The following is a 55,928-nucleotide window of genomic DNA, read 5'->3' as shown; positions in this document are numbered from 1 at the left end:
AGGCCGAATCGCTGGCGGCGGCGGCGCGCCCCTACGCGACGCAGCGGATCGTGCTGTTGACGCCGGCGACGCGGCACGAGCTGCAATCCTCGCCGGCCACCTCGGCGTTCACCGGCTATCTGGTCAAGCCGTTGCGCGCGGCTTCGCTCGCGGCCCGCCTGACCATGGCGCCGGAGATTGCCGCACCGAACCTGGCCGCCGATGCCTCGATCGAACCGCTCGGGCAGGCCGAGCCGCCGCCGGCCGCAACCGCGCGCAGCCTTTCGGTGCTGGTGGCGGAAGACAACGAGATCAACGCGCTGTTGATGCGTTCGCTGCTGACCCGGCTCGGACATCATGTGGTGATCACCACCAATGGCGAAGCGGCGCTGGAATCGTGGCTTTCGGCGCGGTCCGCCGGCACGCCCTATGATCTGGTCTTGATGGACATCCAGATGCCGCAGCTCGACGGCATCGAAACCACCAAGCGGATCCGCGCCCGCGAGGCCGGGCAGCCCGGCCGCCAGACCGCGATCCTGGCCTTGACGGCGAACACGCTGGTGGAAGATCGCTACGCCTGCTTCGAGGCGGGAATGGACGGCTTCCTGATCAAGCCGCTCGATCGCGACAAGCTCGCCGATGCGCTGGCCGGCCTTGCCGCCGCGCGGCATCTCGCGGCCTGAACACTGCAACCGCGGCATGCGCCGGCCTGCCCTTGACGCTGCCGGCGTTTCGGGCCGACGATGCAGGCCGCGCTCCATCCGGTCGGGCCGCAAAGTCAAAAAAATCCCGGGAGGCTTCGATGACCACCAGATTTCTACAGATGTCTTTGGCGTGTCTTGTCGCCGGCAGTTTCGCAAGCGCCGCCGTGCAGGCGAGGGAGCCCAAGCTGGAAGCCACCGACACCATGATCCCGTCGGGCGATGCGGGGGTGCAGCTGTTCGTGCGCAACAAACATCCCGCCGGCAAGCAAACCTCCCCGGACAAGATCCTGTTGTTCGTGCATGGCGCAACCTATCCGGCGGAGACCGCGTTCGATCTGCCGATCGAGGGCGTCTCGATGATGGATCTGATCGCCGCGCGCGGTTACGACGTCTACCTCGTCGACGTCAGAGGCTACGGCCGCTCGACCAGGCCTGCCGAAATGAGCCAGCCGCCGGAGACCAACAAACCGATCGTAACGACCGAGGTCGCGGCGCACGATCTCGGCGTGGCCGTCAACTACATCCTGAAGAAACGCAAGGTCTCGAAGATCGACGTCATGGGCTGGTCGTGGGGCACCTCGATCGCGGGGCTGTACACCAGCGAACACAACGACAAGGTCAACCGTCTCGTGCTCTATGCGCCGCAATGGATCCGCAACGAGCCGCCGGCGCCCGCGACCGCCAGCGCGCCGCCGCTTGGCGCCTACCGGCTCGTCTCCAAGGAATCGGCCAAAGCACGCTGGTTGAAGGGTGTTGCCGAGGACAAGCAGGCCGACTTGATCCCGCCCGGCGTGTTCGAGGCCTGGGCCAATGCCACCTGGGCAACCGACCCCGACGCCTCGAAACAGACACTGCCGATGCTGCGCGCGCCGAACGGCGTGGTCGAGGACAGCCTGAAATACTGGAGCGCCGGCAAGGCGCTGTACGATCCGGGCAAGATCAGGGTGCCGACCCTTCTGCTTCACGCCGAATGGGACGCCGACCTTCCAAGCTATCTGGCGCAGGGCTATTTCGCGCAGCTGAAGAATACGCCGTACAAGCGGCTGATCGAGCTGAGCGAGGGAACGCATACGGTGATGATGGAAAAGAACCGCATGCAATTCTTCCATGAGCTGATGGGCTTCCTCGACGAGGAAAAGCCGCTGGCGCTGAAATAGATCGCCGGCAAAAATTCAAAGCCGCCGCAGCGCCACCTGTTCAACCACATGGTCGGCGCCCTTTTTCAGGATCAGCGTCGCGCGCGGCCTTGTCGGCAGGATATTGTCCTCGAGATTGGCGAGGTTGGTGCGTTCCCAGATCGCCAGCGCCGTCGCCGTGGCCTCCTCGTCGGAGAGCAGCGCATAGCGGTGAAAGTAGGATCGCGGATCGTGGAACGCGGTGTCGCGCAGGGTCAGGAAGCGCCTGACATACCAGTCGCGCAATACCTGTTCCTCGGCGTCGATATAGACGGAGAAATCGAAAAAGTCCGAAACCACCGGAACCGCCTTGCCGTCGCGCGGAAGCCGGCCGGTTTGCAGAACATTGACGCCTTCGACGATCAGGATGTCCGGCCTGTCGATCTCGGCCCACTCATTCGGGATGATGTCGTAGGTCAAATGCGAATAGACCGGCGCACGCACCGGCCGTCGCCCTGCCTTGATGTCGCTCAGGAACGACAGCAGCGTCGGCAGGTCGTAGCTCTCCGGAAAGCCCTTCTTCTGCATCAGGCCTTGCCGCTCGAGCACCGCATTGGGAAACAGAAAGCCGTCGGTCGTCACCAGATCGACCTTGGGCCGCGGCGACCAGCGCGCCAACAGCGCCTGCAGCACGCGCGCGGTGGTGGATTTACCCACCGCCACCGATCCGGCGACGCCGATGATGTAGGGCATCTTGCGATCCTGGATGCCGAGAAAGCGGCGCTGGGCGAAGTACAGCCGCTGGGTGGCATCGACATAGATCGACAACAGCCGCGACAGCGGCAGATAGATCTCCTCGACCTCCTTGAGATCGAGCCGGTCATGCATCGAGCGCAACCTGGCGATTTCGCCGGCTTCCAGCGTCATCGGCATGTCGTCGCGCAGACGCGCCCATTGCTCCCTGGAGAATATCCGGTAGGGATTGTACTGCTGTTCCGGTGCCCGAATATCCATGGCGCCACCCCGATGAATTAATCGCGCTTGCGCGCGGCTTTCTCTTCCAGCCCGGACATGCTCGTACGCTCCGCCAGCGTTGCCTCGACTTCCTCAAGCTTCACGCCGCGCGACTTCAACAGCACCAGCAGATGAAACAGCAGATCCGCGCTTTCGGCGATGAGATGGTCGCGGTCGTTCTCAATCGCGGCGATCACAGTTTCCACCGCCTCCTCGCCGAGCTTCTTGGCGCAATGCTCAGACCCCTTGTCCAGCAGCTTTCGGGTATAGGACACCTCTGCCCCCGACGCCGCACGGGCATCGATGATGGCGACGAGGTCATGGATCGTGAAACGCGACATTCAACTCAAGCTCAATTTTGCGCCCCCAGGGAACGGAACGCCATTCCAATCGGATGTAGCACTTCCGTCATAAAGAGTCGTCAAGGATCCAGACGCATGGGCAGCCCGGCACGGACCATGTGATCCTTGGCCTCACGTATGGTAAATTCGCCAAAATGAAAGATCGAGGCCGCCAGCACGGCGGTGGCGTGCCCCTCGCGGATGCCGTCGACCAAATGGTCGAGATTGCCCACGCCGCCGGAGGCGATGACCGGGACCGGGACGCTGTCGGCCACGGCTTGCGTCAGCGGCAGGTCAAAGCCCTGCCGGGTGCCGTCGCGGTCCATCGAGGTCAGCAGGATTTCGCCGGCCCCTAGCGAAACAACTTCCTGGGCATATTCGATGGCGTCGATCCCGGTGGAATTGCGCCCGCCATGGGTAAAGATTTCCCAGCGGTCCGATCCGCCGCCGCGCTTGACCCGCTTGGCATCGATCGCGACCACGATGCACTGGTCGCCGAACTTTTCCGCGGCCTCCTTGACGAATTCGCGACGGCTGACGGCGGCAGAGTTGATCGAGACCTTGTCGGCGCCGGATCGCAGCAGCGTCCTGATATCGTCGACCGTGCGCACGCCGCCACCCACCGTCAACGGCATGAAGCAGGCTTCCGCGGTGCGCCGGACCACGTCCAGCATGATGCCGCGATTTTCATGCGTCGCCGTAATGTCAAGAAAGCAGAGTTCGTCAGCGCCGGCGGCATCGTAGGCGATCGCCGCTTCCACTGGATCGCCAGCATCGCGCAAATCGACGAAGTTGACCCCCTTGACCACCCGGCCGTCCTTGACGTCGAGACAGGGAATCACGCGCACCTTGAACATATCAAAACTCCTACATCTCTGCGCATGATCTTTTCGGAAAATCGGACCCCACTTTTCCGGATCATGCGCTAGGCCGCCGCGCGCGCGTTGCGGATCAGCGCCAGCGCGGCGGCTGGATCGAGGCGGCCGTCATAGAGAGCGCGGCCGGCGATCGCACCGGCCAGTTTCTTGGCGCTCGATTGAAGCAGCGCCTTCACATCGTCGATGGAGGCAAAACCGCCCGAGGCGATGACGGGGACCGAGATGCGCTCGGCGAGCGCAATGGTGGCATCGAGGTTGAGGCCCTTCAGCAGGCCGTCGCGGGCAATGTCGGTGAAGATGATCGCGGCGACGCCGGCATCCTCGAACCGCTGCGCGATCTCGAGCGCGGTCACCTCGGATGTCTCCGCCCAGCCTTCGACGGCGACCTTGCCGTCGCGCGCATCGAGTCCTATCGCGACGCGGCCGGGGAATTTTTTCGCGGCGTTTTTCACCAATTCGGGGTCGCGCACCGCCGCAGTGCCGATGATGACCCGCGCAACGCCTTTTGCCAGCCAGGCTTCGACCGTCTTCAGATCGCGGATGCCGCCGCCAAGCTGCACCGGCATTCTGACCGCCCCCAGCATCGCCTCAACCGCCTGCGCGTTCATCGGCTTGCCGGCAAAGGCGCCGTCGAGGTCGACCACATGCAGGTATTCGAATCCCTGCGCGGCAAAACTGCGGGCCTGCGCCGCCGGATCGAGGTTGAACACGGTTGCGCGCGCCATATCGCCCTGCTCAAGGCGGACGCACTGCCCATTCTTCAGGTCGATGGCGGGAAACAGAATCATCGAAAGAATTCTCGCAAAAACGCCAATGAACTCCCCTCCCCACCGCTCGCAAGAGCTCGCGGGAGGAGGGTGATCAAGGCGATGGCCTGGAGCAAACTCACGGCTTCCATTTCAAAAAGTTCGAGATCAGGGCCAACCCGAAACGCTGGCTCTTCTCGGGATGAAATTGCGTGCCGATGGCGGTGTCGCGGCCGACCATCGCCGTCACCGGGCCACCGTAATCGGCGCGAGCTAGCACGTCCGCCTCGTTGGTCGCGTTGAGGTGGTAGGAGTGAACGAAATAAGCGTGACGGCCTTTCGGGCCCAGCGCCAGGCGCTCCAGCACCGGGTGCTCTCGAACCATATCGAGCGTGTTCCAGCCCATATGCGGAATTTTCAGATTTTCCTCGCGCGGCGAAATCTTTTCGACATCACCGGCGATCCAGTTGAATCCGTCGGTGGTGACATGTTCCTTGCCACGCGTCGCCATCAGCTGCATGCCGACGCAGATGCCGAAGAACGGCCGCGCCTTGTTGCGCACGGCTTCGGTCATCGCCTCGATCATGCCGTCAAGCGCGTCGAGACCGCGGCGGCAATCGGCGAAGGCGCCGACGCCGGGCAGCACAATGCGATCGGCGCGATACACCACCTCGGGATCGCGGGTCACGACGATCTTCTCCGGAGCATCCATGCTCCGGCTCGCGCGCTCGAACGCCTTGGCGGCGGAGTGCAGATTGCCGGAGCCGTAGTCGATGATCGCAACGCTCAACGCGATGCTCCCGGTTCCGGAAACAAGCCGATGATCTCGTCCCGCGGCAACGGCGGCGGCCGGGAAAACGCCTGGCCCGCGATGTCCCGCGTCGGCGGGGGCGCGCCGCGATCGATCGCCGGTTGATCGTTGCTGGAGGCGCGCTGCTTGGCGGTCCAGCGATCGAAAAATCGCCGCTCGGCCGCCTCCTGGTCGCCGGCGACCACGATGTCGAGCTGACGCCAGTTGCGTCGCGAAAAGGTCCAGCGCTCGAGGCTCGCGGCTTCAAATCCCAACAGCAGCGCCAGCAGCGCATCCACCAGAAAGACCGCCGTCCCGCCGACGCCAAGGCGAATCATTCCGACATCGATGACGATCATCAGGACGATCCAGCCGAGCAGCGCCAGCCACAGACGATGCCAGGCGAGCCACACCACGCCGAGAAGAGCGGCCCAGACGTGAAAGCCGTCGCGCACGAAGGTGAAGCGATCGGTCGCGCGGAAATCCGCGTTGCTGGTCACCGGAGCATGAACTGTGTAAATCGGCATGTGGCGGCCCGTTTCCGAAGTTCGTCAACACTCGCGGCCCCCTGAAACGAACTTCAGGAAACAGGGGCACCCGCACCTTCCGAGAACCAGAGTCAGCCGCCGAGCTGGCCCTTGGTGGATGGCACTTCGCCCGCGGCCTTTGGGTCGATCGCGACCGCCGCCCGCAGCGCCCTCGCCAGACCCTTGAAGCAGGATTCGGCGATATGATGGCTATTCTCGCCATATAGGGTTTCGACGTGCAAAGTCACGCCAGCGTTGATGGCGAACGCGTTGAACCATTCGCGCACCAGCTCGGTGTCGAATTGGCCGACCTTGTCGCGCGGAAATTCGACCTTGAACACCAGCACTGGCCGGCCGGAAATGTCGATCACGACCCGCGACAGCGTCTCGTCCATCGGCATATGGACGCTGGCATAGCGGGTGATGCCGGCCATGGTGCCGAGCGCCTGCTTCACGGCCTGTCCGAACGCAATGCCGACATCCTCCGTGGTGTGATGGTGGTCGATATGCAGGTCGCCGGCCGCCTTCACGGAAAGGTCGATGCGCGAATGCCGGGCCAAGAGGTCGAGCATGTGATCGAAGAAGCCGATCCCGGTCGCGACGTTCGACGCGCCGGTTCCGTCGAGGTTTACCGTAACCTCGATGTCGGTCTCTTTGGTCTTGCGCTTGATGGTGGCAGTGCGCATGAAAATGCTTCCCGTGGCCGAAAACGCGGACCTTTTAACAGGCCGATGTCGCCTTCGCTACTGCGGGATGGCCGATTCGAGGTCGAACTTCGGCCTATGGTGACCGGAATCCGAGGCCGGTCCTGTGTCTGATGCCTTTCCTTGACGCCAACCGGGTGCCAACCCCCGACCAGGCCCAGGGGCACGCTTCGCTCGACACCGCCCTGAAAGCGGCACCGATTGTAACCCCGCTGAAAGATCCCTAAATCGGGCGGGAACGCGAGGTACCCATGCAAGCATCACAGCCCCAGTCGCCGGTCTGGCACGGCACCACCATTTTGACGGTCCGCAAGGGCGGCAGGGTGGTGATCGGCGGCGACGGTCAGGTGTCGATCGGCCAGACCGTCATCAAATCCAACGCCAAAAAGGTCCGAAAACTCGGCAAGGGCGACGTCATCGGCGGCTTCGCCGGTGCCACCGCAGACGCGTTTACATTGTTCGAGCGGCTGGAAAGCAAACTCGAGCAATATCCGGGGCAATTGACCCGTGCTGCCGTCGAGCTCGCCAAGGATTGGCGCACCGACCGCTATCTGCGGCGGCTGGAGGCGATGATGATCGTCGCCGACAAGGATGTGTCGCTGGTCCTGACCGGAACCGGCGACGTGCTGGAGCCCGAAGCCGGCGTGATGGCGATCGGGTCCGGCGGCAATTATGCCCTGGCGGCCGCACGCGCCCTGGTCGATTCCGACAAGGACGCCGAAACCATCGTGCGGCGGGCGCTGGATATCGCGGCCGACATCTGCGTCTACACCAATCGCAATGTGACCATCGAGACGTTGCAGGGCGGCTGAGCATGACGGCCTACGCGTTCCGCCCGATGTCGGCCGCCGACCTGCCGACGATCCAGCGATGGCTCGGCATGCCGCATGTCTCGCAATGGTGGCACGACCCTTCGGAGCAGTTCGAACTGGTCAGCGGCGATCTCGGTCATCCGGATATGGCGCAGTTCATTGTCACGGCGGATGCGCGGGAATGCGCTTATTTGCAGTGTTACAATCTGAGCGGCTGGAATACCGGCTTCGGTCCGCAACCGGAGGGCACGCGCGGTCTTGATCAGTTTATCGGCGAAGCCGACATGCTCGATCGCGGTCATGGGTCCGCGTTGATCCGGGCCTTTGCCGACCAGTTATTCGCCAGCGGGACGCCACGTGTCGTCATCGATCCCGATCCCGCCAACGCGCGGGCGATCCGCGCCTACGAGAAGGCGGGATTTTGCCACGATCGAATCGTGGATACGCCTGATGGTGCGGCCCTGCTGATGGTCCGCGATCCATGACGCATGCTTGCAACATGCCGGCCACGTCAGGTCTTTCGACCCGGCACTGGATGCTGATCGGTGCGGCGCTGATTGCGCTTCAAGCCTCGATCCTGTTTGCGATGGGGCGGCTTCCGATCTGCGCCTGCGGCTACGTGAAATTCTGGCACGGCGTGGTGCAGAGCTCGGAGAATTCGCAGCACATCACCGACTGGTACACGTTCTCGCACATCATTCACGGTTTTCTGTTCTATGCCGCGACCTGGCTCGCGCTGCCGCGCCTCGCCTGGCCCGGGCGGCTGATATTGGCCATGCTGATCGAAGGCGGCTGGGAGATCGTTGAAAATTCCAACTGGATCATCGAACGTTATCGCGCCACCACAGTGTCGCTGGATTATTTTGGCGACAGCATCATCAATTCCGTGTCCGATACGTTGTCCATGGTCGCAGGCTTCTTGCTGGCGCGAAAGCTGCCGGTAGCGCTGACTGTCGCGCTTGGGCTTGCGTTCGAGATTTTGGTTGGCCTTCACATTCGCGATAATCTCACGCTCAACATCATCATGCTGGTTCATCCTTTTGAGGCGATCCGGCAATGGCAGGCGGGCCCACCGATCATCTGATCGCGGCTTGTGTCCGCGCCATTTTGAACCTACCTAGAGCCCATGACCGACTTCTCCCCCCGTGAAATCGTATCCGAACTCGACCGCTTCATCGTCGGCCAGACCGACGCCAAGCGCGCGGTCTCCATTGCCCTGCGAAACCGCTGGCGGCGGCTGCAGCTCACCGGCTCGTTGCGCGAGGAAGTGCTGCCGAAAAATATCCTGATGATCGGGCCGACCGGGGTCGGCAAGACCGAGATCGCGCGGCGGCTGGCGAAACTCGCTGCCGCGCCCTTCATCAAGGTCGAAGCCACGAAATTCACCGAGGTCGGCTATGTCGGCCGCGACGTCGAGCAGATCATCCGCGACCTCGTCGAAGTGGCGATCGCGCAGACCCGTGAGCGAAAGCGCAAGGACGTGCAGGCCCGCGCCCAGCTCGCCGCCGAGGATCGCGTGCTGGATGCCCTGGTCGGCCCCAACTCCAGCGCCACCACGCGCGATTCATTCCGCAAGAAGCTGCGGGCCGGCGAACTCAATGACAAGGAAATCGAGATCGAGACCCAGTCATCCGGCGGAATGCCGATGTTTGAAATCCCGGGGATGCCCGGCGCGCAGCTCGGCGCGATCTCGATCGGCGACATCTTCGGCAAGATGGGCGGCCGCACCAAGACCCGCCGCCTGACGGTTGCCGATTCGCACGAACTGCTGGTCAACGAGGAATCCGACAAACTGCTGGATAGCGACCAGCTGGTGCAGGAATCGATCAACGCGGTGGAGAACAACGGCATCGTGTTTCTTGACGAGATCGACAAGATATGCGTGCGCGACGGTCGCAGCGGCGGCGACGTGTCGCGCGAGGGCGTGCAGCGCGATCTGTTGCCGCTGATCGAGGGCACGACCGTGTCGACCAAGCACGGCGCGGTTAAAACCGACCACATCCTGTTCATCGCATCGGGCGCGTTTCATATCGCCAAGCCCTCCGACCTGTTGCCGGAATTGCAGGGGCGGTTGCCGATCCGCGTCGAGCTGGAAGCGCTGACGCGCGACGACATGCGCCGCATCCTGACCGAGCCCGAGGCTTCCCTGATCAAGCAATATGTCGCGCTGATGCGGACCGAAGGCGTGATGCTGGAGTTCACTGACAGCGCCATCGACGCGCTTGCCGACGTCGCGGTCGCCGTCAATTCGACGGTGGAAAATATCGGCGCCCGGCGGCTGCAGACCGTGATGGAGCGCGTGCTCGACGAGATCTCCTTCGCCGCCCCCGACCGCAACGGCGAGACGATCCAGATCGATGCCGAGTATGTGCAGAAGCACGTCGGCGATCTCGCCAAGAACGCGGATTTGAGCCGGTTCATTTTGTAGGTTTTGCAGCTAAGATCGTCGTCCCTGCGAAAGCAGGGACCCATAATTACCGATGACCGCTGTTGGATCAGAACGCGGTACCGGCTTTTGCAACTACGCAAACCGGTGGTTATGGGTCCCGGCTCGCGCGGAGTTTATCATCGGGCGCGCATTCGCGCGACCCGTTGGCTTGGCCGGGACGACAATGAATCTCAATTTGCGTATGTGGGAAAACCCCTGGCGCCTGATGCTCGCCGTCAATGTCGCCGTCTTGATCGGGGTGTTTCTCTACAAGATCACGCTGCCGCCCTACGTCCCCTACATCCACCTGCTGGTCGATTATCATTTCGGCTTCACCAAGCGCGCGCTGATCGGCGCGGTGGTATCGCTGTTTTCGCATGAGGTGCCGGTATGGCTGGTGTTCGCGCTCGGGGGTGCCGTCTGGCTGGTCACGGCTGGTCTTTTCATTGGCCTGTTCCGGCGCACCTTCGGTTTCGACGAAAAACACCTGCCGCTGTTCGTGTTCATGGCCGGCTCGCCGTTCTTTCTGAAGAACTTCATGTATACGCTTGGCCATTTCGATATCTATGGCTGCGCATTCGCGATTGGCCTGCTGCTGGTGCCGGCGCGCTCGGTCGCCTTCGTGCTGCTCGCGGCTCTGGCGTCGATGATCCTGATTCTGATCCACCACATCCATCTGCTGATGTATGTGCCGACCATCGCGGTCATCGTGGTGCTGCGTTATTACCTGGTGCAGGGCTTCGACCGGCAAAATACTGCGATCGGCATCGCCGCAGTGGCGTGCGTCGGGCTTCTGTTTTTCGCCGCGCAGTTCCTGGGAACGACGGCGGTACCGGAGTCGGAATTTGCAAGCTATCTCGCCAGCCGCATGGCCGATCCCAGCCGCGCCAATCTTCTGGGTTTCAGTTACATCTGGTATCAGCCGCTTGCCAAGGAGATCTCCGATACCTGGGGGCGCATGCCCGCCAATCTTCTGGGCGTGCCCGTATTCGCGCTGCTGATCTGGCTGCATGCCCCGCTCTGGCGATATTTTGCCGGCCTGGTTCGGTCGCTCGCCGAGGATTTACACCGGCGCATCGTCATCGCCGCCATCGTGGCGGTGAGCGCGGCCTATCTCATTATGTTTGCGATCGTGTTCGATTATTCGCGATGGGTCTCGAACTGGGCCGTCTGCCTGTTCCTGATCCTGCATGCGGTCAAGGCGCTGCCCGCCGCGCAAAGCACGCCGCCGATCTCGGGGAATGATCGAAACACCACCATCCTCGGCTGGATCGTGACGTTGATCCCCCGCGTCGGCATCGTGCGGCCGTTCTGAGAGAATTAGACTTTCGATCGCCGGATGCGAACGTAAAGCGCGCCCTCGCCGCCGTGACCGATATGCGCTTCCTCAAAGCCGACCACCAGCGCGCGGAATTCCGGCTGGCCGAGCCATTGCGGCACCTGACGGCGCAGCACGCCGCGCTCGGAATCGATTCCCATTTTGCCTTTGCCGGTGATGACGAGCACGAAAGTCAGACCATCGAGGTGAGCCCGTTGCAGAAAGCCCGATAGCGCGCGGTGCGCGCGCGTCTGCGTCATGCCATGCAGATCGAGCCGGGCTTCGATCTCCTTCCGTCCGCGCGACAATTGCGAACGCTCGCGCCGCCCGAGTGGCGCCAGCGGCGGCACCGCCGGCTTTTGCGTTCTGGGAATGCCGACAGGGGGAACTGATTTTGGCAAAGCCACCGGCTTCGCAGCAACGCGCCCCTCTTTCTCAGGCGAAGCGGTTTCGGGCTTGGCGGCACGGGGCTTCTTGCGCAGCGGCTTTGTCAACCTGGCGACGGCGTCCCACAGCATGCGCTCTTCTTCGCTGAGGTCGCGCTTGCGGCGCGGCGGCGCTGACAATTCCGGGATCGAAGGGGGACGTTTCATCGGCTGCGGCGATAATAGTTGACGCGACGGCGGTGATGCCCCCCGCGGCTTGGTTCGACGTTGGGGCGGGCCTCCGGAAGCGGCACCTTGCCGGCCACAGCCTGAGGCGGTTGGGGCGGCGTGGCATTCTTGGCGGGCTCGGTGGCGCTGGCCGCGTTTTTGGGGTTCGGAACCGCGGCGTCCGGCGGCTTGACGCCATTCTTCGGGTCTTTTTGCTGATCCTTCAAAGGGTCAACTTGCGAAAACAGTCTTGCGATTTTCGCCGAGGGGCGCGGGTCCGGCAGCGGCATCTTGCGGCCGCGGTCGACCGGATCGAGGCTTTTCGGCACCAGCATGACGAAGCGCATGTTGTGCCGGAAGCGGCCGGAGACCCGGCCGGCGTCAGCGCCCGCGCCGTAATAGATGTCGGCGCGCGCTGGTCCCGTGATCGCCGATCCCGTGTCCTGCGCCACCATCAGCCGGCGGAACGGGGTCTTCGACTGCTCCGATTCGATCGGCAGTTCGCCTTCGATGAAGAACGGCGTGCCGTAGACGTGCAGCGACTTGTCGACCGCAATCGACCGGCCCGGCGTCAGCGGCACGCCCTGCGCGCCCACCGCCTCATCCTTGTCGGAAAGGTCTACCTCGCGAAAGAACACATAGGAGCGGTTCTGCCGGCGCAACTCCTTGGCGCCATCGGGGTTCTGATCCATCCATTCCCTGATCTTCTGCATCGACATCTGCTCTTTCGGGATGATGCCGCGATCGATCAGGACGCGCCCGACCGCTGTATAGGAATAACCATTATACGCATCGTAATTGATGCGGACGGTCGAGCCATCCTCGAGGCGGACCCGCGCCGAGCCCTGGATTTGCGTGAACAGCAGATCGGTCTGGCTCTTGAGCCAGCAGATTTCGAGGCCCCGGCCGGCGATCGCGCCATCCTCGATCTCGGCCCGATCGTAATAGGGCACGAGCTTGCGGCGGCCGATCTTGCGAAACACCTGCCCCTTGTTTGGCAGGCTGGGCGCATCCTGCCTGAAGCCACGGACGAACAAATTCGAGGGGCGACGATAGACCGGTATGTTGTAGACATCCGTCTGGGTCCGGGAGCCCTCGATGATCGGTTCGTAGTAGCCGGTGACGAAGCCCGCATCCTCGCCGAGCCGCGAGATTTGCAAAGGCAGAAAATGCGCCTCAAAAAACGCCCGTGCCTTGACACCATCGCTAATGTCGAGGGCTTTGGCGGCGCGGCAGGGTTCGCGCAGCGACGTGCCGAGTGCCTTCGATTCCGCGGGAGGATTTCGTTGCGCCGCGATCGACCCGCAGCTGGTGCGAAAGGCCTTGTACGCCAGCAGATGGTCGTCCTCGCGCCACCCGGCGATATCGGTCCAGGCAAGCGGCGCATACTGGCTGCCACTGATCTCGAGCGGCCATTCCAGTCGCGGGTAGGGGATCGGACGGACAGTTGGAAGGTGCGAACGCGCGCTTCGCAGGGTAGCAAGCGTGTGCGCCTTGCGCGCAGCCATCGCCGCAAGCGGCGCCAGCATCAATGCGATAGCAATCACACAAAGCGCAGCGGTCCGTCGCCGCGAGCTAGTGAGCGCTTCCGGTGCCAACCAGCTTCCAGTTCGGATCGCGTGATGTCGTGTCGCGGGCGAATGTCCAAACATCGGTGATATCGGTGACCTTGTCCGGATTGCCGTCGACGATGGCACCGGCCTTGTCGCGGGTGACCGAGACCATCTGCGATACAAAGCGAACGGTGAGCTGCGTGGAGCGGTCGCGCGCTTCCGCGCTGACAATTTCCGCCTTGTCGATCGACACAAAGCGCGTCTCGGTCTTTTGCTCCTGCTTCTCGCGTTCCTTGATCGCGGCCTCGAAGCTGTCATAGACATCGGACGACAGGAGATCCTTCAATGCACGGCGATCGCCGTTGGCGAACGCCAGCACGATCATTTCATAGGCACTGCGCGCGCCGCTGAGGAAATGGCGCGGATCAAACGCGGAATCTTGTGCCGCAATCGCGTCAAGACCCTGGGCAAGCGGGGTGCCCAACTCGGCCAGGCCTTTCCAGCGATCGGTCGGTGGCGCCACGTCGGCGGTTGGCGCCAGCGGCGCCTGGTCGATCACCGCACCCGGTATCGGAACAACGTTGCTGTCCTGCGCTCCCTGCACCACATTGCGCGCGGGGCGATCATAGGGCGGCCGCTCGTTCCCGGTGCGCTGACCGAGGACGTTACGCAAGCGCAGGAAGATGAAGACGGCCAGCGCCAGGAAGATGATGGTGTAAATATCCACGTCGCATTCGCTTTCTGGTTCTCACGCGGGCGAGGGGTCCGGCGGTAGAGCGCTGCCCCTCCGGGGACGGCAGAGATTACATCATGGATGGGTCTGCAGCATGTAGGCACGAAACCTGGCTTGGCCAATGGCGCGTCCCGACATGAAAAGCCATGCCGATGGAAATAGGCCACGCATGCGCTTACCCGTTTGCCACAGCTTCAATTGTAGCGCGTTTTGGCCACGGGGGGAAACCCCGATAATGGCCGGAAATCGCGCATATTCAACAATTTAGGCTGGATGTCCGGATCCCGCGGGCCTGAATTGTTCCGCGCCACCGCGGCCTGGCCATTGCGTAGGCCGCGCCTTGGCGGCCCGCCCGCGATTGTCGTCCTTGTGGAATGAGGCGAGGCTATGATAGCCACTCGCCCCGACACGGCATTTTCGTGCCTCACGAGCGCATTCGGACGAAAACCTGTCCCCCGCTCGCCAAAAACGTTCCAGGAGAGACTCCCATGACCAACGGCAACGGCTCGCCCCCCGAGGCGGCCCCTCCTCCCCAGTTGAACGTGCTGGCGCAGTACACCAAGGACCTCTCATTCGAAAATCCGAATGCACCGGCCTCGCTGGCCCCGCAACCGCAGCAACCCGCGATCAATATCCAGATCAACGTCAGCGCCAACAACATCGCTGAAAATGAGTTCGAGGTGACACTTTCGGTCGAAGGCAAGGCGGAAAACGCCGGCAAGCTGATGTTCAGCTTCGATCTCGCCTATGCCGGCGTATTCCGGATCGTCAACGTGCCCAAGGAAAATCTGCATCCCTTGATCATGATCGAATGCCCGCGGCTATTGTTCCCGTTCGCGCGCGAAATTATTGCCACATCGGTGCGCGACGGCGGGTTCCCACCGCTGATGCTCGATCCGGTCGATTTTGTCGGTCTGTATCGCCAGAATCTGGAACGGCAGGCCGCGGAAGCGGCGGCAACGCAGGGCAAGCCGAGCTAGGCGCAACGACTAAGCACCCAGGAAATCATTCCAGATCGGCCTGCCGCCCAGCGTGACGACAAAATCCCGATGCGCGGCGCGATCGGCCTCGGTCACCCGGGGCCCGAGAGGCACCGCACGTTGCCGGCGCGGCATTTCACCAGGTCCGCCCGCGTGCGTATCCCGGGATTCCGCGGCAAGAACCAATTGCGACTGCCGGGCTCCGATCAGATCGATGTAGACCTCGGCAAGAAGTTCGGCGTCGAGCAATGCGCCATGCTTGGTACGGCGGGAATTGTCGATCGCATAGCGCGAACAGAGATCATCGAGACGATTCGACACGCCTGGATGCTTGCGTCGCGCCAGCAGCAATGTGTCGACCAGCCGTTCGCGCGAGATGGCCGGCCGGTTGATTCGGTCGAGTTCCGCGTTGATGAAGCCGATATCGAACGAGGCGTTGTGAATCACCAGCGGCGCATCGCCGATAAACTCCAGGAACTCCTCGACCACTTCGGCAAATAGCGGCTTGTCGGCGAGAAACTCCCCGGAAAGGCCGTGCACGGCGAAGGCTTCGGCCGGCATGTCGCGTTCGGGATTGAGATGCCGGTGAAAGGTCTGTCCGGTCGGCATGCGGTTCAAAATCTCGACACAGCCGATTTCGACCAGCCGGTCGCCGCGCAGCGGGTCGAGTCCCGTGGTTTCGGTGTCGAGAATGATTTCGCGCATGAACAAGCCGCCGGGAAAGACGAAAGTGACGAATCAGGATCGTCGCCGCGGCATCCTAACAGCTTCATCCAGAATGTCCCGGATTCGCGCACGCACGGGGTCGAGACCATGCGAAGTATCCACCACGAAATTCGCGCGCCTGCGCTTTTCAGCATCGGGCATTTGCCGCGCCAAGATGGCGTCAAGCTTCTCGTCGGTCATGTTCGGACGGGAAAGAATCCGCCGGCGCTGGATTTCCGTTGTCGTCGTGACCACGACCACCGCATCGACCCGCTTCTCGCCGCCGGTCTCGAACAGCAGCGGCACATCGACCACCGCAACACGCGCGCCGGATCGCTCGGCATCTGCCAGGAATTTTTGACGGGAGGCGCCCAGCATCGGATGGACGATTTCCTCGAGCCGTCGCATGGCGGCCGGATCGTGCACCACGCGCGCCGAAAGCCTGTTGCGGTCGACCTTGCCCTCGACGGTGGTGCCCGGGAACGCCGCTTCGATGGCAGGCGCCGCCTCGCCTTCATACAGCATGTGGACGGCCGCATCGGCGTCGTAAACCGGGACGCCGGCTTCCGCGAACAGCTTCGCGGTGGTCGATTTTCCCATCCCGATCGAACCGGTCAGCCCAAGAATTACCATCCAGGAATTACCAATCAAGAATTGTCATCAAGATAGCGCCGGTCGCGGCCTCTGCCGGGATTCGCCTTCAGAAGCCAAGCAGCGCCTTGCTGCGGAGAAACGCGAGCAATGGCAGCAGCGGCAGGCCAAGGATGGTGAAATGATCGCCCTCAATGCGCTCGAACAAATGCACACCAAGCCCCTCAAGCTGGTAGGCACCGACACTGGAGGTGACCGCAGCACCTGCTTCATCCAGATAGGTCTCAATTTCGCTCTCACCCAGCCGCCGCATCGTCATGCGCGCCATCGCGACATGTTCGAACAATATCCTGCCGTCGCGCGCCACCGCAACCGCGGAGTGCAGTTCATGATGGCGGCCTGCGAGCGCATGCAATTGTTCGAGGGCCTGCGCCCGGCTGGCCGGTTTGCTGAAAAGCTGCATTCCCAGCGCCAATGTCTGGTCCGCGCCGACGACGTATTGACCCAGCCGCCGCGCTGATACGAACAGCGATTTCTCGCGGGCAAGACGGATTGCGACGTCGCCTGGCGCCGAGAGGCCGGATGCCTGCTGTAGGGACCGCTCGTCAATTTCAGCCGGGACGGCTTCGAAGTCGATGCCGGCATTGGCCAGCAGCGTTTGCCGCGCGCGGCTTTGCGAGGCCAGCACCAACGGAGTTTTTCCGCGCCACAACGTCATTCCGCAAGCCGTTGCCGTTGCCTGTCGGTAAACAGTTTCAAAATGGCGGCCGCCGTTTCCTCGATCGATCGACGTGTGACATCGAGCTGCGCCCAGTTGAATTTGGCGCTTAGTCGCCGCGCGAATGCGACTTCGTCCGCGACGGCCTGGCGATCGATATAGGTGTCGTTGTCCCGATCGCCCATGCTCAACAGCCGGTTCTGCCGGACCTGGATCAGTCGCTCCGGCGTCGCGTGCAGACTGACCACCAGCGGCTTCTTCAATGTTTCCAACTGATGCGGGATCGGGATGCCCGGCACCAGCGGAACATTGGCGGTGCGGATGCCGCGATTGGCCAGATAGATCGAGGTTGGCGTTTTCGACGTGCGGGAGACGCCCACCAGAATCACGTCGGCCTCCTCCAGTCCTTCGACGTGCTGGCCGTCGTCGTGCATCATCGAATAATTCAGCGCATCGATCCGCTTGAAGTATTCCGCGTTCAGCGTGTGCTGGGCACCGACCCGCCCCGTCGTGGGCGCTCCGAGATAGGCCTGGAACAATTGCATGACCGGGCCGATGATCGAGAGGCTCGGTATATTGATTTCCTGGCACTTGGCTTCCAGCCGGCCAACGAGATCCTTCTCCAGCAGGGTGAAGAGCACGATGCCCGGCGCTTCCTCGATTTCACTCAGCACCCGGTCGAGCTGCTTCTGGCTGCGCACCAATGGATAGACATGTTCGACCGGCGTGACGTTGGCGTATTGCGCAGCCACCGCGCGCGCCACGGTGATCAAGGTCTCTCCGGTCGAATCGGAGACCAGATGCAGATGAAAATAATTGCCGGTCGTGGGCACAAGGACCTCTGTATATCCTGTGGATCGCTGTGGACCTTACCTGAGAGAATCGGAGGCGTGTCGGCAGATCAGGGATAACCCGATTTTTTCTTCACAGGCCTCGTCATAGGGATAAGTCCACGTCGTAGTGGCGACGATAGTGAGATTTTGTGGATTTGTCTCTTCATAAGCTGATGACTTCGCCACGCAACCGCTTGAAGCAGATGGCGTTATCGGGATTCCAAAATACACCCTGAAAATTGTTGATAGATGTGAACAAGCTTTGGGAAGGACAGGACAATCTTGCGTGGGCCCAATCCACCGCTACTTAGACTCAAACCTAAGATTCTAAGATTATTGTTTTAGAAAAGTACGGCTTGCGGATATGTCTCGGTGAGGTGCAAGACAGAGCTTCTCGGGAAGGTCGAGAACGACTGAATGGTTACGGGTTGTTGGAAGCGCAGAATCGCGGACACGCGGGTGAATGAGGCACGATGTACGAGTGGATCAAGGCGCTGCATGTGATCGCGGTCATCGCGTGGATGGCCGGGATGCTCTATCTGCCTCGGCTTTTTGTCTATCATTGCGAGGCGGAGGCAGGATCGAAGCAGTCCGAGACGTTCAAGGTGATGGAACGGCGGTTGCTGAAAGCGATCATCAATCCGGCCATGATCGTGACCTGGCTGGCGGGACTTTATCTCGCTTGGGCCGGCCATTGGTTTTCGGCGGGCTGGTTGCACGGAAAGCTTTTCCTGGTGCTGCTGTTGTCCGGGGTCCACGGCTTTTTTTCCCGCTGGGTTAAGGATTTCGCTGCCGATCGTAATGTGCATGACCAAAAATTCTATCGTATTATCAATGAGGTACCGACGATCTTGATGATCGGAATCGTGATCCTGGTGGTGGTTAGGCCATTTTGAAGTGGATGACGATCGGCGGCCTGCTTTTCGCCACCTTGCGGAGCGCCGGCTGATTTTCTATATTGTGGTCATCCCACCCTACGCAGGCGGATGTGGTCGTGTTCCGGTCTCCTCGTTGAACCGGCCGCCGCATCAGGTTTGAAGCCTCTCCGGCGCTTTCCTCGCTCAGACCTGCGGACCTTCCTGAACCTCGCGTCCGCATTTTCTAAAAAGCCACCTTGCACCCCTTCCCTAGCTACTCCACAGGACCAATCCCAATGCGGGAAATGAAACTTCAAGACCTCAAGGCTCAGACCCCGGCCGAGCTCGTCTCGTTCGCGGAAGAGAAAGGGGTCGAAAACGCCAGCACGATGCGCAAGCAGGAGCTGATGTTCGCTATTCTCAAGCAACTTGCGATCCAGGAAACCGATATCATCGGTGAAGGCGTCGTCGAGGTGCTCTCTGACGGTTTCGGATTCTTGCGTTCGCCGGACGCCAATTATCTGCCGGGGCCGGACGACATCTACGTTTCGCCCTCGCAGATCCGCCGCTTCGGACTTCGCACCGGCGACACCATCGAAGGCCATATTCGCAGCCCGAAAGAGGGCGAGCGCTATTTTGCGCTGTTGAAGGTCAACACGCTGAATTTTGAAGACCCGGAAAAATCCAAGCACAAGGTCAATTTTGACAATCTGACGCCGCTGTTTCCGGATCAGCGCTTCCGCCTCGAGCTCGAAGACCCCACCAGAAAGGACCTTTCTGCAAGGGTTATCGACATCGTCGCTCCGATCGGCAAAGGCCAGCGCGCGCTGATTGTGGCCCCTCCGCGCACCGGCAAGACGGTGCTGATGCAGAACATCGCGCATTCGATCACGGCCAATCATCCCGAATGCTATCTGATCGTGCTGCTGATCGATGAGCGGCCCGAGGAAGTCACGGACATGCAGCGTTCGGTAAAGGGCGAAGTCGTTTCATCGACCTTCGACGAACCTGCGGTGCGCCACGTCCAGGTCGCCGAAATGGTGATTGAGAAGGCCAAGCGGCTGGTCGAACACGGTCGCGACGTCGTCATCCTTCTGGACTCGATCACGCGGCTGGGACGCGCCTATAACACCGTGGTGCCCTCATCCGGCAAGGTGCTGACCGGCGGCGTCGATGCCAACGCCCTGCAGCGGCCGAAGCGATTTTTCGGTGCCGCGCGCAACATCGAAGAAGGCGGATCGCTCACGATCATCGCCACCGCGCTGGTCGACACCGGCAGCCGTATGGACGAAGTGATTTTCGAAGAATTCAAAGGCACCGGCAATTCCGAATTGATTCTTGACCGCAAGGTTTCCGACAAGCGCACCTTCCCCGCGATCGACATTTCCCGCTCCGGCACCCGGAAGGAGGAATTGATCACCGACCCGCAGCTGCTCAAGAAAATGTACGTGCTGCGCCGGATCCTCAATCCGATGGGAACGATGGACGCGATCGACTTCCTGCTCGACAAGTTGCGCAACACCAAGAACAACGCGGAATTCTTCGAATCAATGAATACCTGAGCCGGTTCGCCGGTCTCGAATTTGGGGCGTCCCGGGGTTCACCGGGGCGCCCTTTTGCTTTTGCGCCAGGAAATTTCAACTGGGCTTTGCTGCAGGTTCGCTGCAACATGATCGGATCCGTTCCTTTTCGCTCGCGCCCTCGTAAGTAATTGAAAGAGCTTCGGTTTAATTTCCGTCCCCTGGACGTTGCAGTCAAACCGGCTGATTCCTGCAGCAAAATTGGCGCGGGTGACGCTGCGGCACCGGTTGCGCCGTCTCCCAGCCCCGCCGGTTCGGCGGAGCATTGGCAACCAGAAATTACGTTGCGTTTTCAATGGCTCCGGCACAAATAGGCGATGGATCCGCGGGAACAGACCATCTTCGCGCTGTCATCGGGCCGGCCGCCGAGCGCAATCGCCATTGTCCGGGTTTCGGGACCGCAGGCCAGAGCGGCGCTCGCCTGCCTTGCCGGTAAGGTGCCGGAACCGCGCATCGCGTCGCGGGTGCTGTTGCGTGATCCCGGTCGAGACCCGATCGACGATGCGGTGGTGCTGTGGTTTCCCGAACCGGCGAGCGCGACCGGTGAGGATGTCGCCGAATTTCATGTCCACGGCGGACGCGCGGTGCTGGCAGCCTTGATCGCGGCGCTATCGGGTTTTGAAAATGTTAGGGCCGCCGAACCGGGCGAGTTTACCCGCCGGGGGTTCGAGAACGGCAAGCTGGATCTCACCGAAGCCGAAGCGCTTGACGATCTGATTCATGCCGATACCGACCGGCAGCGCCGTCAGGCGCTGCGTCAGCTGAAAGGGCTGCTCGGCGAGCGGGCGCGGGACTGGCGGGCGCGCATCATCGAGGCCTCGGCGCTGATTGAAGCCGGAATCGATTTCTCCGACGAAGGCGATATCCCTGCGGAACTGATCGCGCCGGCGTTGGCCAGGATCAGATCGCTACGCGACGAGATTGAGGAAGTGCTTGCGGCGCAGGGACGAAGTGAACGCCTGCGGGAGGGCCTGGTGGTCGCGATCTCCGGTCCGCCGAATGTCGGAAAATCGACCTTGATCAATCAGCTGGCGCGGCGCGAGGTGGCGATTGTCTCGCCACATGCGGGCACGACGCGGGACGTGATCGAAGTTCAGCTCGATCTTGACGGTTATCCGGTGACGGTGATCGACACCGCCGGGATTCGCGAAACGGCGGATCCCGTCGAGCAGGAAGGTGTCCGGCGCGCGCGGAGGCGCGCGGCGGAGGCCGACCTCGTGCTGTGGATAATCGATTCCGAGCATCAGGAGAGCGCGCGTGCGGGGGACGCGCCGGTGTGGGTGGTGCGCAACAAAATCGATCTCGAGGTCGCGCGTGGGGTTAACGTGCGGCCTGCGGGGGCCTTGCGAGGAGACGGGACCGGGACCGGCTTCGAGATTTCCGCGGATCGGGGTGACGGGGTCCCGGAATTGGTCGCAGCGCTGGTGGATTTTGCGCGGGATTATTTCGGTTCGAGGGAGGACAGCCTGATTGGGCGGGAGCGGCAGAGGCAATTGCTGCAGGAGACCGTATATTCGTTGGAGCGCAGCATTTCGGTGATGGGGAGTGGCGAGGAGTTGGCGGCGGAAGAGCTGCGGAGCGCGGTGCATTCGTTGGGGCGACTGCTGGGCCGTGTCGACGTCGAGGAGGTGCTCGATGTGATCTTTAGAGAGTTTTGTGTAGGTAAGTAGTAGTATTTAGTTCATTTCTTTATTCATTCTTTCATCAGCTTGTTTCACGTGAAACAAACCGGCCCAGCGCGCTCGTTTCACGTGAAGCATACGTCTGCCGGCCAACTTACCACTTCCGGGGCGAGCCGCCGCGCTATAGAACGCCCTGCATGATCGCAGGCCAACCACCATCACCAGATTCATTCGACGTCATCGTCGTCGGCGGAGGCCATGCGGGCTGCGAGGCCGCCAGTGTCGCCGCCCGGACGGGCGCCAAGACGGCGTTGCTGACCCATCGCTTCGCGACCATCGGCGCCATGTCCTGCAATCCTGCGATCGGAGGCCTGGGCAAGGGTCACTTGGTCCGGGAAGTTGACGCGCTCGATGGTCTGATGGGCCGGGTCGCCGATGCCGCGGGCATTCAATTTCGCATGCTCAATCGGCGCAAGGGTCCCGCGGTGCGGGGCCCGCGCGCCCAGGCGGATCGCAAGCTCTACGCCGCCGCCATGCAGGCTGCGATCATTGAGACTGCCAATCTCACGGTGCTCGAAGGCGAGGCCGACGAGCTGATCGTCGCTAACGGCCGCATCACGGGCATTCGCCTGGCCGGCGGGCGCGAGCTATCCGCCGGGGCTGTCGTCATTACCACCGGCACGTTCCTGCGCGGGCTGATCCATCTTGGCGAGCGGAACTGGCCGGCCGGGCGGGTCGGTGAGGCGCCGGCGATGGGGCTGTCGGCATCGTTTGAGCGCATTGGCTTTACGCTCGGGCGGCTCAAGACCGGAACCCCGCCGCGGCTCGATGGCACCACGATCGACTGGTCGGCGGTCGAAATGCAACCGGGCGACGACCCACCGGAGCCGTTTTCGGTGATGACCGACCGTATCACGACGCCACAGATCCAGTGCGGCATCACCCGGACGACATCGGCGACCCATCAGGTGATCCGGGCCAATGTGCATCGATCACCGATGTATTCCGGGCAAATCAAGAGCAGCGGTCCGCGTTATTGCCCCTCGATCGAAGACAAGATCGTTCGTTTCGGCGACCGCGATGGACATCAGATCTTCCTGGAGCCGGAAGGCCTCGACGACAGCACGGTCTATCCCAACGGCATCTCCACCTCGCTGCCGGAAGAAGTGCAGCTGGCGATCCTCGCCTCGATTCCCGGGCTGGAGCGCGTGCGCATGGTCCGCCCGGGCTATGCTATCGAATACGACCATGTCGACCCGCGTGAACTCGATTCCAGCCTGCAAGCCAAGCGGCTGCCGGGGCTGTTTTTGGCCGGGCAGATCAATGGCACCACGGGCTATGAAGAAGCCGCCGCCCAGGGGCTGGTGGCCGGACTAAACGCAGCCTTGGCGGCCGGTAGCTCCGAACCGATCGTGTTCGACCGCGCCGATGGCTATCTCGGCGTCATGATCGATGACCTCGTCACCCGCGGTATCACCGAGCCGTACCGGATGTTCACCTCCCGGGCGGAGTACCGCCTGACCCTGCGTGCGGATAATGCCGATCAGCGCCTGACCGACAAAGGCATTGCCTTGGGTTGTGTCGGGAGCGCGCGTTCGCTGCGCCACGGCGCCAAGATGGCCGCCCTGAATGCCGCGAAAGTCCGGACAAAATCGCTGTCGCTGACGCCCAACGAAGCTGGAAGGCATGGCCTGGCGCTCAATAAGGACGGCCAGCGCCGCTCGGCCTTCGAGCTCTTGGCCTATCCGGAGATCGGCTGGGCGGAGATCCGCAGCATCTGGCCGGAACTGTCGGCCATTGACCCAGCGATTGCGCTCCATCTCGAGATCGATGCCAAATACGACGTCTATCTCAAGCGTCAGACCGCCGATGTCGACGCCTTTCGCCGCGATGAGGGCCTGATCCTGAGCGGTATCGACTATCGCGCCGTCCCAGGGCTCTCCAACGAAGCCCGCGCGAAGCTTGAGGCGGCGCAGCCGCGCACGGTGGGGCAGGCGGGTCGGCTAGACGGGCTGACGCCGGCCGCACTGGGGATTCTGGCAGCCTATCTGCGGCGGGAAGCACGACGGAGGACTTCTTTGGCCATCGCCTAGAACGTTTCACGTGAAACACGCGGTCATTGCGAGGAGCGCAGCGACGAAGGCATCCATCGCGGCCGGGCCCCAGATTTTTTGGATTGCGTCGCTTCGCTCGCAATGACAACTTCACCGCGGCCGGATTCGAGCAAATGGTCAAAGAATCGACGTCTCCCTCCGACAAGGCCGTGGCGCTGGCGCTGACACCTGTTTCACGTGAAACAGAGGCGCGGCTCGATCGCTACGTCGATCTGCTCAGGGAGTGGCAGGCCAAGACCAACCTCGTTGCGCCCTCGACATTGCCAAATCTCTGGACCCGCCACATCTCTGACTCGCTGCAGCTCCTGACCATCGCGCCCTCTGCGCGAATATGGGCCGATTTCGGCAGCGGCGGCGGTTTTCCGGGTGTGGTGCTGGCCTGTGCGCTGGCGGAAACCCCCGGCGCCATGGTGCACCTGATCGAGCGCAACGCCAAGAAGGCCGCGTTCCTGCGCGAGGCGCTGCGTATTACCCAGTCGCCGGGCGTCATTCACTTGGCTGATATCGGGGATAGTGTGGATAGAATCACAGGTCCCGTCGATTGCGTCACCGCGCGGGCGGTGGCTCCGCTACACCAGCTTATCGGCTTAGCGGAGCCGCTGGTGAAAAAGGGCGCGAAAGCGCTGTTTCTCAAGGGCCAAGATGTAGAGGCTGAATTGACCGAGGCCACTAAATATTGGAATATCAAACCGCATCTGCACTCCAGCCGCACCGGTGGACATGGCTGGATCGTCGAGCTCGACCGCATCGAACGGCGCAACCCGTCCGCACCAGACCAGGGCATCCGCGCATGACCGTAATTGATCATATATATCAAGAGGATAAGGCCCCACATCCGGCGGGCCACCCGCGGATCCTGGCGCTGGCCAACCAAAAGGGCGGGGTCGGCAAAACCACCACCGCCATCAATTTGGGGACGGCGCTGGCGGCGATCGGCGAGCGCGTGCTGATCGTCGATCTCGACCCGCAGGGCAATGCTTCGACCGGGCTCGGGATCGACCGCCGCAGCCGCAACTGCTCGACCTACGACGTGCTGATTGGCGAGGCGCCTTTGCGCGACGCGGTTGTACCGACGGCGGTGCCGCGGCTGCATATTGCCGCCTCGACGATGGATCTATCCGGCCTCGAACTCGAACTGGGGTCGACGCGCGATCGCGCGTTTCGGCTGCGAGATGCCATCGCGGCGCTTAACACCAACGCCACGCAAGATACCGATTACACCTATGTCCTGATCGACTGCCCGCCGTCGCTCAATCTTCTCACCGTCAACGCGATGGCGGCGTCCGATGCGATTCTGGTGCCGTTGCAGTGTGAGTTCTTTGCGCTGGAGGGTCTGTCGCAGTTGCTGCAAACGGTGGAGCAGGTGCGCACCACGCTCAATCCCAATCTGTCGATCCACGGCATCGTGCTGACCATGTTCGACTCGCGCAACAATTTGTCGAACCAGGTCGTCGCCGACGTCAGGCAGTTCATGGGGAGCAAGGTTTACAACACCATGATCCCGCGCAACGTGCGCATCTCCGAGGCGCCATCCTATGGCAAGCCGGTGCTGGTCTATGATCTCAAATGCGTCGGCAGCGACGCCTATCTCAAGCTTGCGACGGAAGTGATCCAGCGCGAGCGCGAGCTTCGCGCGCATTAGTTTTTATATCGTTTCCGGACCATCCGCTGCGGCGGATTGATCCGGAATACCGAGATGGTGAAACCAGTCCGTCTCGGACTCTTACCTGGAGATTCCGGGCTCGCCCGTTTCGCGAGCGCTCCGGAATGACAGCAGTGGGAGTTCCAGGCTGAAGTGAAACAGGAGCGCGTAAGTTGAATCCAAGGGAGCTGGCGATGGCCGACGAAGCGCGTTCGCGACTGGGCCGCGGTCTTGCAAGTCTGATCGGAGATGTCGGCGGCGAGGCCGCGCATCTGGACCGGCCGCGCGCGCAACGCAAGGTGCCGATCGAATTCCTCAAACCCAATCCGCGCAATCCGCGCCGCGAGTTCGCCGATGTCGAACTCGGCGAACTCGCCGATTCGATCAAGCAGCACGGCGTGATCCAGCCGATCGTGGTGCGACCGGTCAAGGGCGTGCAGGACCGCTATGAGATCATTGCCGGCGAGCGCCGCTGGCGCGCGTCGCAGATTGCCGGTCTGCACGAGGTGCCGATCGTTCCTGTCGACGTCAGCGATTCCGACGCGCTCGAGATAGCGATCATCGAGAACGTGCAGCGCGAAGATCTCAACGCGATGGAAGAAGCGCAGGGCTATCACGCGCTGGCCAATGAATTCAAACGCAGCCAGGAAGACATTGCCAAGATCGTCGGCAAGAGCCGCAGCCATGTCGCCAACATGATGCGGCTGACCAAACTGCCGGCCGAGGTGCAGGCCTATATCGCGCTCGGCCAGTTGTCGGCCGGCCATGCGCGGGCGCTGATCGGCGTGCCTGATCCGACGGCGGCTGCCAAACGCATCGTCGAGGAGGGCCTCAATGTGCGTCAGGCCGAGGCGCTGGCGCATGTCGAGGGCGTGCCCGAGCGCAAGCCGCAAAAGGCGCGCGGCGGCAAGGCGAAGGACCCCGATACGGTCGCGCTGGAGAAGCGGGTCAGCGATGCCCTTGGGCTCACGGTCAATGTCGATCACCGCGATCCCGGCGGCACCGTTCACATCCGCTACCGCAACCTCGACCAGCTCGACGAGATCGTGAGCAGACTGGAAGCGAAGGGCTGATCCGAACCTCGCTCCGCAAGAGCGGGGCGAGAGAGCAGAACATCAACCCCTTCGCCTCGCATTCACCGCGATCGACAGCAGCACGCGCTGCGCGATGACGGCGGCCAGCGGCGCCTGCTTGCGCATCTCGAGCGCAGCGGTTGCGAGTTGGTCGATGATCAGAATCAGCCGAGCCACATTGAAATTGCGCAGCGCGGTCTCGACATTTCCCTTGCGCGAAAAGTGCAACCGCGGAAATCCGCCGTCGAGCAACGCCGAGATTGGCGTTCCCTCGGCTACGGCGAGCGCGGACTTGTGCAACCATGCCGCATGGCGTTGGGCCGCGGCAATGATCATGCCGGGGTAGGTGCCTGCCACCATTGCCTTGGCGAATTCGGTTTCCACCACGCCGGCATTTCCCGCGAAGGCGCCGTCGACGATCGGGTCGATCTTCAACTCGGAGGCATCGGCAACGACCGCCATGACATCGTCGAGCGTGACCTCGCCTTGGCCGTGGGCGTAGAGCGCGAGCTTGCGCAATTCGTTGCGCGACGCCTGGCGATCGCCGCCCAGCAGTGCCGTCAGCGCGCCGCGTGCATCCGGCGCGATGCGCAAATTCGAGACCCGCAGTTCATCGTCGATCAATTTCGCAAGGTCGCGCTCGCCGTCGGGATAGCAGGCGATCGCAACCGCAGTCGGAGCGCGCTCGCAGGCCTTGCGCAGCGGCGATTCGGGCCTGAGCTCGCCAGCCTCGATCACGACGCGGCAATCCTTCAGCGGCGTCCCTGCCAGCGTGTCGACCCCGCTGGCAAAACTCCGCGAGCCGGCGCGGACCCTGATCGCGCGGCGACCGCCGAACAGCGGCATCGTCAGCGCTTCATCGACCAGGCGTGACGGCTCGGCAGAAAGCTCGTCGCCGTCCAGCCTTACCAGCGAAAACGGATCGTTGGGATCATCGACGGCGGACGCCAGCAGCGCGTCGGCGCGTTCACGCACCAGACCGGCATCCGGACCATAGAGCAGGATGATCGGACGGCCCGGATCGGGCCGCGCCAGGAAGGCGTCGATTTCTTTTCCGCGGAGCGCGACCATGACCAGACTTTGCTGAAGTTAGCTTTCGTCATTTCGGGATGGTCCGAAGGACCAGACCTCGGATGTGCAATTGCACATCGGGGAATCTCGAGATTCCGGGTTCACTCGCTACGCCCGCGCCCCGGAATGACGGCGTTTCAAGTGCCGGCGTAGAAGAACGACGCCAGCCGGGTCTGGATGTGTGCCGCGATTTCCTGACAGGCGCGATCCTCGGCGTCGCGGAAGGCGCGGGCACGAGCAAAGCGCTGGTAGCTGCCGGGAATATCGTAGGAAACGCGCGAGAACGTCGAGCCGGTCATCACCGATTTGTTGGTGGCGATCTCGATCAGATTGAACTGCGCATCGATGCCATAATTTTCGCTGGTCGGCAGCGCGGTGGTCAGATCGGTCATCAGCGAGGTACGGTTGGTCTGGAATCTGATCTCGAGCCGGTGGGTCGGCGGCATCCCGGTGGCGTTGCCGTAGAGTTTGAATGCCAGCGCATTGCGGATTTCCACCCCGAGCCGGGCGTCGCGCGAGGCATTGGGCTTGTCGACCGGCGGGAGATCCACCCCCATCAATTTTTCCCGGAGGCCGGGCGTGCCATCGACATGCTCGGCATACATCGGCTGAAAGCAGCCTGCCGTCAGCGCCGCAAGGGCGGCCACGGCCAACAGCCGAGCGGCGATGCGGGTCCTAGCCAACGACATTCACGATCCTCATGGGAACTACGATCACTTTGCGGACGGCATTGCCGCCCAGGGCCTGTTTTACCGCATCAAGGGCCAAAACGGCAGCCTCAATTTCCGGATTCTGGGCCGTGCGGGCCACCGTGACCTCACCCCGTTTCTTGCCGTTGACCTGAACCACCAGTGTCACGGCGTCTTCAACCAGCAAATCGCGTTCGATTTGCGGCCAATTCGCCTCCGAAACCAGCCCCGGCTGCCCCAGCACCGCCCAACACTCCTCCGCCAGATGCGGCATCATGGGCGCGAACAGTTGAACAAGGATGACTGCCGCCTCCCGAACCGCCCAGACCAGATCCGCAGAGGGCTCTCCCGGACGGGCCAGCACCTCGCCCAGCGCGTTGGAAAATTCCCGGATATAGGCAAGACAGACGTTGAAGTGCAGCTTTTCGATGCCGATGGAGACCTTGTCCAGTGCGCCATGGGCCGCCTTGCGCAGCGCCAGCGCGTCAGTGCCGAAGGCGGTGGGCTTCGCCGTCGGCACAGGTATCGCAGCTTTCCCGGCGATCTCGGCGGTTTCGTTGACCAGCCGCCACAGCCGCTGCACGAAGCGCGAGGCGCCCTGGACGCGCTCGTCGCTCCAGATCACGTCGCGATCGGGGGGCGAATCCGACAGCATGAACCAGCGCGCAACATCGGCGCCGTAGGTGGCGATGATGTCGTCGGGATCGACGGTATTGCGCTTCGACTTCGACATCTTCTCGATTGATCCAATGACGATCTCTTCGCCGCTATCGATCAGGCTAGCCCGCCGGCCGTTGGCACCGGTCTCGATCTTGACCTCGGCCGGCGTGACGTAACCGCCGTCGGCCTTCTGATAGGTCTCGTGCACCACCATGCCCTGCGTGAACATGCCGGCGAAGGGTTCCTCCATGCCGATATGGCCGGTGGCCTTCATGGCGCGGATGAAGAAGCGGCTGTAGAGCAGATGCAGGATCGCGTGCTCGACGCCGCCGATATATTGATCGACCGGCATCAGACGATTCACGACCGCGGGCGTGGTCGGCGCCTTCTCGTTCCACGGATCGGTGAAGCGCGCGAAATACCAGGACGAATCCACGAACGTATCCATGGTGTCGGTTTCGCGCACTGCCTTGGCCCCGCATCGCGGACAATTGACGTGCTTCCAGGTCGGATGGTGGTCGAGCGCGTTGCCGGGCTTATCGAAGGTCACGTCCTCAGGCAGGACCACCGGCAGATCCTTGTCCGGCACCGGCACGACGTCGCATGTCGGGCAATGGATCACCGGGATCGGACAGCCCCAATAACGCTGGCGCGAGATACCCCAGTCGCGCAGGCGGAAATTCACCTGTCGCTCGCCGACCGGCATATTGCCGCGCAGTTCTGCCTCCAGCCGCCTGGCGACTTCTTCCTTGGCCTGCGCGATGGTCATGCCGTCGAGGAAGCGCGAATTGATCATGCGGCCGTCGCCGTCATAGGCGGTGTCCGAGATCACGAATGTCTTGGGGTCCTGGCCTTCGGGACACACCACGGGCGTGTTGCCGAGCCCGTATTTGTTGACGAAATCGAGGTCGCGCTGGTCGTGCGCGGGACAGCCGAAGATCGCGCCGGTGCCGTATTCCATCAGCACGAAATTGGCCACGTAGACCGGCAGCTTCCAGCTGGAATCGAACGGGTGGATGGCGCGGATGCCGGTATCAAAACCCTGTTTTTCGGCGGTGTCGATAATTTCCTGTGCGGTGCCGATGCGTTTGGTCTCCGCGATGAACTCCGCGAGTTTCGCATCCTTCGCCGCGGCTGCCTGTGCCAGCGGATGATCGGCCGCGATCGCCATGAATTTGGCGCCGAACAGCGTGTCAGGCCGGGTCGTAAATATCTTCAACTCGGTCTCGCCTGAGGGCGTGGACGCACCGTCGAGCGCGAAGCGCACCAGCAGGCCTTCCGAGCGCCCGATCCAGTTGCGCTGCATCAGCCGCACCTTGTCGGGCCAGCGGTCCAGCGTATCGAGCGCGTCCAACAGCTCCTGCGAGTATTTGGTGATCTTGAAGACCCACTGGTTCATCTCGCGCTGCTCGACCACCGCACCCGAGCGCCAGCCGCGGCCGTCGATCACCTGCTCGTTGGCCAGCACGGTCATGTCGACCGGATCCCAGTTGATCTTGCGCTTCTCGCGTTCGGCGAGGCCCGCACGCAGAAAATCGTTGAACATCTTCTGCTGGTGTTTGTAGTAGCTGGGGTCGCAGGTCGCGAATTCGCGTGACCAGTCGAGCGACAGCCCGATCGAGCGCAGCTGCTTCTTCATCGCCGCGATATTGTCGTAGGTCCATGCCTTCGGCGCCACCTTGCGCTCGATCGCGGCGTTTTCCGCCGGCAACCCGAATGCGTCCCAGCCCATCGGGTGGAGCACATTAAACCCCTTGGCGCGCATGAAGCGCGCCAGTACGTCGCCGAGGGTGTAGTTGCGGACATGCCCGATATGGATGCGCCCGGAAGGATAGGGGAACATCTCGAGCACGTAATATTTCGGCCGCGGATCGTCGTTTTTGGCGGCGAAGATCGCCTTGTCGTCCCACTGGCGTTGCCAGCGCGGCTCTGATTCGCGTGCGTTGTAGCGTTCGGAGGTCATGGAATCGTAAGGGCTTTTCGTGGATTCGGGGCCGGCAAAAGGCCGGCGGACTAGGCCACAAAAGCGGCTTGGGGGTCAACGGGTCGGGCTGTCGACGTGTCCACTGTCCTCCCGGCAGCCGGGAAGAGGAAATCTAACTCGCCATCGCGATCGGTCCGCCGCCGTCGGTGGCCGGCCCAAGACCCGGCTCGCCAAGACCGTGCTCGACCACGGCGTTGCGGCCCTGACGTTTGGCGGCATAGAGGGCGGCGTCGGCGGCTTCGATCAGGTCGCCCGGGTGCTGGCTGTCGTTCGGCATGGCGCTGGCCACGCCGACGCTGACCGTGACGGCCTGATGGCTGGAGGTGGCATGGGGCATCGCGAGGTCCTGGACGGCCGCGCGCACCAACTCGCCGATCTCCAGCGCCCGGCTTGCGTCGGTGTTGGGCAGCAACAGACAAAACTCCTCGCCGCCGTAACGCCCGGCGAAGCCCATGGTCTCGGCGGCAATGGCGGCCAGCGTTTCGCCGAGCCGGGAGAGGCAGGCGTCGCCCTCGGGATGGCCGTAGGTGTCGTTGAACAGCTTGAAGTGATCGACGTCGATCATCAACAGCGACAATTCGCTGTGGTATTGCTGGGCCTTCATCCATTCGAAATCGAGCCGGCTCTGGAATCCGCGCCGGTTGGCGAGGCCGGACAGCATGTCGATTGAGGCCATCACGGTCAGTCGGTCATTGGTGGCGATCAGTTCCCGCTCGCGTTCGGCGAGCTGGGCCGCCATCGCGTTGAGTGCGCGGGCCAGCGGAACAAATTCAGCGGGCAACCGGCTGCGCGCCGTGCGCGCCGACCATTCGCCCTGGCCGAAGCGCTGCGCCATCGCCGCTATCGTTTCGATCGGCCGGATGATGAGCTTCTCCGCGGCGACCAGGGCGCCAAGCAGAACGAACAGGCAGACCAACCCGAGCTGTAGATAGGCGCTGCGAATCTCGCGGTTGATGTCGGCAGATACCTTGGCTTCGTCAACGCTGACGATCAGGTGCGATTGCGTGCCGGAAATGCGGGAAAAGTCGACGGTCCGCTCCGAACCGTCAGGCGCCGTGAATGAAGACGCCCCTTCCGCCTGGTCCGAACCGACTACTCTTTTGGCGATGGGAAATAACATCGGCAACGTATTCAGCGCGCGGCCGACCACGTCGGCTTGATCCTCGGGCGCTGCCAGCACGACTCCCGCGCTGTCGACCATCACCGCCGAGATCCCGGGCCGTCCGCCGAGGTTGCTGATGAACTTCGATACCCAGTTGAGATCGACGCCGGCGACGACAACGGAATCCGCATCGTCATCGATGGCGGATACCGGATAGGCTGCGATCATGATCGGCGTGTCGTCGGATTTGGCGAGCAGAAAGTCGCTGAAAACAAAGTCGCGGGTTTGCTGCGCCTTCTTGAAAGAGTCGCGGTCGCTCAGATTTTGGCCGACCAGCGTGCTTTGCGTCGAGCAATGGACCCGTCCATCCCCGCCGGCAATCGACAGGCTGCGTATCCACGGCAGATTGACCGGGAGACTGGCGCGCAGGAGGTCGCAACTGCGAGCCGCGCCTCCCACCGATGCCCGGATAAAGGCCGTGGACTTCAGGATCGTCTCAACCGACGAGATCACTTCCCGTAATGTATTGGCGCTGCGCTGCGCGAGGTCTTTCAATTCGACGGATACGGCCGCAACCTGTCTGGTACGTGTGCCCTCGAGTGAACGGGCGCGTTCCAGCATCAACGGCGCCACCAGGATCAACGCCAGCAACGCCAGCCGCGCGCGGATTCCGAGAAGCTTCTTGAGCTTCACTTTCTTGCGGTTGAAACTGACGCCCAACATGCTAGTCCCCGACCCCGTATGCAGAGTAGAAGAAAGGGTTCAAGGAGCCTTTCCCGAACTCGGTAAAATTGGAACTATCCCGCAAATTTGCGAATCGGCAGGTGACATGACGACCGAAAACTCTTCTCCGCTAACCGCGCGTTTACCAAACGGGCTTTCCGCGGTGGAACAAGACATCGCGCATGCGTGCAAGGAGGCGCGCCGGGATCGGTCGTCGGTCACGCTGGTCGCCGTCTCCAAGACCTTCGATGCTGATGCGATCGTACCGGTGATCGAAGCCGGACAACGCGTATTCGGCGAGAATCGCGTCCAGGAGGCCAAGGCAAAATGGCCAGGGTTAATGTCAGCTTACCCCGGCATCGCCTTGCATCTCATCGGGCCGCTGCAATCCAACAAGGCGAAGGAGGCGGTGGCGCTGTTCGACGCGATTCACTCGGTCGACCGCCCGAGCATTTGCGAAGCCCTGGCCAGGGAATTCGATTCTCAACAACGGCGGCCTCAATTGTTTGTCCAGCTCAACACCGGCGAGGAGCCGCAAAAGGCCGGCGTCGCGCCGTCGGAGGCGGACAGCTTTATCGCGAGCTGCCGCGAGAAATACCGGCTGCCGATCTCCGGGTTGATGTGCATTCCGCCGGTCAACGACGCGCCGGCGCCGCACTTCGCGCTGACCGCGAAGATCGCCGCGCGCAACGGCCTGAACAATCTGTCGATGGGCATGAGCGCCGACTTCGCGATCGCAATCGCGCTCGGCGCCACTCATGTGCGCATCGGTTCGGCGATTTTCGGGAAGCGGTGAGCTGCTTTGTCCGCGCTCCCCGTCGACGTCATGGCGGTTTTATTGACGTAGACGTGAAGTTGATGCGGGCCTCATCCAATCACGATCCTGGTCTGCGGCCCGAGCCGCGGCAGCAGCCGCAGCATTGCCGATTTCGTCATCGATACGCAGCCCGCCGTCGGGGAAAAATTCTCGCGCGCCAGATGCAGAAATACGGCGCTGCCGAGACCGGCGACGCGCGGACGGCTGTTGTGATCGATCTCGATAATGAAATCATAGAGATGGTCGCCGCGCTGCAGCCGATCGCCGCCGTGATCCCGATCCAGCCGTACCGGCTGGTTGTAATGACGGCTGTCGGGGTCCTCGCACCAGGCGTCCTCAGGCCGGATCGCACGAATCGGCAGAAAAGTATGCGGCCGCGGGTGACGGTCGGCGCGCCACCACAATCGCCGCGGCCGGAAGGTGCCTTTTGGGGTCCCGCCGTCGCCCTCGCGCTTGTTGGCGATGATGCCGCCGCGCCCAAGTGCGACCGGGATCGTCTGACCGCCGGCTGTGAGCCAGCCCCGGCAGGGAGCGCCGGCGGCGGGGCGAATTCGCATCACGGACAGCGGCCGATCACGCAAATTTGTCGAGTAAGCGGTTGAAATACCGGAAGTTTCCATGCGACTCGGGAGTCTCCCCCATGGTCTGGCCGCGCCTTAACCCATTCCCCGGCATTACAGGACATTCATCTGAATGCCTGCGAATTCTGGAGTAGACTATGTCTCGACTTGTGAATCTCTAACAGTTCCCTACGTCAAGACGCACGAGACCTGACGAAACCCGACTTTGCCGACCAAGTCCCGGCCCGAGCCGTTTTGGCTGGCGCCACTGCTCCCAGAGGATTGAACCCATGCCCAACGCCCGCAAGATCCTGATCGTGGATGACGATACCGATCTGCGCGATACGCTGGTGGAGCAATTATCGCTACACGACGAATTCGAGGCTTCCGCGGTCGACACCGGCGCCAAGGGCGCTACCGCGGCCAAGGCCGACGCCCCCGATCTTGTGCTGATGGATGTCGGGTTGCCCGATACCGACGGCCGCGAAGTCGTGCGCTCCTTGCGCAAGGGCGGTTTCAAGGCTCCCATTATCATGCTGACCGGGCATGATACCGATTCGGACACCATTTTGGGACTTGAATCGGGCGCCAATGATTACGTGGCAAAGCCGTTCCGCTTCGCAGTGCTGCTGGCGCGGATTCGGGCGCAGCTCCGTCAGCATGAAGCCAGCGAAGATGCGGTGTTTTCGGTCGGACCCTATAGTTTCCGGCCCGGCTCCAAGATGCTGACCGGCGCCAATGCCAGGAAAGTGCGCCTGACCGAAAAGGAAACCGCGATCCTGCGGTTCCTGTATCGCGCCGGCCAGTTGCCGGTATCGCGCGAGACCCTGCTGCAGGAAGTCTGGGGCTATAATTCGGGTGTCACCACGCACACGCTGGAAACCCACATTTATCGGCTGCGCCAGAAGATCGAGAAAGACGCGGCCAATCCCGAGATATTGGTGACGGAAGCCGGTGGCTACAAGCTGGTGCCGTGATACGATTCGATCGGCGATTCGTATTCGCGCAGCTGGTTTTTCATGTCGATCGAAGATGATGTTGCCCTGCTTGAGCGTGTCCCGACACTACGCCTGTTGGGGATGGCGGCATTGCGCATGCTGGCGATCGGCTCCGAGCAGCGCGATGTCGCGCGCGGCGACGCACTCTTCAATGCAGGCGATGATGCCGATGCCGGATTTGTCGTCCAGCGCGGCGCGTTTCGTATTGAAGACGGCAATGGCGCGGCGATCGTCGCTGGCCCGGGGGCATTGATCGGCGAGCTCGCGCTTATCACCGCGATGCAGCGGCCCTCCAGCGCGATCGCGCTGGAACATTCATCGGTGATTCGGGTCGCGCGCAGCCTGTTCCAACGTGTGCTGGAGAGCGATCCCGCTGCGGCGCGCCGGCTACGCGATGAAATCGCCAACCGCACCAGCCAGATCGCAAGCGAGATCCTGATGGCGGGCGCGAAGCTGAGTATCTAGCCAGGCATCGTCCCGGCTTTCGCGGGGGTGACCGGCCAGAATTCACACCTCCAGTGTCACCGTCACCGGCACGTGGTCGGACGGCCGTTCCCAGCCGCGGGCGTCGCGCGCAATCCGGAAATCGCTGACGCCGTCCTTGAGCGCGCGCGATACCCAGATGTGATCGAGCCTTCGGCCGCGATCCGCCAGCGTCCAGTCCGCGGCGCGATAGCTCCACCACGTATAGACTTTCTCAGATGACGGAATGCGGTCGCGCGCGACGTCGACCCACTCGCCCTGGGCCTGCGCCGCCAAAAGCTTTTCGCATTCGATCGGGGTGTGCGACACGACTTTCAACAATTGCTTGTGCGACCAGACGTCGTTGTCATGCGGCGCCACATTGAGATCGCCGACCAGGATATGGCGATCATCGCCGCGCGGATGCAGCGGCTCGCAGGCCTTCATCTCGTCGAGAAAACGGAGCTTGTGCTCGAATTTTGGATTGAGCGCGGGATCCGGAATGTCGCCGCCGGCCGGGACGTAGAAGTTGTGCAGCACTAGAGGCTTTGACAGCTGTGCCCTGTCGCCGAACTCGACCGAAATGTGACGCGAATCGATCTTGTCGCAGAAGGTGCGAATATCGGTCTTCTCGAACGGCAGTTTCGAGATCACGGCGACGCCGTGATAGCCCTTCTGCCCATTCAGCGCGATGTGTTCATAACCGAGACGCCTGAAGCGCTTCAGCGGAAATGCATCGTCGATGCATTTGGTTTCCTGCAGGCACAGCACATCAGGCCGCGCAGATTTGATGAATTTCGCGACGAGATCGATGCGCAAGCGCACCGAATTGATATTCCAGGTTGTCAGGGAAAGGCGCATCGGGACCGGCAATAGGGGAAGAGATGCGGTGATGACGCACGTCTTCGTCCCGCAATCAAGAATGATTTTCCGGAGCATGACCCGGACCAGGATGGCCGCGCTAGCGCAAAGCCGGCTTTTCCCAGCGAATCATGCGCAGGCAAAAACGCCGCGGCGGACTTTAGCCCGGCGGTATCGAATGGTCGGTGAAATCGATCTTGAACATGCCGGGATCGAGCTTCCTGGAGGTATCCAGGTTGTAGACCGCGACCGTGGTGTCATAGCCTTGCGGGTCGGTCACCGTCCACTGCTTGAGCTGACCGTCCTTGGCGCCGACCATCAGCATCAGGCGGCTGGTGCCGATCAGCATCTGCTTTTCCTCGATGGTGACGCTGACGAAAAGGTCATCGGCCGTCACGCTCACGACGTTGGTGTCTTTCAAGAGGTCGATGCGGTCCGACAGCAGATATCGCAGCGGCGTTTGCGACAACGGATAGAGGTCCTGGGTCGCAAGGTTGCGGTCGCGCACCGCCAGCATCGAGCCGTCGGCGATAATCGCGATCGGGCTCGGCGCGGCATATTCGAAACGCACCTTGCCGGGCTTCTGGATATAGAAATCGCCCTTGGTCTTGCTGCCGTCGGGTCCGACCTGGACGAAATTTCCGGACACCGTCTGCAGCGACGACAGGTAGGAGCTCACCTTGGCGGCCTGCGCTTTTTGATTGGCATCGAAGGTCGCAAAGATACTGGCGGGGACATTGCGGTGCGGATCGGGAATCACGGGATTGGGCGGGGACGCCTGCATTGCCCCGGTCGTCATCGGCCCCTTCTGCCCGTCCGACGTGCCCGTCTGCGGGTCGCGGGCCTTCGGCGCGGGTTTTGGAATCGGAACGGTCTGCGCACAAGAGGGTGTCGCAATGCCGCTGATTGAGGCCGCGATCAGCAGCGCCAAGGCCATGCGCGTGGCGTGGAATTGTTCGGTCATTCGCGGTTTCTGATCTCTGGTCAACGCGTCATCCTGCCCGGCCCGCGGCCCTTTTATCGCGCTTTGTGCAAAGGGAGATATTCTTTTTCCGTGAAGAGATAGTAGTCATCCCCGCGGTTCCCAGGCTCGATGGGCCGCTCAAAAACGGTTTTCTTCTTCTTCTTCGACCAGAATTTCCCGCTTTCCGGCATGATTGGGCTGTCCGACGATGCCCTCAAGTTCCATCCGCTCCATCAGCGACGCGGCGCGGTTATATCCGATCTGCAGCCGGCGCTGAATATAGCTGGTGGAGGCCTTGCGGTCGCGCTTGACGATTGCCACCGCCTGCGAGAACAGGTCGCCGCCGCCATCGCCCCCCATGCCGGTGGAATCAAACACCGCGCCGTCCTCGTCGGTCGGCTCCTCCGCGGTGACCGCCTCGAGATATTCCGGCTGACCCTGCGTCTTGAGATGGCGCACCACCTTCTCGACCTCCTCGTCGGAGACGAAAGGTCCGTGCACGCGGCTGATACGCCCGCCGCCGGCCATATAGAGCATGTCGCCCTGTCCGAGCAGCTGCTCGGCGCCCATTTCGCCGAGGATGGTGCGGCTGTCGATCTTCGAAGTGACCTGAAACGAGATGCGGGTCGGGAAGTTCGCCTTGATGGTGCCGGTGATGACGTCCACCGACGGACGTTGCGTCGCGAGGATTACATGCAGGCCGGCGGCGCGCGCCATTTGCGCCAGCCGCTGCACCGCGCCTTCGATGTCCTTGCCGGCGACCATCATCAGGTCGGCCATTTCGTCAACGATGATGACGATATAGGGCAGCGGCTCTAGGTCGAGCTTCTCGTTTTCATAGATGGCCTTGCCGGTTTCCTTGTCGAAACCGGTATGAACGGTGCGGGTCAGGTCCTCGCCCTTGGATTTGGCTTCCGCCAGGCGCTGATTATAGCCGTCGATGTTGCGCACGCCGAGCTTGGACATCTTCTTGTAGCGCTCTTCCATCTCGCGCACGGCCCATTTCAGCGCGACCACGGCTTTCTTGGGATCGGTCACGACCGGCGTCAGCAGATGCGGAATGCCGTCATAGACCGAGAGCTCGAGCATCTTGGGATCGACCATGATTAGCCGGCACTGGTCCGGTCGCAGCCGATAGACCAGGCTCAGGATCATGGTGTTGATGGCGACCGATTTGCCGGAACCGGTGGTACCGGCGATCAAGAGATGTGGCATGCGCGCGAGGTCGACGATGATCGATTCGCCGCCGATGTTCTTGCCGAGACAGAGCGGCAGTTTCGCAACCGACTCGTTGCCGTCCTTCACCGAGAGCAATTCGCGCAAGTAAACCTTTTCGCGATGCGCGTTCGGCAGCTCGATGCCGATGGCGTTGCGGCCGGGGACCACGGCGACGCGCGCCGAGAGCGCGCTCATCGAGCGCGCGATGTCGTCGGCCAATCCGATCACGCGCGACGACTTGATGCCGGGCGCGGGCTCGAGTTCGTACAGCGTCACCACCGGGCCGGGATGGGCCTTGACGATTTCTCCGCGAACGCCGAAATCGCCGAGCACGCCTTCCAGCGCGCGCGAATTGGATTCGAGCTCCGACTTGCTGAGCGGCTGGCGATCCGAGGCTTTCGGCGCGGTCAGTACCGATACCGACGGCAGTTCGAACCGGTCGGAGGATTTGCGCGCCGGCGCGCGGGCGGGGGCCTTCTTGCGCGGGGCGCGGGCGGCCGGAGCCTCCTCATATTCCTCTTCGTCTTCTTCCTCGGCCTGCGGCGCCAGCGAGGGGGCCGCGCGGCCGCCGAGACTGGGCTCGTGGCGTTCGAACGAAGAGACGCGCGGCGCCGGCGCGCTTGCGACCAGCGTGCCGTAAGCCAGACCCAACAACCGCGACAGCCGCGCTTTCGCGCTCATCAGCGCGTGTACCGCCCATCCCAGTGAGACCGAGCCGCGGTCGTCCTGTTCGATGAAGGGCGCTTCGTCGTCCTCGATCGCCGTCAATTCCTCTTCCTGGGGGCGGGAGCCCAGACCACACGCGACGAGGAAGGTCGCGACCATGCTGGCGCCCAGGATGGTCCCGAGCGCCAGAACATAGACGATACCGGGGGGACCGAACACGACGGCCGGTGCCCGCACCAGCGCGTCGCCGACAACGCCGCCAAGGCCGGTAGGCAGCGGCCATGCTCCGCCATGCGGCCAGCAACTTGCAAAGCCCGACGCCAACACCGTGCACAATATCCAGCAGGTCAACCGCAACGCTTCGCGGTCGAATGTACGATGGGTCAGCATGCGCCAACCCCACACCGCGATGGGCAGGATCAGCATGATCGCGCCGAGGCCGAGAATCTGCATCAGGAGATCGGCACCAATGGCGCCCGGATAGCCGACGACGTTGTGAATCGCGCGCGATGTCGCGTGGCTGAGGCTTGGATCCTGCACCGACCATGTCATCAGCGCCGCGGCCGCGCCGCCGGCAAGCGTCAGCAATCCCAGGCCGGCGAGTTCGCGCAGCCGTCGCCCCAGCGCCTCGCGGATCGCCGCGGGCAACTGGCCGACGAGGGGAATGACACGTTCGATCGCTGGCATGCTCATCTAGGCCTTCGCGACTGGATTGTGCTGCGATTGAATCGCATCGCAATCGCATCCTCTTGTTTGCGCATGATCTTGTCGGAAAACCGGTTCCCGCTTCTCCGGATCATGCTTCAGTCCAGAATTTCGACCAGCCGGTGCAATGCCTCGGCTGTTGTTTCACTGTCCGCCACCAGCGCCAGACGAATATAACCAGCCCCGGGATTGCTGCCGTCGGGCTGCTGCCGTGCCAGGTAACTCCCGGGCACGACGCGAACGCCACCATCCCTGTAAAGCTTCACCGTGGCCGCTTCGTCGCCACCCATGGCCGAGACATCGAGCCACACGCAGAAGCCGCCGGCCGGGCGGCGATAGCCATAGCGATTGCCGAGAATCTGATCGGCGAGATCGAACTTGATCCGGTACAGCCGCCGGTTTTCCTCGACATGCGCCTCGTCGCCATAGGCGGCGACCGCGACATGCTGCAGCGGCACCGGCACCTGGGGGGCCGCGACATTGCGCAGCTCGTGAAACAGGGCGAGAAATTTCTTGTCGCCGGCGGCAAAGCCGACCCGCATGCCTGGCAGGTTCGACCGCTTCGAGAGCGATTGAAACGCGACGACATTGGCAAAATCCGCTCCGGCGCATTCCAGCATGCTGCCGGGGGCTTTTTGCGTGTAGATCTCCGAATAGCACTCGTCGCTCAGGATCATGAAGCCGAAACGATCGGCAAGCTTTTTCAGGCGGCCGAAATATTCCCTTGAGGCCACCGCGCCCTGCGGATTCGCCGGCGACGCGATGTAGATTGCGACCGTCCTGGCCAGCGTCGCGTCATCGAGCGCATCGAGGTCGGGCAGGAATCCATTCGCAGGCGTGGTCGGCAGATAGATCGGCTCGCAGCCGGCGGCGCGGGCGCCGGCGCCGTAGGCGGGATAAAACGGATTGGGCATCAGGATCGCGGGCCTGCCCCTGCGCTCGCCGACATAGCGGGCGGCGGTAAGGGCTGCGAAGAACAGGCCCTCGCGGCTGCCGTTCAGCACCAGAAGCTCTGACTCGGGATCGATTGGCCGCGCTAGCTCAAACCGCCTGCCGAGCCAGCCCGCCGCCGCCCGTCGAAACGGCTCGATGCCTTTGGCGATGGGATAGCGGCCGAACTCGGCGATATGCTGGGCCAGGACCGGGCCGACGAAACCGGGCACCGGATGCTGCGGCTCACCTAATGACAGCGTTATCAATGGCTTAGCTGGCTGATACGGCGCCAGCAATTCGGCGACCCGCGCAAAGGGCGAGCGCTCGCTCTGCTGGCTTCCGGCGCCCTGCGGCGCGCGGGATGAAGCGGTCATGGCCATAGGTGTCGCGCCAGCACTCTTGAAGCCGCCGATCGCAGGTTGAGACCGGCCGGAAGCGGATCAAACCACCATAGATACGGCGAGGTTAAGACGCGATTAACCATCGGCAACCGCCGTTCTCCAGTCCCTGAAATTCCTGAGAAAAAGAAAAAAGAAAGGGGCTCCAACTTGCGCTGGAGCCCCTCAACGGTCGGGGCATTGCCGGGTATGTGCCCGAACCGTAGTTCTGGGCGCGATCCTTGCGAGATCGCGCCCCGGGAGAACTCACATATTGTAGGCGCGCTCAGTGTGCTCGGTGATGTCGAGGCCTTCGCGTTCGCTTTCGACATTGGCACGCAGGCCGACAATGACATCGACGACCTTGTAGAGAATGGCCGAACCGACGCCAGACCACACCAGCGTGGTGCAGACCCCCCAGATCTGGGAGACCATCTGCGCCGAGAAGTCGTAGTCGGCGATCTTGCCGGTGGTGTAGTCCATGATGCCGGCGCCGCCGAGCGCCGGATTGACGAGGATGCCGGTGCCGAGCGCGCCGATGATTCCACCGATGCAGTGGACGCCGAACACGTCGAGCGAGTCGTCATAGCCGAGCGCGTTCTTGACCACGGTGACGAAGAACAGGCAGACCACGCCGACCACCAGACCGAGCACGATCGCTCCCATCGGACCGGAATAGCCGGCCGCGGGTGTGACCGCCACAAGTCCTGCTACCGCGCCTGAAATGGCGCCGAGCACCGAGGGATGGCCCTTGATCATCCATTCGGCGAACATCCAGGACAGCGCCGCCGCCGCGGTTGCGACGAAGGAGTTGGTCATGGCGAGCGCCGCGCCGCCATTGGCTTCGAGATTCGATCCGGCGTTGAACCCGAACCAGCCCACCCAGAGCAGCGAAGCGCCGATCATCGACATGGTCAGCGAATGCGGAGCCATCAGGTCCTTGCCGTAGCCGGTGCGCTTGCCGATCAGCAGCGCGCCGACGAGACCTGCGATACCGGCGTTGATATGCACCACGGTGCCGCCGGCGAAGTCGATCGCGCCCTTCTTGAAGATCCAGCCGGCGTCGGCGTTGACTTCAGCAAGCTTGGCTTCGGCCGTGGCCTTCGCCGCCGCGTCCGATCCAGCCGCCGCAATCGCCTTGACCGCATCCGAGATCGCGTCCGGACCGGCCCAGTACCAGACCATGTGCGCGATCGGGAAATAGATCACCGTCACCCAGAGCGGGATGAAGAGGGCCACGGCCGAGAACTTCATGCGCTCGGCGAACGCGCCGACGATGAGCGCGGGCGTAATGGCCGCGAAGGTCATCTGGAAGCAGACATACACCAACTCCGAGATGTTGGCGTCGACGCTGAACGTCGCGGCCTTGGAGTCCGGCGTCACGCCCATCAGGAAGGCTTTCGAGAAGCCGCCGACGAAGTCGGACCCTCCGGTGAAGGCCAGGCTGTAGCCATAAAGCGCCCAGATCACGGTTACGATGCATACGGTGTAGAACACCTGCATCAGCACCGAGAGCATGTTTTTGGAACGAACGAGGCCCCCATAGAACAGCGCAAGACCGGGTATCGTCATCAACAGCACCAGCACGGTCGAGGTCAGCATCCAGGCATTGTCGCCCTTGTTGACAGTTGGTTCCGCATAGGCGGCGGTTGCGGCGAACAGGCCGACTGCGAAGGCCGCCAATCCCGCGCTAAAGGGACGCTTGAACGTCATTTGGTTTACTCCTGATTGGATAAGGTTGAGCGCGAGATCAGAGTGCTGCGGCATCTGCCTCTCCCGTGCGGATGCGAACCGCATGGTCGAGGTTGATGACGAAGATCTTGCCGTCGCCGATTTGTCCGGTTTTTGCTGCCGACGTGATTGCCTCGATGGTTTTGTCAACCTGATCCGTGGCGACCGCGACCTCAATCTTGATCTTGGGCAGGAAACTCACGGCGTATTCAGCACCGCGATAGATTTCAGTGTGGCCCTTCTGCCGGCCATATCCCTTGACTTCAGTCACCGTTAGACCGTGAACGCCGATGGCGGTCAGGGCGTCGCGGACTTCTTCGAGTTTGAATGGCTTGATGATCGCCATAACGATTTTCATGGGTACTATCCCCGCTTGGCTCGATCCCGACGTGACCGAGCGTTCCCGACTGAGGTTCACCACGCGGAGTTCACTACGCGGGCACAGCCAGCGCAGGTAGAATCAAATGCCGTGCCAGATCGGCCTCATCCCCTAACGGACTATGAACGCGGGCGTTTTCGGGGTTTGTCAGGCCTGCCCGGAACTGCGCCATTCGGTCGCGCCCAAACACTGGGCACTGTGGGTCATAAAGTAGGCAAGGCAGAACGCCGACATAATCATGCTCACGAGCAGGGCAGGAAAACGGTATTGAGGTAGGAAAATACTACTGCAACGCCTCGCCATGCTGCGAAATATCGAGGCCTTCCATTTCCTGCTGCAGGGAAACCCGGAGCGGAACGAAGGCGCTGACCAGTTTGAGCAGCACGTAAGTACCCCCGGCGGACCAGGCCAGGGTGACGGCGATCCCATAAAGCTGGATCAGCAGAAGTCGCGGATTACCCTCGATCAGGCCGGAGGTCCCGCCGATCGAGGCGGTCGCGAATACCCCCGCCAGCAGGACGCCGGTCATTCCGCCGATGCCGTGGACGCCAAACACGTCGAGCGAATCGTCATAGTTGAGGCGGCGCTTGAGCCAGGTGCAGGCCCAGAAACACACCAGCCCGGCAATCACGCCGATCACGATGCCATGCCATGGCGCGACGAATCCGGAGGCCGGCGTAATCGTTCCCAATCCCGCCACCGCGCCGGAGATCATGCCCAGCACCGACGGCTTGCGTTGGATCGACCATTCGATCGCACCCCAGGTCAGCGCGCCGGCGCAGGCGGCCAGATGGGTCGCGGTGATCGCCATCACCGCGCGCGAGTTGGCCGCGAGCGCCGAGCCGCCATTGAAGCCGAACCAGCCGACCCACAACAGGCCGGTGCCCATCACCGCAAGCGACAGATCGAACGGCGACAAATTTTCGGTGCCATAGCCGTGACGCCGGCCCATCACTTTGGCCGCGACTAGGCCGCCGGCCCCGGCGCTGAGGTGCACGACAAGTCCGCCGGCAAAATCAAGCACGCCCGCGGTGGCGAGGAAGCCGCCGCCCCAAACCCAGTGCGCCAGCGGCACGTAGACAAACGCGAACCAGCCAATGGAAAACAAAAGATAGGCCGAGAACCGCATGCGGTCGGCGACGGAGCCTGCCACCAGCGCCACGGTAATGATCGCGAACGTCATCTGGTAGAGCATGAACAGGCTCTCCGGAATCGTCTTCGCCGCAGGGTTGACGCTGTCCATGGTCATCCCGGCGAGAAACCAGCGGTCCAGCGTGCCAAGCCACGGACCGTCGCCGACGAACACCAGCGAATAACCGAACGCCACCCAGAGGATGGATATGACGGCAACGGCCGCCAGGCTTTGCGCCATCGTCGCCAGCACGTTCTTCTTTCGCACCATGCCGGAATAGAACAGCGCCAGGCCCGGCAGCGTCATCATCAGCACCAGCGCGGTGGCAACGATCATCCATGCGGTGTCGGCGGCGCTGATATCGGACGTTCCGGCGAAAGCCGGTGTCGCAAACGAGAAGCTGGCCACAAGACTAGTCAGCGCAGCCGGCTTCGCTGCACGACACAAGAGTGCCCCCATTTGGTATTTCCCCAATCAGATATGATTTTGTTGATCGCAGGCCTGGCGCCGTTGCCGGCTGCGACGAAGAGAGCTTACAGCGCGTCGCTGTCGGTTTCGCCGGTCCGGATGCGCAACGCATGATCGATCGGCGTCACGAATATCTTGCCGTCGCCGATCTGTCCGGTGCGCGCGCTGGAAGTAATGACTTCGACCGCCTTGTCGGCGATATCCGAGGCGACGGCGATTTCGATCCGCAGCTTCGGCAGGAAATTCACCACATATTCGGCGCCGCGATAAATCTCCGTATGGCCCTTCTGGCGGCCGTAACCCTTGACCTCGGTCACCGTCATGCCGTGGACGCCGATGGCGGTCAGCGCCTGGCGGACCTCGTCAAGCTTGAAGGGTTTGATAATGGCGACAACGAGCTTCATGTTCAGGCCTTCATTTCTTTCGAATACCGGTCGGCGCGGCGACCCCGTAACACTGGCATCTTTTTAAGCAAATGGCACAAAAAGATTACAGGCAAAACCGAAAAACGATTGCCGCGAACGACCTTCGTTGGATAGCCTGCCGCCTCGGGGCCGTTGCATTTCACCAATAATCGATTTTTCAGCCGGCGATACCGCCGCTCGCCAGAGCACCTCGGGGAATAATATGGCCGGCCGATCCTGGTTTTTTGCGTCCCAAGGCCAGCAGCAAGGCCCCTTTCCGGAAGCCAGGCTGCGCGAGTTGATTGCCGCGGGCGCGGTCACCGCGGAGACGCTGGTCTGGACCGAGGGCATGGCGAACTGGCAACGGGCCGGGGAAATTCCGGGCCTTTTGGCGGGCACCAATCCCCCGGCCATGCCGCGATCCGGCGGCCTGCCCCCGAGCGGCGGTGGGTATGACGATGGCCCGCTTTCGATCGATCTCGGGCTGTGGGACTTCACCTGGCGCAGCCTGGCTTTGTTCGTCGGCCTTGTATTCATCATCCCGATGCCCTGGGTCGTCGTGATGTACTGCCAGTGGATCGTATCCTGCGTGCATGTTCCGGGGCGACCGAACCTGACATTCACCGGTCGGCCCGTGACGCTGATGTGGTATTTCGCGGCTCTGGCCCTGATTATCGGCGTGGCGTTCGCCGGACCGCAATGGCTGAATAACCTGATGCTCATCGTGCAGATCGTGTTGTACTGGCTGCTGATCAAATGGTTTGTCGCGAACATCAGCTCGAACGGCCAGCCGCTCGGGCTCAGTTTCTCCGGCTCGTTCTGGGGCTATCTCGGCTGGAACATCCTTGCGTTCGTTTCGGTGATCACCATTGTTGGCTGGGCCTGGGTCTACACGGCGCAGATCCGATGGATGTGCCGTCACATTGAAGGTACCCGTCGCGAGGTTGTTTTCGATGCGACCGGGCTCGCATTTCTGTGGCGTTCGCTGGTCACGTTCATTGCATGCGCCTTCGTCATCCCGATTCCCTGGGTGATGCGCTGGTTCATAGGCTGGCAGGTGTCGCAAACCGCATTGGTCGAAAGGCGCCCGCCCGCCAACGCCTGAACGCACTTTACTTGCGCTCGCGCAGCGAGCCTTCCTGCGCAACGGAGGCGACCAGCGTGCCGTCCTGCTTGAAGATCATGCCCCGGGTCAGGCCACGGCCGCCTCGCGCGCTCGGGGAATCCTGGGCGTAAAGCAGCCATTCGTCGGCGCGAAACGGCCGGTGAAACCACATCGCGTGATCGAGGCTTGCCGGCATCATACGCTTGTCGAACAGCGTCCGTCCGTAACGCGCCATCGCCGCGTCGAGCAGCGAGAAGTCCGACGCATAGGCCAGCGCGCACATATGCAGCGCCGGATCGTCTGACAGTTTCGACGCGGTGCGGATCCAGACGTGGATACGGCCGTCCTCGATCTTCTGGCCGAAATAGCGGTTGAGTTCGACCGGCCGCAGTTCGATCGGCCGGTCGGATTCGTAGTAGCGACGGATGAATTCCGGCATCTCGCGGAACATCGGCTGTTTGGCCACTTCCTCGGCGGTGAGTTTTTCCGGCGGCGGTACGTTGGGCATCTTGTCCTGGTGATCGAACGCGCCATGCTCCTCGACATGAAACGACACCATGATCGAGAAGATCGCATTGCCGTGCTGGATCGCGGTGACCCGTCGGGTCGAATAGCTCTTGCCGTCACGCAGGCGTTCGACCTCGTAGATGATCGGGATCTGCGGATCGCCCGGCAGGATGAAATAGCAATGCAGCGAATGCGGCAGCCGGCCTTCGACGGTACGGCATGCCGCTACCATCGCCTGCCCGATCACCTGCCCGCCGAACACCCGCTGCCAGCTCGTCTTCGGGCTGTTGCCGCGAAACAGGTTCACCTCGAGCGGTTCGAGATCGAGAATGGAAATCAGGTCAATCAGGCCCTTGGACATTGCAGCGCTTTCGTTGACTTTTGCGTCATTGCGGGCCGTCGCGAACCCGGAATCCCGCGCTGATTATCGTCGGATTCCGGCTTTGCGGCCCCGCCTCGCCCCGGAATGACGACGTGCGGGCGGAGCACCCTTGTTTCGGCCATCTGTTTCGCCCAGCTATAATCAGGTAGCAAGTGTAGTTTCATGACGTGAGCAAGGTCCAATATGCCGGCACAGCGAAGCATTGTCATCGGCGGCGGCGGGTTTGCAGGGCTGGCGCTGGCGCTGGCGCTGCGCCAGGGCCTTGGCGCCGATCTTCCGATCATCGTCGCCGATCCGGCGCTGGCGCTGAGGCCGAGCCGCGATCCGCGCGCCACCGCGATCGTCGCCGCCTGCCGCCGGTTGTTTGATGCCATCGGCGTGTGGGACCAGGTCGCGGCTGGAGCGCAGCCTATTTTGGACATGGTCGTCACCGATTCCAAACTGGAGGACGCGACCCGCCCGGTATTCCTGACCTTCGCAGGCAACGTCGAACCAGGCGAACCTTTCGCGCATATGGTTGAAAACCGCCATCTGATCGATGCGCTGGTCGAGCGCGCCGCGGCCGAAGGCCTCGAACTGCGCAGCCATGCGGTGACGGATTTCGCCTCGCGCAGCGATGGCGTCGATGTGACGCTGGCCGACGGCAGCGTGATCGAGGCGAGCCTTCTGGTGGCGGCCGACGGCGCGCGCTCGAAACTGCGCGAGCGCGCCGGGATCGCCACCCATGGCTGGGACTACGATCAATCCGGCATTGTGGTCACGGTCGGCCATGAGCGCGATCATCATGGCCGCGCCGAAGAACATTTCCTCCCCTCCGGCCCGTTCGCGATCCTGCCGCTGACCGGAAAGCGCTCTTCGCTGGTATGGACCGAGAAGCGCACCGAGGCTGCGCGCATCGTCGCCCTCAGCGAAGAGGAATTTCACGGCGAACTGGAACGGCGTTTTGGTCTGCATCTCGGCGAGGTCAAGGCGCTGGACCAACCGCGGGCGTTCCCGCTCGGCTATTTCGTCGCGCGCTCGTTCGTCGGCGAGCGGCTGGCATTGGTGGGCGACGCCGCCCATGTGATTCATCCGATCGCGGGGCAGGGGCTCAATATGGGTCTGAAGGATGTCGCAGCGCTTGCCGAGGTGATCGTCGACGCCGCGCGGCTCGGCATCGATCTCGGCCAGGCCGACGTGCTCGATCGCTACCAACGCTGGCGGCGGTTCGACACCATGGCGATGGGGCTAGCCACCAACTCGCTCAATTTCCTGTTCTCGAACGAATCGACGCTGCTTCGGACGGTGCGCGATATCGGGCTTGGGCTGGTCGATCGCGCGCCGCCGCTGAAAAGCTTGTTCATTCGCCAGGCCGCGGGGTTAGCAGGCGAGGTGCCGCGGCTTCTGAAAGGCGAAGCGTTATAGGGATCAGCGGGTATCGTTGGCGAGGATGAAGGCCGCGACCGTGTCGATCAGCGTGGCGTCGAGCGCCCGCTCCGGCTGGTTGTAGGCGGCCAGATTGTCGTCATTATCGCCGGCATCGACCAGGACGTGATTCATTTCCGGAAGCCAAAGCGTCTTTGCTACCGGCGCCGCCGCGGAAAGGGCTACGAAATCCAGCCGCGCCACCTGAAGATCGCGGCCACCGCCGATAATCAGCGTCGGCCGGGTCAATCAATTTCAAGGGATTAATCGGGTCTTCGATGAAGGCCGAGGCGATGCCGGGCTGCATCGACGGTGCGATCGCCAGCCCCTTGGGCGGAGGATCGACGATCTGTCCGGCCATGATGGCATCGATCGCTTTGATGATCGGCTCAAGGACGTCGGGCGGAAGCTGCTTTCGCTCCAGCTGAGCCTTCACCAGATCGCCCTGCCGCCGTGACCAGCAAAACAAGCCGATCGACCGGGACCTTCCGCGCGGTCAGGATCGCGACCAGGCCGCCCTCGCTGTGGCCGACCACGACCAGGCGCGAGAATTTTCCGCTGCTGCGGAGGTAGTTCACGAGCGCGGCCGCGTCGTCGACAAAATCCTTGAAACGAAAATCCTCCGGCTTGCCGAATACCGGTTTCCAGCCGCCCGCGCCGCGTTTGTCATAGCGAAGGGTTGCGATCTTGCGTGCGACCAGCTGCTCGGAAAGTTTCTTCAGCGTCGCAGGTTTGGCCTGCGGTCCATTGCCGTCATGATCGGTTGATCCGGAGCCCGCGATCAAAAGCGCGATCGGCGGCCGCTCGACATCCGGCGGCGTCGTCAGCACGGCGTCGATGTTGCCGACGCGAATCTGGGTCTCTTCGCCGGAGGCGCTCGCCATCGCGGCGCAGAGGCCGACGATTGCCAGCGCGCCAATGAGCTTGCGCATGACTACTCGATCTTTCTTGCCTCTTCCGGCAACATGATCGGAATGCCGTCGCGGATCGGATAAGCGAGCTTTGCCGCGCGCGAGATCAGCTCCTGCCGCGCGGAATCGAATTCAAGCGGGCCCTTGGTCACCGGGCAGACCAGAATTTCCAGCAGTTTGGGGTCGACGGTGCCCTCAAGGCGTTCAGGCGTGGATGTCATGCTCGGGTCTCCGGCTTGGTCACGCGACCCTGTAGCACATTCGATCCAAACGTGTAGCGCGCTACGCCATCGCAAGGCCAACCCGGAGCGGCATGAACGGTGGCGTGCCGGCCTGGCGGCAACGGGTAGGTCCGAGGGAAAAGCCGTAAAACGGCCAATCAGCTGAAAAGACGGGAACAGAAATCCGGGCCTAACGCGGAAGCGAGTGTTAAGGTTTGAAGGTAAAAAACCATTTCCGCATTCGGGATAGTTGCCGGACGGCGCTTCGTCGCAGGATTTTGGCCGGCATTTACGGCCATCCACGGCCGTTTCAGGCAGCCCCGTGGAACTCGGTAAAAGAAATTCAAAAAGAACAGCTACATTGCGAGCGGTCTCGCTAGGCAGATTCCAATAATTCCTCTGTAGAACGGCTGGAGTGCCGGATGAGCCATACTCGGAACGGGTGAAGGATCGACATGCTAGTAAATCGACGTCAAAGCGAACGCCGCCAGTGCAGGAATTTCGCGAAGATCCAATTCGGGACCGGTTCGTTGCCGCGCGACTGTACCATCACGGACATATCGCAGGGCGGCGTGAAGGTCATCGCCGAACATATCGACGTTCCCGCCGAATTCACCATCATCCTGTCGGAAGGCCGCCCGCGGCAATGTCGGCTGGCCTGGCGGATCGGTCACGAATTCGGCGCTCAGTTCGTCGACTAAGGCATTTTCGAGCCGCGTGAATACCGGTTCGTGTCAAGAAAACGCGTCAAATACAACAGCGCTTCGGTTCTGATTCAGCCAGCATACCGAGGCCTTCGATCGAAAAGACCTTCCAAACCTCAAGGCGGTCCGGCGTTCTCGTCCGTACGCGCGAGCTCGGCATCGCCGAACCCGCTCAGGTTGCCCTGATACCGCAGCCGAAATCCACCGCCGGCTTAACCGGAATTTAGGGTTAACCTGTGAGTAATTCTGGTCAGTCGCCGACCAGAGATCAAAGAAATGCCCCGGCAGTCGCTCCAGCAACATGGTTTCAAGAGATTTCTGGCGTCCACGGCGTCGTCGGCGATTCTGGTGCTGGGGCTTTGCAGCTGCCAGACCGATGGCATGTCCGATATTACGGGGTCGCTGGGTGACAAAACCGAAAAAAGCCGCGCCGCCGAACCCCAGCGCGGGGTAGAATTTTATCGTGATCGCTTTCGCGCTAACCCGGAAGACGCCGACGCGACGCTCCAATATGGAAAAGCGCTCCGGGCCGCCGGGCAGCGGTCCCAGGCGGTCGCCGTGCTCGAACAGGCCACGATCGCTCACCCCAGCGACAAGGATCTCCTCGCGGGCTATGGGCGCGCGCTGGCGGACAATGGCAATTTCCAGCAAGCATTCGATGTCCTTAGCCGCGCCCATAGCCCCGACAATCCGGATTGGCGGATCCTCTCGGCTCAAGGCGCAGCGCTCGATCAGCTCGGCCGGACCGAGGAAGCACGGCAGTATTATGCGAGCGCGCTGAGAATCGCGCCCGAGGAACCCTCGGTGCTGTCCAATCTCGGACTTTCGTACGTCCTTTCAAAAGATTTGCCCAAGGCGGAGGAGACGTTGCGCCGTGCTTACGGCCGCGCGGATGCGGATCCGCGCGTACGGCAGAATCTCGCATTGGTGGTCGGCCTGCGGGGCCGCGTTGCCGAAGCCGAAAGCATCGTGACGGCCGATCGGCCACCCGAGGAAGCGGCGGCGAATGTCGCCTATCTCAGGCGGATGTTGTCGCGGAAGGCGAATGCGCGGACCGACGCGGATAACACCTCGGCGATAGCCGTCGCGCGGCCTGATTGAGGACAGCGCGCTCCGTCAGCCATGGCTGCGGCTCGCGAAGCACCGCGGCGCTCGAGCCTTAAGCCTTTTTCGCCCGCAGCTTCCCGAGGATCGGCGACAGGAACGAACTTCGCGGCTTTTTGCCGTCGCCACGGCCGGTCAGCTGTTGCGCGATCTGTACGAACATCTTGCTGGCGCGATGATTGGCGGAGATTTCCGCGATCATTTGGCCGTTGTTGGCCGCCGTGCCGAACATTCGCGGGTCGAACGGAATCGACACGATCGGCTGGCTCTCGATCGCCTTGGCGAATTCGCGCGGGGTGATTTCCGGGCGCTTCGACATGCCGACCTGACTGAGGCAATAAAGCGGTGTCCGGTCGTTGGGCCGCGCCGCTTTCAGCATAGTCAGCATATTCTTGGCATTGCGCAGGTTGGCGAGATCCGGTTCGGCGACGATCAGAATATCGTCCGCTCCGACCAGAGCGCGCCTGGTCCATCCCGACCATTGGTGAGGAATGTCGAGGACAATGCAGGGCGTTGTCATGCGTAACGTGTCGAAGATCGCATCGAAGGCGTCGGCGCCGAAGTCGTAGACCCGCTCAAGCGTCGCCGGTGCCGCCAGCAGGCTGAGATGGTCGGTGCATTTCGACAGCAGGCGTTCGATGAAGGCGGTATCGGGCCGATCGGGCGAGAACACCGCGTTCGCGATTCCCTGCACTGGATCCTTGTTATAGTCGAGACTCGCGGTACCGAATGCGAGGTCGAGATCGATCACGACGGAATCCAGTCCAAGGTCGCGCGCGATGGCCCAGGCCACGTTGTGCGCGACGGTGGACGCGCCGACGCCGCCCTTGGCGCCGACCACGGCGATGGTGCGACCAACAGCGACCGCCTCCGACGCCGAGAACAGGCCGCAGATCGAGCGCACTACATCGAGGGTTTCGACCGGTCCAATCACATAATCGCTGACGCCGCGGCGCACCAATTCGCGGTAAGGCGCGACATCATTTTCATTGCCGATCACGACGACACGCGTTCCGGCATCGCACACGGTTGCGAGTTCATCGAGGCCGGCAAGGATATCGGTGCTGCCTTCGGTCTCGAGAATGATCACGTTCGGAGTGGGCACCGTATGATAGGCTTCAATGGCGGCCGCCATGCCGCCCATCTTGATGGTGAGATGCGCTTTGCCGAGTCGTCGGTCTACGCCGGCCGACTGTATCGCCTCGGCAGTCTTCGCCGTTTCGCAGAAGGCCTGCACCGACACCCGCGGAGCTGGCGCGATGTAATCGTCCAGTTTTGGCGGCGGAGCATCCGGCTGCTCTTCGGAGTTTTGACGCACGTCGCTGGTCATTTGCCTGTATCGCTCAGTTTGGCCTTGTCAGATTCGGGATAGCTGGTCGCGGTCGTGTTGCCTTGGCGGTACTTCTCGAAGCCTTCGGTGCGCCGCATCGTATAAGCGGGGGTCTCGGAGCGCGGCTGAACGAGGTCCGCGGGATTATCGATCATCGCCGCCATATTGCGCTGATAGGCGCAGCCGAAATTGTAGTACGACTTGTTTTCGAAATAGCTCTTGTCCTTGATCGAGGGACCGAGATCCTCCGGCCACAGCCCGCAGGGTCCGGCTACGGCCGCAATCCTCGGATAACTCAGCCTGATCGTCGCCAGCGTTCGCGGGTCGTCTGGATGGTAGTGACGCAATGCAATTCCGCGTGGAGGCACGCCGCCTGCGGTAAGGAGCGCCTGGATTTCCCGGAACGCGCTCTCCGCAGCCCGTGCGTTCGGCGTGTTGACCGGCACGTCGGCCACGATCGCGCCGGTTCCTTCGCTAACCCATATCCGGGCAAGTCCGACGACGTCGGCGCGTTGCGAAGCGGACAGGCCTCCGCGCGCGTGGCCGACGAAGACCACGACAGAGCGGTCGGCCTCCTGGATGGCGATCGGATGCCGCAGCCGGTAATCCTCGGGCACGCTCGCTGTCGTCGCGACTTCATCGCTATGCGTACATGCGCCGAGCGTGATCGAAAGGCCAACGAGCGCGCCCAGCAGGCACAGGGTTCGATGGCGACCGATCGATGTTCTGTTTGTCATCGTTTTCGTCCTCGTCACGCCGTCTCAATCGATGATGAAGCCAAAGTTGCCCTGAGGGCTGCCAATCGGTTCGACGCGACCGGGAATGCCGTAGATCCGATTGATTTGGGCCAGCAGCGTCGATTGGGCATCCGACGCGGGCGCAAATCCGTCGTCGGGGCGCGACAACTCCTTCTGCGCCACCGCCCGAACGACAAAGGGCGTCACGATGACCATCAGCTCGGTCTGGTTGTTGACGTAGTCCTGGCTCCTGAAAAGCTGCCCAAGAACCGGCAACTGGTCTATGCCGGGCAATCCGTTGACGGCCTGCTTGGTTTGCTCCTGAATCAACCCGGCCATCGCCAGCGAGCCGCCGGACGGAATTTCCAGCGTCGTCTCGGCGCGGCGGGTCTTGACCGAAGGAACGGAAATCCCGCTGATGTTGATCGAGTTGTCGCTCGAGACTTCGGATACTTCGGTCATCACCCGCAGGCTGATCCGGCCTTCCGTCAGCACCACCGGCGTAAAGTTGAGCGAGATTCCGAATTTCTTGAAAGCGATCGATGGCGAGCACTGCCCGACCGCGCCCGCCGGGTTCGTTTGGCAGGTTACGCCGGTTGGAAAGGGAAATTCGCCGCCGACGATGAAGGTCGCGGACTCGCCGGAAATTGCCGTCAGGTTCGGCTCGGCCAGTGTTCGCACCACCCCGGCGCTCTCCATCGCGCGCAGGGTGGCGGTGACCGTCGGCAGACCGGCTTTGTTCAGGGCCGACGCGGTCAGGGAGTTGGCGGTGATTGGGCCGCTATTGGCGGTGAACGGATTGTTGTTGTTGAAATTTACCACGGCGGTGCCGTAGTTCATGCTGGCGCTGAGATCGACGCCCAATTGCTTGATGATGTCCCGCCGCACTTCCGCGACCGTGACCTTCAACATTACCTGGTCGCGGCCGCGGACCACGATGGAGTTGATGACCTTGTCGGAGCCGCCGACTAGACGCGCGACGACGTCGCCGGCCTGCTGCGCCTCGATCGGACTGGATACCGAGCCGGTCAGCATGACGCCGTCGCCGACGCCTTCGGTCTGGATTCCCGCCATCGGCAGCATTTGCTTCAGCGCGGCGCGCACGCCATTGAGGTCGCGCTTGACGGCGATGTCATAGGCCGCGATCTGCTGGCCTTCGGAATCGAAGAACACGACGTTGGTTTGACCGACCGCGGCGCCGATGATGTAGGCGCGCTGCGGCGAGCGGATCACGGCGTTTGCAATCTTCGGGTCGGCGACCAGCACATCCTTGACGTCGCGCGGCAGGTCGACAATCACGGATTTGCCGATGCCGAGCGCCAGAAAGCGAACCTTGGTCTGTACGCTGCCGATTACCGGCGCTGCGGCGCTGGTGTCGGCCGCCACGGCCGGGGCCAGCGCCGGATTGAGCGTCATCGCGGCGGCGGCCGAAAACGACAGGGCGCGGATCACAAAATTCCGCATCAAATGATTTCCCCTGCATCTCATATCATGCGTCCTTCTGGTCACTTCAGTATCGTCGTCTGGCTTGAGATGCCGTAGCGAATGACATTGATGCTGCCACGCTGGCGAGTCCGATCCTCGGACCCGACGTCGACCTGGTTGAGGTCGGCAATGCTGCGCAGCGCCAGCGACAGCGTGCCGGCCTGGCGCGCGGCAGCAAGGGTCG

The 55,928-nt window shown here is 62.4% G+C and carries 56 protein-coding genes (1 of these 56 running past the window's edge); 22 read left to right on the top strand and 34 right to left on the bottom strand.

The features are described from left to right. Positions 1-662 carry the final stretch of an ATP-binding protein gene (locus tag E8A46_RS26100; RefSeq protein ID WP_291567373.1) on the top strand. 1,594 nt of this gene lie to the left of the window's left edge, so 662 of the gene's 2,256 nt are visible here — the last part of the coding sequence; the start codon falls outside the window, past its left edge; it ends in the stop codon at positions 660-662. A 119-nt stretch (positions 663-781) separates the two neighbouring features. Further along, complete coding sequence (locus E8A46_RS26095) at positions 782-1,840, top strand: alpha/beta fold hydrolase (protein ID WP_291567370.1); 1,059 nt, start codon at positions 782-784, stop codon at positions 1,838-1,840. A gap of 15 nt (positions 1,841-1,855) precedes the next feature. On the opposite strand, the gene coaA is transcribed toward E8A46_RS26095, so the two are convergent. The 7 genes from coaA to hisB form a co-directional block, all read right to left on the bottom strand. After that, a complete protein-coding gene (gene coaA / locus E8A46_RS26090; RefSeq protein ID WP_291567368.1) occupies positions 1,856-2,812 on the bottom strand; it encodes a type I pantothenate kinase in 957 nt (318 codons plus the stop codon). A gap of 17 nt (positions 2,813-2,829) precedes the next feature. Continuing rightward, positions 2,830-3,153 carry a phosphoribosyl-ATP diphosphatase gene (locus E8A46_RS26085; RefSeq protein ID WP_291567366.1) on the bottom strand — a complete coding sequence of 108 codons (324 nt, stop codon included), beginning with the start codon at positions 3,151-3,153 and terminating at the stop codon, positions 2,830-2,832. An 80-nt stretch (positions 3,154-3,233) separates the two neighbouring features. Next, complete coding sequence (gene hisF / locus E8A46_RS26080; protein WP_291567364.1) at positions 3,234-4,010, bottom strand: imidazole glycerol phosphate synthase subunit HisF; 777 nt, start codon at positions 4,008-4,010, stop codon at positions 3,234-3,236. Between the two features lie 68 nt (positions 4,011-4,078). Further along, the gene (gene hisA, locus E8A46_RS26075; RefSeq protein ID WP_291567361.1) at positions 4,079-4,819 is read right to left on the bottom strand and encodes a 1-(5-phosphoribosyl)-5-[(5-phosphoribosylamino)methylideneamino]imidazole-4-carboxamide isomerase; all 741 of its coding nucleotides are present in this window, start codon (positions 4,817-4,819) and stop codon (positions 4,079-4,081) included. A 97-nt stretch (positions 4,820-4,916) separates the two neighbouring features. Further along, on the bottom strand, positions 4,917-5,567 hold the full coding sequence (gene hisH, locus E8A46_RS26070; RefSeq protein ID WP_291567359.1) for an imidazole glycerol phosphate synthase subunit HisH: 651 nt from the start codon (positions 5,565-5,567) through the stop codon (positions 4,917-4,919). Beyond that, positions 5,564-6,094, bottom strand: coding sequence for a DUF2628 domain-containing protein (locus tag E8A46_RS26065; protein WP_291567357.1), 531 nt, complete (start codon positions 6,092-6,094; stop codon positions 5,564-5,566). The genes hisH and E8A46_RS26065 overlap by 4 nt, the downstream gene beginning before the upstream one ends. A 92-nt stretch (positions 6,095-6,186) precedes the next feature. Further along, complete coding sequence (gene hisB, locus E8A46_RS26060; protein WP_291567354.1) at positions 6,187-6,780, bottom strand: imidazoleglycerol-phosphate dehydratase HisB; 594 nt, start codon at positions 6,778-6,780, stop codon at positions 6,187-6,189. Between the two features lie 269 nt (positions 6,781-7,049). On the opposite strand from hisB, the gene hslV reads away from it, so the two are divergent. The 5 genes from hslV to E8A46_RS26035 all read left to right on the top strand — a co-directional run bounded on the left by hslV (position 7,050) and on the right by E8A46_RS26035 (position 11,353). Continuing rightward, on the top strand, positions 7,050-7,610 hold the full coding sequence (hslV, locus tag E8A46_RS26055; RefSeq protein WP_291567352.1) for an ATP-dependent protease subunit HslV: 561 nt from the start codon (positions 7,050-7,052) through the stop codon (positions 7,608-7,610). Positions 7,611-7,612: 2 nt separating this feature from the next. Then, entirely contained in the window at positions 7,613-8,095 is a 483-nt protein-coding gene (locus E8A46_RS26050) for a GNAT family N-acetyltransferase (protein ID WP_291567350.1), read from the top strand. Positions 8,096-8,109: 14 nt separating this feature from the next. After that, positions 8,110-8,694, top strand: a complete 585-nt coding sequence (locus tag E8A46_RS26045) for a DUF2585 domain-containing protein (protein ID WP_291567592.1) — start codon at positions 8,110-8,112, stop codon at positions 8,692-8,694. Between the two features lie 42 nt (positions 8,695-8,736). Further along, positions 8,737-10,038: an ATP-dependent protease ATPase subunit HslU gene (gene hslU / locus E8A46_RS26040; protein ID WP_291567348.1), complete on the top strand. Its 1,302-nt coding sequence runs from the start codon at positions 8,737-8,739 to the stop codon at positions 10,036-10,038. A gap of 184 nt (positions 10,039-10,222) precedes the next feature. Next, complete coding sequence (locus E8A46_RS26035; protein WP_291567346.1) at positions 10,223-11,353, top strand: hypothetical protein; 1,131 nt, start codon at positions 10,223-10,225, stop codon at positions 11,351-11,353. Between the two features lie 5 nt (positions 11,354-11,358). Here the strand turns inward: E8A46_RS26035 and E8A46_RS26030 are convergent, their stop codons facing one another. The 3 genes from E8A46_RS26030 to E8A46_RS26020 all read right to left on the bottom strand — a co-directional run bounded on the left by E8A46_RS26030 (position 11,359) and on the right by E8A46_RS26020 (position 14,229). Continuing rightward, the gene (locus E8A46_RS26030) at positions 11,359-11,949 is read right to left on the bottom strand and encodes a Smr/MutS family protein (RefSeq protein ID WP_291567344.1); all 591 of its coding nucleotides are present in this window, start codon (positions 11,947-11,949) and stop codon (positions 11,359-11,361) included. Continuing rightward, a complete protein-coding gene (locus tag E8A46_RS26025; protein ID WP_291567590.1) occupies positions 11,946-13,457 on the bottom strand; it encodes an MltA domain-containing protein in 1,512 nt (503 codons plus the stop codon). Before E8A46_RS26025 ends, E8A46_RS26030 begins: the two co-directional genes overlap by 4 nt. Before the next feature lie 67 nt (positions 13,458-13,524). Further along, entirely contained in the window at positions 13,525-14,229 is a 705-nt protein-coding gene (locus E8A46_RS26020; RefSeq protein WP_291567342.1) for a Tim44/TimA family putative adaptor protein, read from the bottom strand. Positions 14,230-14,723: 494 nt separating this feature from the next. Between E8A46_RS26020 and secB the strand changes: the two genes are divergently transcribed. Beyond that, positions 14,724-15,215, top strand: a complete 492-nt coding sequence (gene secB, locus E8A46_RS26015; protein ID WP_291567340.1) for a protein-export chaperone SecB — start codon at positions 14,724-14,726, stop codon at positions 15,213-15,215. Between the two features lie 9 nt (positions 15,216-15,224). Here secB and dnaQ read toward each other — a convergent pair whose 3' ends face one another. The 4 genes from dnaQ to E8A46_RS25995 all read right to left on the bottom strand — a co-directional run bounded on the left by dnaQ (position 15,225) and on the right by E8A46_RS25995 (position 18,062). Further along, complete coding sequence (dnaQ, locus tag E8A46_RS26010; protein ID WP_291567338.1) at positions 15,225-15,920, bottom strand: DNA polymerase III subunit epsilon; 696 nt, start codon at positions 15,918-15,920, stop codon at positions 15,225-15,227. Positions 15,921-15,953: 33 nt separating this feature from the next. Beyond that, complete coding sequence (gene coaE / locus E8A46_RS26005) at positions 15,954-16,553, bottom strand: dephospho-CoA kinase (protein ID WP_291567336.1); 600 nt, start codon at positions 16,551-16,553, stop codon at positions 15,954-15,956. A gap of 67 nt (positions 16,554-16,620) precedes the next feature. After that, positions 16,621-17,229, bottom strand: coding sequence for a Maf family protein (locus E8A46_RS26000; protein WP_291567334.1), 609 nt, complete (start codon positions 17,227-17,229; stop codon positions 16,621-16,623). Then, on the bottom strand, positions 17,226-18,062 hold the full coding sequence (locus E8A46_RS25995) for a pyruvate, water dikinase regulatory protein (RefSeq protein ID WP_291567331.1): 837 nt from the start codon (positions 18,060-18,062) through the stop codon (positions 17,226-17,228). The genes E8A46_RS26000 and E8A46_RS25995 overlap by 4 nt, the downstream gene beginning before the upstream one ends. A gap of 473 nt (positions 18,063-18,535) precedes the next feature. Between E8A46_RS25995 and hemJ the strand changes: the two genes are divergently transcribed. The 7 genes from hemJ to E8A46_RS25960 all read left to right on the top strand — a co-directional run bounded on the left by hemJ (position 18,536) and on the right by E8A46_RS25960 (position 26,950). Then, positions 18,536-18,958, top strand: a complete 423-nt coding sequence (gene hemJ, locus E8A46_RS25990) for a protoporphyrinogen oxidase HemJ (RefSeq protein ID WP_291567329.1) — start codon at positions 18,536-18,538, stop codon at positions 18,956-18,958. A gap of 257 nt (positions 18,959-19,215) precedes the next feature. Continuing rightward, on the top strand, positions 19,216-20,481 hold the full coding sequence (gene rho, locus E8A46_RS25985; RefSeq protein ID WP_029584660.1) for a transcription termination factor Rho: 1,266 nt from the start codon (positions 19,216-19,218) through the stop codon (positions 20,479-20,481). Between the two features lie 335 nt (positions 20,482-20,816). Further along, positions 20,817-22,169, top strand: coding sequence for a tRNA uridine-5-carboxymethylaminomethyl(34) synthesis GTPase MnmE (gene mnmE, locus E8A46_RS25980; protein ID WP_291567326.1), 1,353 nt, complete (start codon positions 20,817-20,819; stop codon positions 22,167-22,169). A gap of 149 nt (positions 22,170-22,318) precedes the next feature. Then, complete coding sequence (gene mnmG, locus E8A46_RS25975) at positions 22,319-24,214, top strand: tRNA uridine-5-carboxymethylaminomethyl(34) synthesis enzyme MnmG (RefSeq protein WP_291567324.1); 1,896 nt, start codon at positions 22,319-22,321, stop codon at positions 24,212-24,214. Between the two features lie 134 nt (positions 24,215-24,348). Next, positions 24,349-25,029, top strand: coding sequence for a 16S rRNA (guanine(527)-N(7))-methyltransferase RsmG (gene rsmG / locus E8A46_RS25970; protein WP_291567322.1), 681 nt, complete (start codon positions 24,349-24,351; stop codon positions 25,027-25,029). Beyond that, positions 25,026-25,877, top strand: coding sequence for a ParA family protein (locus tag E8A46_RS25965; RefSeq protein ID WP_291567320.1), 852 nt, complete (start codon positions 25,026-25,028; stop codon positions 25,875-25,877). The genes rsmG and E8A46_RS25965 overlap by 4 nt, the downstream gene beginning before the upstream one ends. A gap of 194 nt (positions 25,878-26,071) precedes the next feature. Next, on the top strand, positions 26,072-26,950 hold the full coding sequence (locus E8A46_RS25960) for a ParB/RepB/Spo0J family partition protein (protein WP_291567318.1): 879 nt from the start codon (positions 26,072-26,074) through the stop codon (positions 26,948-26,950). Positions 26,951-26,992: 42 nt separating this feature from the next. Here the strand turns inward: E8A46_RS25960 and holA are convergent, their stop codons facing one another. The 4 genes from holA to E8A46_RS25940 all read right to left on the bottom strand — a co-directional run bounded on the left by holA (position 26,993) and on the right by E8A46_RS25940 (position 33,179). Continuing rightward, complete coding sequence (gene holA, locus E8A46_RS25955; protein ID WP_291567316.1) at positions 26,993-28,021, bottom strand: DNA polymerase III subunit delta; 1,029 nt, start codon at positions 28,019-28,021, stop codon at positions 26,993-26,995. Positions 28,022-28,158: 137 nt separating this feature from the next. Next, entirely contained in the window at positions 28,159-28,710 is a 552-nt protein-coding gene (lptE, locus tag E8A46_RS25950) for an LPS assembly lipoprotein LptE (RefSeq protein ID WP_291567314.1), read from the bottom strand. After that, complete coding sequence (gene leuS, locus E8A46_RS25945) at positions 28,697-31,333, bottom strand: leucine--tRNA ligase (protein ID WP_291567312.1); 2,637 nt, start codon at positions 31,331-31,333, stop codon at positions 28,697-28,699. The genes lptE and leuS overlap by 14 nt, the downstream gene beginning before the upstream one ends. 133 nt (positions 31,334-31,466) lie before the next feature. Beyond that, a complete protein-coding gene (locus tag E8A46_RS25940; protein ID WP_291567310.1) occupies positions 31,467-33,179 on the bottom strand; it encodes a diguanylate cyclase in 1,713 nt (570 codons plus the stop codon). Positions 33,180-33,285: 106 nt separating this feature from the next. On the opposite strand from E8A46_RS25940, the gene E8A46_RS25935 reads away from it, so the two are divergent. Continuing rightward, the gene (locus E8A46_RS25935; RefSeq protein WP_291567308.1) at positions 33,286-33,975 is read left to right on the top strand and encodes a YggS family pyridoxal phosphate-dependent enzyme; all 690 of its coding nucleotides are present in this window, start codon (positions 33,286-33,288) and stop codon (positions 33,973-33,975) included. A 71-nt stretch (positions 33,976-34,046) separates the two neighbouring features. On the opposite strand, the gene E8A46_RS25930 is transcribed toward E8A46_RS25935, so the two are convergent. Then, on the bottom strand, positions 34,047-34,616 hold the full coding sequence (locus E8A46_RS25930) for a L,D-transpeptidase family protein (RefSeq protein WP_291567306.1): 570 nt from the start codon (positions 34,614-34,616) through the stop codon (positions 34,047-34,049). Positions 34,617-34,846: 230 nt separating this feature from the next. On the opposite strand from E8A46_RS25930, the gene E8A46_RS25925 reads away from it, so the two are divergent. Then, entirely contained in the window at positions 34,847-35,533 is a 687-nt protein-coding gene (locus E8A46_RS25925) for a response regulator transcription factor (RefSeq protein ID WP_291567305.1), read from the top strand. Positions 35,534-35,575: 42 nt separating this feature from the next. Beyond that, positions 35,576-36,019: a cyclic nucleotide-binding domain-containing protein gene (locus E8A46_RS25920; protein WP_291567303.1), complete on the top strand. Its 444-nt coding sequence runs from the start codon at positions 35,576-35,578 to the stop codon at positions 36,017-36,019. 42 nt (positions 36,020-36,061) lie between these two features. On the opposite strand, the gene E8A46_RS25915 is transcribed toward E8A46_RS25920, so the two are convergent. The 8 genes from E8A46_RS25915 to E8A46_RS25880 all read right to left on the bottom strand — a co-directional run bounded on the left by E8A46_RS25915 (position 36,062) and on the right by E8A46_RS25880 (position 45,854). Next, positions 36,062-36,877, bottom strand: a complete 816-nt coding sequence (locus E8A46_RS25915) for an exodeoxyribonuclease III (protein ID WP_291567301.1) — start codon at positions 36,875-36,877, stop codon at positions 36,062-36,064. 160 nt (positions 36,878-37,037) lie between these two features. Next, positions 37,038-37,814, bottom strand: coding sequence for an outer-membrane lipoprotein carrier protein LolA (locus E8A46_RS25910; protein WP_291567588.1), 777 nt, complete (start codon positions 37,812-37,814; stop codon positions 37,038-37,040). A 165-nt stretch (positions 37,815-37,979) separates the two neighbouring features. After that, entirely contained in the window at positions 37,980-40,418 is a 2,439-nt protein-coding gene (locus E8A46_RS25905; RefSeq protein WP_291567299.1) for a DNA translocase FtsK, read from the bottom strand. A gap of 110 nt (positions 40,419-40,528) precedes the next feature. Then, positions 40,529-41,743 carry an aminotransferase class I/II-fold pyridoxal phosphate-dependent enzyme gene (locus E8A46_RS25900; protein ID WP_291567297.1) on the bottom strand — a complete coding sequence of 405 codons (1,215 nt, stop codon included), beginning with the start codon at positions 41,741-41,743 and terminating at the stop codon, positions 40,529-40,531. A 264-nt stretch (positions 41,744-42,007) separates the two neighbouring features. Then, positions 42,008-43,453 carry an ammonium transporter gene (locus E8A46_RS25895; RefSeq protein WP_291567295.1) on the bottom strand — a complete coding sequence of 482 codons (1,446 nt, stop codon included), beginning with the start codon at positions 43,451-43,453 and terminating at the stop codon, positions 42,008-42,010. Between the two features lie 37 nt (positions 43,454-43,490). Then, on the bottom strand, positions 43,491-43,829 hold the full coding sequence (locus E8A46_RS25890; protein WP_291567585.1) for a P-II family nitrogen regulator: 339 nt from the start codon (positions 43,827-43,829) through the stop codon (positions 43,491-43,493). A 304-nt stretch (positions 43,830-44,133) separates the two neighbouring features. Next, positions 44,134-45,441, bottom strand: coding sequence for an ammonium transporter (locus E8A46_RS25885; RefSeq protein WP_291567293.1), 1,308 nt, complete (start codon positions 45,439-45,441; stop codon positions 44,134-44,136). Between the two features lie 74 nt (positions 45,442-45,515). After that, on the bottom strand, positions 45,516-45,854 hold the full coding sequence (locus tag E8A46_RS25880; protein WP_291567291.1) for a P-II family nitrogen regulator: 339 nt from the start codon (positions 45,852-45,854) through the stop codon (positions 45,516-45,518). 223 nt (positions 45,855-46,077) lie between these two features. Between E8A46_RS25880 and E8A46_RS25875 the strand changes: the two genes are divergently transcribed. Continuing rightward, positions 46,078-46,959 carry a DUF4339 domain-containing protein gene (locus E8A46_RS25875; protein WP_291567289.1) on the top strand — a complete coding sequence of 294 codons (882 nt, stop codon included), beginning with the start codon at positions 46,078-46,080 and terminating at the stop codon, positions 46,957-46,959. A gap of 7 nt (positions 46,960-46,966) precedes the next feature. Here E8A46_RS25875 and tesB read toward each other — a convergent pair whose 3' ends face one another. After that, complete coding sequence (tesB, locus tag E8A46_RS25870) at positions 46,967-47,827, bottom strand: acyl-CoA thioesterase II (RefSeq protein WP_291567287.1); 861 nt, start codon at positions 47,825-47,827, stop codon at positions 46,967-46,969. A 204-nt stretch (positions 47,828-48,031) separates the two neighbouring features. Between tesB and E8A46_RS25865 the strand changes: the two genes are divergently transcribed. Further along, positions 48,032-49,252 (top strand): ubiquinone biosynthesis hydroxylase, encoded by a 1,221-nt coding sequence (locus E8A46_RS25865; protein ID WP_291567286.1) that lies wholly within the window; start codon positions 48,032-48,034, stop codon positions 49,250-49,252. A 3-nt stretch (positions 49,253-49,255) separates the two neighbouring features. On the opposite strand, the gene E8A46_RS25860 is transcribed toward E8A46_RS25865, so the two are convergent. The 3 genes from E8A46_RS25860 to E8A46_RS25850 form a co-directional block, all read right to left on the bottom strand. After that, positions 49,256-49,501 carry a hypothetical protein gene (locus E8A46_RS25860; protein WP_291567284.1) on the bottom strand — a complete coding sequence of 82 codons (246 nt, stop codon included), beginning with the start codon at positions 49,499-49,501 and terminating at the stop codon, positions 49,256-49,258. Positions 49,502-49,641: 140 nt separating this feature from the next. After that, positions 49,642-50,184, bottom strand: coding sequence for an alpha/beta fold hydrolase (locus E8A46_RS25855; RefSeq protein ID WP_291567282.1), 543 nt, complete (start codon positions 50,182-50,184; stop codon positions 49,642-49,644). 2 nt (positions 50,185-50,186) lie between these two features. Next, positions 50,187-50,384, bottom strand: a complete 198-nt coding sequence (locus E8A46_RS25850) for a Trm112 family protein (protein ID WP_291567280.1) — start codon at positions 50,382-50,384, stop codon at positions 50,187-50,189. 455 nt (positions 50,385-50,839) lie between these two features. On the opposite strand from E8A46_RS25850, the gene E8A46_RS25845 reads away from it, so the two are divergent. Together E8A46_RS25845 and E8A46_RS25840 are read left to right on the top strand one after the other, a co-directional pair. Then, entirely contained in the window at positions 50,840-51,085 is a 246-nt protein-coding gene (locus tag E8A46_RS25845) for a PilZ domain-containing protein (protein WP_291567278.1), read from the top strand. Between the two features lie 279 nt (positions 51,086-51,364). After that, positions 51,365-52,189 carry a tetratricopeptide repeat protein gene (locus tag E8A46_RS25840; RefSeq protein ID WP_291567276.1) on the top strand — a complete coding sequence of 275 codons (825 nt, stop codon included), beginning with the start codon at positions 51,365-51,367 and terminating at the stop codon, positions 52,187-52,189. Between the two features lie 58 nt (positions 52,190-52,247). On the opposite strand, the gene E8A46_RS25835 is transcribed toward E8A46_RS25840, so the two are convergent. Genes E8A46_RS25835 through E8A46_RS25825 form a run of 3 tightly spaced genes read right to left on the bottom strand, consistent with a single transcriptional unit; the run spans position 52,248 to position 55,723 of the window. Beyond that, the gene (locus tag E8A46_RS25835; RefSeq protein ID WP_291567273.1) at positions 52,248-53,522 is read right to left on the bottom strand and encodes an AAA family ATPase; all 1,275 of its coding nucleotides are present in this window, start codon (positions 53,520-53,522) and stop codon (positions 52,248-52,250) included. Further along, positions 53,519-54,259: a CpaD family pilus assembly protein gene (locus E8A46_RS25830; RefSeq protein WP_291567271.1), complete on the bottom strand. Its 741-nt coding sequence runs from the start codon at positions 54,257-54,259 to the stop codon at positions 53,519-53,521. The genes E8A46_RS25835 and E8A46_RS25830 overlap by 4 nt, the downstream gene beginning before the upstream one ends. Before the next feature lie 24 nt (positions 54,260-54,283). Continuing rightward, complete coding sequence (locus E8A46_RS25825; RefSeq protein ID WP_291567269.1) at positions 54,284-55,723, bottom strand: type II and III secretion system protein family protein; 1,440 nt, start codon at positions 55,721-55,723, stop codon at positions 54,284-54,286. Positions 55,724-55,928 lie beyond the last annotated feature (205 nt).

The organism is Bradyrhizobium sp. (assembly GCF_004799445.1).
In the GTDB taxonomy this organism is placed as follows: Bacteria; Pseudomonadota; Alphaproteobacteria; order Rhizobiales; family Xanthobacteraceae; genus Bradyrhizobium.
This window is presented reverse-complemented; position numbering and strand designations above follow the sequence as displayed.

Bases quoted from the DNA above. Each gene is read 5' to 3' on its own strand.
- E8A46_RS25845 (WP_291567278.1), top strand. From the start codon at position 50,840: ATGCTAGTAAATCGACGTCAAAGCGAACGCCGCCAGTGCAGGAATTTC.
- holA (WP_291567316.1), bottom strand. From the start codon at position 28,021: ATGGTCGCGCTCCGCGGAAAAGAAATCGACGCCTTCCTGGCGCGGCCC.
- rsmG (WP_291567322.1), top strand. From the start codon at position 24,349: ATGGTCAAAGAATCGACGTCTCCCTCCGACAAGGCCGTGGCGCTGGCG.
- hisF (WP_291567364.1), bottom strand. From the start codon at position 4,010: ATGTTCAAGGTGCGCGTGATTCCCTGTCTCGACGTCAAGGACGGCCGG.
- leuS (WP_291567312.1), bottom strand. From the start codon at position 31,333: ATGACCTCCGAACGCTACAACGCACGCGAATCAGAGCCGCGCTGGCAA.
- E8A46_RS25855 (WP_291567282.1), bottom strand. From the start codon at position 50,184: ATGCGCAAGCTCATTGGCGCGCTGGCAATCGTCGGCCTCTGCGCCGCG.
- E8A46_RS26025 (WP_291567590.1), bottom strand. From the start codon at position 13,457: ATGGCTGCGCGCAAGGCGCACACGCTTGCTACCCTGCGAAGCGCGCGT.
- E8A46_RS25865 (WP_291567286.1), top strand. From the start codon at position 48,032: ATGCCGGCACAGCGAAGCATTGTCATCGGCGGCGGCGGGTTTGCAGGG.
- E8A46_RS25850 (WP_291567280.1), bottom strand. From the start codon at position 50,384: ATGACATCCACGCCTGAACGCCTTGAGGGCACCGTCGACCCCAAACTG.
- E8A46_RS25940 (WP_291567310.1), bottom strand. From the start codon at position 33,179: ATGTTGGGCGTCAGTTTCAACCGCAAGAAAGTGAAGCTCAAGAAGCTT.
- E8A46_RS25935 (WP_291567308.1), top strand. From the start codon at position 33,286: ATGACGACCGAAAACTCTTCTCCGCTAACCGCGCGTTTACCAAACGGG.
- E8A46_RS25905 (WP_291567299.1), bottom strand. From the start codon at position 40,418: ATGAGCATGCCAGCGATCGAACGTGTCATTCCCCTCGTCGGCCAGTTG.
- E8A46_RS25910 (WP_291567588.1), bottom strand. From the start codon at position 37,814: ATGGCCTTGGCGCTGCTGATCGCGGCCTCAATCAGCGGCATTGCGACA.
- E8A46_RS25885 (WP_291567293.1), bottom strand. From the start codon at position 45,441: ATGGGGGCACTCTTGTGTCGTGCAGCGAAGCCGGCTGCGCTGACTAGT.
- E8A46_RS25930 (WP_291567306.1), bottom strand. From the start codon at position 34,616: ATGGAAACTTCCGGTATTTCAACCGCTTACTCGACAAATTTGCGTGAT.
- hslV (WP_291567352.1), top strand. From the start codon at position 7,050: ATGCAAGCATCACAGCCCCAGTCGCCGGTCTGGCACGGCACCACCATT.
- E8A46_RS25830 (WP_291567271.1), bottom strand. From the start codon at position 54,259: ATGACAAACAGAACATCGATCGGTCGCCATCGAACCCTGTGCCTGCTG.
- E8A46_RS26065 (WP_291567357.1), bottom strand. From the start codon at position 6,094: ATGCCGATTTACACAGTTCATGCTCCGGTGACCAGCAACGCGGATTTC.
- E8A46_RS26050 (WP_291567350.1), top strand. From the start codon at position 7,613: ATGACGGCCTACGCGTTCCGCCCGATGTCGGCCGCCGACCTGCCGACG.
- E8A46_RS26095 (WP_291567370.1), top strand. From the start codon at position 782: ATGACCACCAGATTTCTACAGATGTCTTTGGCGTGTCTTGTCGCCGGC.
- hisB (WP_291567354.1), bottom strand. From the start codon at position 6,780: ATGCGCACTGCCACCATCAAGCGCAAGACCAAAGAGACCGACATCGAG.
- coaE (WP_291567336.1), bottom strand. From the start codon at position 16,553: ATGGTAATTCTTGGGCTGACCGGTTCGATCGGGATGGGAAAATCGACC.
- hisA (WP_291567361.1), bottom strand. From the start codon at position 4,819: ATGATTCTGTTTCCCGCCATCGACCTGAAGAATGGGCAGTGCGTCCGC.
- E8A46_RS25875 (WP_291567289.1), top strand. From the start codon at position 46,078: ATGGCCGGCCGATCCTGGTTTTTTGCGTCCCAAGGCCAGCAGCAAGGC.
- E8A46_RS26035 (WP_291567346.1), top strand. From the start codon at position 10,223: ATGAATCTCAATTTGCGTATGTGGGAAAACCCCTGGCGCCTGATGCTC.
- E8A46_RS26085 (WP_291567366.1), bottom strand. From the start codon at position 3,153: ATGTCGCGTTTCACGATCCATGACCTCGTCGCCATCATCGATGCCCGT.
- mnmE (WP_291567326.1), top strand. From the start codon at position 20,817: ATGGATCCGCGGGAACAGACCATCTTCGCGCTGTCATCGGGCCGGCCG.
- E8A46_RS25880 (WP_291567291.1), bottom strand. From the start codon at position 45,854: ATGAAGCTCGTTGTCGCCATTATCAAACCCTTCAAGCTTGACGAGGTC.
- dnaQ (WP_291567338.1), bottom strand. From the start codon at position 15,920: ATGCGCGAAATCATTCTCGACACCGAAACCACGGGACTCGACCCGCTG.
- hemJ (WP_291567329.1), top strand. From the start codon at position 18,536: ATGTACGAGTGGATCAAGGCGCTGCATGTGATCGCGGTCATCGCGTGG.
- E8A46_RS25835 (WP_291567273.1), bottom strand. From the start codon at position 53,522: ATGACCAGCGACGTGCGTCAAAACTCCGAAGAGCAGCCGGATGCTCCG.
- E8A46_RS26045 (WP_291567592.1), top strand. From the start codon at position 8,110: ATGCCGGCCACGTCAGGTCTTTCGACCCGGCACTGGATGCTGATCGGT.
- E8A46_RS25965 (WP_291567320.1), top strand. From the start codon at position 25,026: ATGACCGTAATTGATCATATATATCAAGAGGATAAGGCCCCACATCCG.
- E8A46_RS25825 (WP_291567269.1), bottom strand. From the start codon at position 55,723: ATGCGGAATTTTGTGATCCGCGCCCTGTCGTTTTCGGCCGCCGCCGCG.
- mnmG (WP_291567324.1), top strand. From the start codon at position 22,319: ATGATCGCAGGCCAACCACCATCACCAGATTCATTCGACGTCATCGTC.
- tesB (WP_291567287.1), bottom strand. From the start codon at position 47,827: ATGTCCAAGGGCCTGATTGACCTGATTTCCATTCTCGATCTCGAACCG.
- E8A46_RS26000 (WP_291567334.1), bottom strand. From the start codon at position 17,229: ATGACGTTGTGGCGCGGAAAAACTCCGTTGGTGCTGGCCTCGCAAAGC.
- E8A46_RS25900 (WP_291567297.1), bottom strand. From the start codon at position 41,743: ATGGCCATGACCGCTTCATCCCGCGCGCCGCAGGGCGCCGGAAGCCAG.
- E8A46_RS25895 (WP_291567295.1), bottom strand. From the start codon at position 43,453: ATGACGTTCAAGCGTCCCTTTAGCGCGGGATTGGCGGCCTTCGCAGTC.
- rho (WP_029584660.1), top strand. From the start codon at position 19,216: ATGCGGGAAATGAAACTTCAAGACCTCAAGGCTCAGACCCCGGCCGAG.
- E8A46_RS25925 (WP_291567305.1), top strand. From the start codon at position 34,847: ATGCCCAACGCCCGCAAGATCCTGATCGTGGATGACGATACCGATCTG.
- E8A46_RS25915 (WP_291567301.1), bottom strand. From the start codon at position 36,877: ATGCGCCTTTCCCTGACAACCTGGAATATCAATTCGGTGCGCTTGCGC.
- E8A46_RS25960 (WP_291567318.1), top strand. From the start codon at position 26,072: ATGGCCGACGAAGCGCGTTCGCGACTGGGCCGCGGTCTTGCAAGTCTG.
- secB (WP_291567340.1), top strand. From the start codon at position 14,724: ATGACCAACGGCAACGGCTCGCCCCCCGAGGCGGCCCCTCCTCCCCAG.
- E8A46_RS26030 (WP_291567344.1), bottom strand. From the start codon at position 11,949: ATGAAACGTCCCCCTTCGATCCCGGAATTGTCAGCGCCGCCGCGCCGC.
- E8A46_RS25920 (WP_291567303.1), top strand. From the start codon at position 35,576: ATGTCGATCGAAGATGATGTTGCCCTGCTTGAGCGTGTCCCGACACTA.
- hslU (WP_291567348.1), top strand. From the start codon at position 8,737: ATGACCGACTTCTCCCCCCGTGAAATCGTATCCGAACTCGACCGCTTC.
- coaA (WP_291567368.1), bottom strand. From the start codon at position 2,812: ATGGATATTCGGGCACCGGAACAGCAGTACAATCCCTACCGGATATTC.
- lptE (WP_291567314.1), bottom strand. From the start codon at position 28,710: ATGTCGTTGGCTAGGACCCGCATCGCCGCTCGGCTGTTGGCCGTGGCC.
- E8A46_RS25890 (WP_291567585.1), bottom strand. From the start codon at position 43,829: ATGAAAATCGTTATGGCGATCATCAAGCCATTCAAACTCGAAGAAGTC.
- E8A46_RS25840 (WP_291567276.1), top strand. From the start codon at position 51,365: ATGCCCCGGCAGTCGCTCCAGCAACATGGTTTCAAGAGATTTCTGGCG.